We start from the raw sequence: 56,688 nt of genomic DNA on the forward strand, positions 1-56,688 counted from the left end.
GAGTGGCTACAAGCGGCGATTGGTCGTAAATATGAAGGACAAGAAAATAAATTTAATTTCGAGTATATTGATTTTCAAGAAGAACAAGAAGATGAAGATAAAAAAGCATTCGCAGAGCGCGTAGTGGAAGAAGATTTATTTTATCCGGTCGTTCTTGTAAATGGGGAAATTGTTGGAGAAGGAAATCCTCGTTTGAAGGATGTTTACGAAGAAATCGAGAAATATTTATAAAACAGGAAGCCTTTGCGAATTTGCGAAGGCTTTTTTTATTGGAGGGATAGATGTGCAAAATGGAGTGAAGCATGCGTTACCAACGGAAGTACAACAGTTAATGGAGCGGTACACAATAGAATTAAAAGAAATTTTTTTAGATGAGAAAATAGTCGGGGTATATATTTACGGATCCATCGCACTCGGTGCATTTCATGGAGAAACGAGCGATGTTGATTTTATTACAGTAATAAGTGATTCCGTGAATGAAGCTGAAAAACAGCAACTTGTCGAACTTCATAAGAAAATTAGTGGTAGTACGTTAGGTAAGAGAATGGATGGTATGTATATTCCGCTTGCTGATTTAGGGAAATACAATGATGAAATGAATGAATACGTGTATTGTGCAGATGGTAAAGCGAATGTAGGTCATTGGGATATTAATGCGGTCACATGGTGGACGTTAAAAAATCAAGGTATTACAGTTACCGGGAAAGAAGCGGAAGATCTTCCGTTTCAAATAAAGTGGGACGATGTAGTCAATACGATGAAATATAACGTAGAACAGTACTGGAGTGAAAAAGCGAAGCAGCCGTATTTATTTTTCATAGAAGAGTGGGTAGAATCAGCTGTCGTTACGATGGGCCGTATTTTATATACACTAGATCATAAAACAATCGTATCAAAAGATAGTGGATTGCAATACTTGTTAGAACGTTCAGGGGAAGAATGGGAGCTTTTATTAAAAGAAGTAGCGAGAATACGGCAAAATCCAAAAGAAAAGCGAATGCTCTCAAGGTGGAGAAGGGCAGATATGACGAGGAAGTACTTATTGCATTTAATTGAAACATGTAGAGAGAAATGGTAGGGGAAAAACCGACGATACAGTAAATTGTATCGTCGGTTTTTGTATTGAGAATGGTATATAATGGATTAAAAGGTTTAATTATACTGGAGGGGATAGGATGAATACAGAATTAGCTACTTATGAAGAAAAGAATGTAGCAATAAGTATGCGCGAAGTAATTAGCATGATAATAATTATTTTTGGGGTAATGTATGGAATTGGTTTTTTGAACATTATATATGACTCTTCCTTATATCCATGGTATGTAGATCATCTTATTCCACCTTTAACATTTCTTACTATTATTTTAATATATGCACCAGCAAGAAATTGCTGTGTACAGTTAGTAAAATCAATGCAGTTTAATAATTTAAAACATTATGTAACGATAGTAATGACGATGATTGTACTACTTATATATCTTGCAGTATTAAATTTAGTTTTACCACATGGGCTTCGTGTGAATGAATCTAATATAGTAATAAAGCCTACTAAAAGTGAAATCATTTTATACGTAGTTGTACTCACCACTTTTGCACCAATTTGGGAAGAACTTTTATTTCGGGGGATGTTTTTCACGAAATTATCTCAGCGCTTTTCTACACTTAGTAGTGCCGTTATAAGTGCTGTTATCTTTACTTTAGGTCATCCCCTTACAGTAGGGAGTGTTTTATATATTTTTGGTGGTGGTATATGTTTAGCTTATACGTATAAGAAAACAAATAACTTACTCGTCCCATGGGGGATTCATTTATTAAATAATGCATTTTTTATATTAGTAAATTTTCAACTGTAAAAAGACGCCTTTTTGAAAAGGGCGTCTTTCGTATTTTGTAGAAATGGATTTACATGTACTGTGTAGAGGAAAGGTAATACGAAATATGGATAGTTTCATGTGAAACATTTTTAGTATTAAATATATAAAAAGTTTAACTTAGTGTATTAAACGTATCATTCATAAATATTCTAATATATTTAAAAGTAATATGAAATAATAAACGGATAATTGTTGGAATATATTCGATTTTCGTTCATTTTTATGAAATATATGTACTTTTTGTTAGATTCCTTCTTTTTATTTCTATAAAATACACGTATGTAGAAATGAGAAAAGGATGATGTACGTGAGGGACACTGTTTTACAAGAAACAATTTCTCCGCAACAGTTACATACAGTCGTTCAAAAGAATACGGCGTATTATGACTTTAAGTGGGGAAAGATAGAAAATCCAGCGCAAGGAAATACTTGGAATTGGGTAGCCTTTTTCTTCCCAGTTTTTTGGTTAGCTTATCGTAAAATGTATAAGTTGTTTATTATACTTACGTTACTGGCGGTACCTAGTATATTTGTAACTCCTTTTATAGATATTCCAGATGGGATTTTTTTATCAATTGGTCTAGTTTTTCAATTAGGAATGATGATATTTACTGGATGGCAAGGAAACCGTTTATATTATAAGCACGCTGTCCGTATTTTACATAAGGAAGAAAATATGCCTGATCATGAGAAGGCGTATTACTTACAATCAAAGGGTGGCGCTAGCTTGGCTCGCATGATTGGTGTACAAGTTATAGTGGCGCTAGTATTTGGTGGAGCTATGTTCGGACTCTCCTTTTTACGAACTGAACCAAATATAAAAAACGTTGTTCGTGCAAGTGATGAAGGATTTACTTTAGAGATTATGACGGATAATCCAACGTGGAAGCTTGTAACGAAAGAAAAAGATTATGATGTAGTAGAATTTACCGGTTATGATTATACGGAGAAGAAAAACGTAAAAATTAAATTTGCTGTTTATTTCGCTGAAGATTATTTCGAGTGGCAAGAGGTATACGAGAATAATAAGAAGATAAGTGAAGAAGAGTTGGAAGAGTATCAATTTTATATTGAAGAGAATGGTTGGGGGTTCTAGTGAGAACTCGTTCATTTTGAAAAGAAGGATCTTGTGAAGGTTCTTCTTTTTTATTGGAAACACCATACGAATTAAAAATTTGTAAAATACAATAAAAAATGAGAATTTGAGGTAGGGTTGTCAATAACGTGAGACTATGGCACTATAAAGAAATGCTATACAAATTTTATTTATCGAGATGTAAACATCAATTTTGATTTTTACGTATAAATAATGAACGGAGGAAATGAATTTATGGCTACTTTACCTAATTGTCCAAAATGTAATTCAGAATATACGTATGAGGATGGCGTTCTTTTCGTATGTCCAGAATGTGCTCATGAGTGGGGCCAAGAAGCAGAAACTGAAAATAATGATGGTGCAAAAGTTGTAAAAGATGCGAACGGAAACGTTCTTCAAGATGGCGACGCTGTTACTGTCATTAAAGATTTAAAAGTAAAAGGAACTTCTTCAGTTGTGAAGATCGGTACGAAAGTAAAAAGTATCCGTCTAGTTGATGGCGATCACGATATCGATTGCAAAATCGACGGTTTCGGAGCTATGAAATTAAAATCACAGTTCGTGAAGAAGGCGTAAGTAAAAGAGGAGGCGAATAGGCCTCCTCTTTTTATTATGTCATTTTTTGTCGGTAAGTCGATATTCCTTGTCGAATCGCCGATATATTTCAAAAATCGTCGATATATTTTGAGTTATGATAGATATATTCGAAAAATCGTCGATATAATTTCACTCACCGAGAACGGTGCATCATTTACCAAGCGAGAGTTACGATTCACTTCGCAGCATAGTCAATCTCTTTCAACTGACACCGCTTATTAAAGAATGTTTTATATCCAAGCTGTAAGAAGATAATAACAGCAAAAGCAGTGCTTCCTGAAATACCAAGTATGATAGCAATTTGATATTGAATGGCTGTAAATGGTGATACACCAGATAAGATTTGACCAGTCATCATGCCTGGTAAGCTTATAATCCCCATTCCGACCATAGAATTGATTGTTGGTAAAATAGCAGAGTCAAAAGCGTCTCGAATGAGCGGAGCAGCAGCTTCTTTCGGTGTTGCGCCGAGCATAAGTGCACCTTCAATTTGACCTCTTTGCGATTTCATATTATTTAAGAACGTATTTGCACCGAGAGAAACGCCTGTCATCGCATTCCCGACTAACATTCCCGTAATCGGAACGATATATTGCGGAGCATACCAAGGGTCATGACCGATAATAACAAAGATAAATAGTAGAAGTGGCCCAATTGATCCGGCGACCATGGAAAGGGCGGCTACTCGTTTTAATTCTTTAGACATTGGGATGTTAACCCGTTTATAAATATTAAAAATTGCAAAGGTAGTAATAGAAGTAATAAGAGCAATTGTATAAAATGGATTACTATTTTCAAATACGTATGTAAGGACATATGCAACAAGTACGAGCTGAATCGTCATACGGAATGTTGCGAGCGCGATTTGTTTTTCGCGAGGTATTCCTTTTAATTTTACAAGTCCAATTAAAATAAGAATGAAAATATAGGCAGCTGCAAGTTGCCAAATTTGGAGTTCAATAACGCCCTTCAACAGAGAGCACTTCCTTTCTAGTTGCACCGTTTTCTTTACTAATCTCAATAATATCGTCTGCAATTTCTTCTGGAAGTTGTTGTGAGTGTGTAATGAAGATAACTGTTTTTTTCTTTTCTCTTGCTAGCATAGTAAATTGTTTCATAACGCGGCGTTCTGTATCGCTATCTAGTGCCGAGGTTGGTTCATCTAATAAATAAACAGGTGGATCCATAAGTACGATACGTGCAAAAGCAAGTCGTTGTTTTTCTCCGCCTGATAATGAATCAGCGTTGTCTTCTAATTTTTTTTCTAAGCTAACAGTCGTTAATGCGCTTCGCAAGGCATCGTCATTTGGAAATGGTTTTTCAGAAAAACGAAGTCCCATTAATAGATTGTCTTTAATCGTTCCATCAAAAATAGGTGGCGTTTGTCCAAGCATGACTACGTCACGTCGTAATTGAATTGGAGGATAATCGGAAATTTGTTTTCCGTTATATTCAATTGTACCGGATGTTGGAGATTGCAAATCATTTAGCATGCGGAGCAATGTACTTTTTCCGCTCCCACTCTCACCGATAATACATGTGATTTTTTCTTTTTGAATCTGTAAATAAGGAATTTGTAGTATATCTTTATATGTAACGTCTTTTAATATAAACATAGATGGCTCCTTTCTGATTCTAGTTCTATCGTATCAAAAAAAGAGGGGGAAATGGTTATAAAGAGCAACGTTTTTTCTTCGTCTTGAGTTCTATTAATAAGTTAAGTAAACGATCTAATTCTTGGCTGAAAGAAATCACTTTATCATGAGTGAATCCGTACTTTTCAACGAGATAGATCAATTCTTTCTTCTTCGCTTCTATTCGATCGTTTAGTTTCGTTAAGTTCATAAGTGAAATGGAATACCTCCTGTAAAAGTATTTACAACATAAAAAATAAGACCGAATGACTTCGGTCTTAAAGGAAATAATAAAACAACTTATGAATAGCATACACTGTTTATCGGTAGTTTTTAATATAAAAATGAAAAATAAATCATTATTCATATTGAGAAAGATGTGTCTGATAATTTTTAAAAACTGATGCAAAGAGGCTGCCTACATAGTAGACAGCCTGTAAAGTATTAACCTTTATGATATTTGTACATCCAAAGAAGACCGGATTTTAATAATCTCGGTACACGTCCCATTAATGGTTGGTTTGCTAGTAAACCGAAGCCGTGCTTCTTACCAAGAGAGCCGAGAACACCTTTTAATTTAATTACAGGTAGTTCGTCAGGAAGTGGTTCATTATTCCAACGTTTTAATAATATTTGGACAATTTGTTCTCCTTGACCTTCAGCAAGTTGTGCAGATGGAGCGTGTGGAAGTGCTGCGCAATCTCCTACAACATACACGTGCTCGTTATTTGGAATATTGTGATATTTTGTTAAAACAACCCGTCCGCTACCATCTTGTTCAACTGGAAGGTTTCGAACAACTTCATTTGCTTGAATACCAGCTGTCCAGACGATTGCATCACATTCAAGTGGTTCATCGTGGTTGTACACAATATTTGGTTCTACTTTTGTAATGTTAGAGTTTCGTATAATAGTAACCTTATGTTTTACGAACCATTCTTCTACGTATCTACTTAATTTCTCTGGATATGGGAATAGAATTCTATCTTTTCGATCAAATAAGTGAATTTTTAAATCAGAACGGCTTTCGCGAAGTTCACTTGCAACTTCAACGCCACTTAATCCAGCACCAACGACAGCTACTGTTGCGTTTGGTTCTAGACTATTTAATTGTTCATATGTCTTACGTGTTTGTTCAATCGATTGTAGGCTATGTGTATATTCCTTCGCCCCAGGAACGTTATGATATTTATCCTCACAGCCAAGACCGATAATTAAATCATCATATGGGATCGCTTCGCCGCCATCGAGATGAACAGCTTTTTCTTCGAGATCAATATTTGTTATTGTGCCGTATTGAATATTGAGGCGTGGGTGCTCGGGAAACGGTATACGAATATGTGTTTCTGAAATAGTACCCGCAACTAATGCATAATATTCAGTTTTGAAGCAATGGTATGGTACTTTGTCGATTAATGTCACTTGTACATCATCTGGAAGTTGGTTGCTTGGAAGTAGCCGCTGTAGAATTCTCATTCCCCCGTAGCCGCCACCCAGTATTACGAGGTGTTTCATGATGGATTACCCCTTTTCTGTTGAAATATCCCCTAATCACACAATTTTATATTAATAAAATATTTCGACTTTACTCAATCAAATTATATCGAATTTGTGAACAAATAACAATGCATGAATGAATACTCTGTTGTACAATAAGAAGAAAAGTAAAGTAAACTGTTTTGCCTTTGTAGTTACCATTTCATTGCAAGTAGCATGTTATATAAAATAAGTCCATCTACTTTGAAGTGAAATAGTGAAGTAACTAAATAGTTTAGAATATATAACGAAAACAACAAGAGACAGCTTAGTTTTCTTCTTATAGATAGTCAGAAGGTAATTTGTTTTGTAGTACAGGGGGGAGAATTTTGATTAAACCATTAATTGAATTTTGTGTAGGTAACCTTGCGAGTGGTTCACAAGCAGCTTTAGAGAAATTAGAAAAAGATCCGAATTTAGATGTAATGGAATATGGTTGTTTAGGATATTGTGGTATTTGTTTTGAAGGGCCGTTTGCACTTGTAAATGGTGAAGTCGTACAAGGTGCTACAGTAGAAGAACTTGTCCATAATGTATATGAGTATTTGGATGAAAATCCAATGTTTTAAGGTGTTGCAATCAGCAGCACCTTTTTCTATTAGATAAAATCTTCTTTCGCGGGGGAGGATAATATTGTATGTAAATAAAAAAGGCCCTTGTAGAAGGGCTTTTTTCTTACACAATTTGTGCAAGAATGGCTCATCGCCAAATGTTGTCAAATATGAGAAACGGGGGACATTCATATTGTGTTCTAAAAGCATGCATTTTATACTTAAAATAACAAACTATTTTTGGAGTGAATACAAATGAGCCAATTTTCTTTTACAAAAATGCATGGTCTTGGCAATAGTTATATATATGTAAATATGTTTGAAGAACAAATTCCTGAAGAAGATTTAGTTCTTGTGGCGGAAAAGGTTTCTAATATTAATACTGGTATTGGAGCAGATGGAATGATTTTAATTTGTCCATCTGACGTAGCTCCGGTGAAAATGCGCATGTTTAATAATGATGGTTCAGAAGGAAAGAGCTGTGGTAACGGTTTACGCTGCGTAGCGAAATATGCGTATGAGCATAAACTAGTAGAAGAAACAGTTTTCACAATTGAAACGTTAGCTGGTATTGTAACGGCGGAAGTAACGGTAGAAGAAGGGAAAGTTACATTAGCGAAAATCGATATGGGAGCACCGCGTTTAATACGTGCAGAAATACCGATGCTTGGTGAAGGTGAAACACCATTTATTCGTGAAAACTTCTTATACAATAATCATCGTTACGCATTTACAGCTGTTTCAATGGGGAATCCGCATGCGGTTATTTTTGTTGATGATGTAGAGCAAGCACCTCTTACAACACTTGGTCCAGTTCTGGAGACACATGAAATGTTTCCAGAGCGAGTAAATGTTGAATTCATCGAGATTTTGAATGATGCGGAGATGAACTTCCGTGTTTGGGAACGTGGATCTGGTGTAACACAAGCTTGCGGAACAGGAGCGTGTGCTGCGGTTGTAGCCTCTATTTTAAATGGAAAGATGGAACGTGGTAAGGAAATTACAGTTCATTTAGCTGGCGGCGATTTAATGATTGCATGGACAGAAGAAGGCAATGTGTTAATGAAAGGACCAGCGGAAGTAATTTGCCGCGGAGTGTATGAGTACAAGATAGAAGCGTAAAGATGTATAATAGAATGAGAACAGAAAGGATGGTGTATTTCATGATTGAAGTAACAGAACAAGCAGCTTTTCAAATTAAAGATATGTTAAAAGATGCTGAAGATGGAGAGAAGTACGTGCGCCTTGCTGTACATGGCGGCGGATGTACTGGCCTTTCTTACGGATTAGGATTTGAAGTAGAACCAAAAGAAGACGACACAGTTCTTGAATTTTTCGGTGTTGAATTTGTTATCGATAAAGAAAGTGCTCCAATTGTTAAAGGAGTAAAAATTGATTATAAACAATCTATGCTTGGCGGCGGATTCACAATCGACAATCCAAACGCAATCGCATCATGCGGATGTGGATCATCTTTCCGTACAGCGACGAATGCTGGTAAGCCAGAAGAGTGCTAAGTTTTTAGCAGAAATAGAGAAAGACCTTTTTAGCGATGAAATAAAATCGTTAAGGAGGTCTTTTCTTTTGTCGTAAAAAATCAAAACGTCGCCTTCCAAATTTAGAAACCGACCTTAAGATATGTTGCACAATGAATTTTAAAATCTAATTTATCTTTGCAAAGATGCAAGTATCAATTAGTTGTTTACCGTCAGCTGAAAGATCTTCATTACGTAATATCCCTTCAAGCTCAAAACCTAGTTTTTCAGGAATCGCACGACTTTTCGTGTTATTACATTCACATCGTATTTCAATCCTTCTAAATTTGAATAACTGAAATCCAAGGTTTATTAACGCACTTACTGTTTCTGTCATATATCCATTGCCACCAAATTGCGTGTTAATCCAGTATCCAATTTCACATTTAGAAACCTTCCAATCAATTGCGTGAAGGCTAGCAGTTCCAATAAAATCATTTGTCTCCTTATGATAGATAAGATAGCGGAAGCTTTCTCTTTTCAAAAAATCTATATGCGCATTTCTCAGGAGAATTTCCGTTTCTTCAACAGTAGGAATTGACTGGAATAAAAGCAGCCATTGTTTTAATTCACTAATTGAATCTTTAATAGCTTGGTGTACTACATTTCCTTCACCAGCTTGAAGTGGTGCCCGAAGAATGAGTCTGTCTGTTTCTATTTGTAACGGAACATCTAATAAAATAGGATTCATATTATTTCTCCTCTCAAAAGCTAGAAAACAATAAATATATATTCCATTCATCATTTAGGAATCCCTTTTCACATATTGAAAACGAAAACGCTACTTAGAAAGGAGTTAAATGATTCCTTTTTAATTAGCGGTTTTTCTTTTGTTTTGACATTTCGTATACAAACGTATACAATTTTGATTAACGAAATAAACGTATACATTTGTATACAAAGGGGGATTTGAAATGAGAAAAGATAAGTTCATGAAAGAAGGACACCACCGTGGTGAGCGTCATAAAGGGAGAGATGGATCGCATCATCGCGGACCGAAAACATTTCGCCGCGGGAGAGCAATTGCCTTTTTAGAAATGATGAATTTGAAACGAGCGACAATTAAACAACAGTTAAGTGAGCCAGAATTCCAGTCAATTCAGCAAATTTTAATCGGGGAATTAAAGGCAATTGATATGGTTATTAATGAATTTACACAACTATTTGAAATACATGAGAGTGAAACAGAAGAAGCGCCTACGTTAGATGAGAAGGCAAATCTAGAGCAAGGGACTGCATCTGATGAAACAAATTAATCGTTATATCGATTCAGTGTTTTGTGATCAAGATGCTCTTTTGGATGAAGTGATTGCTTCCATAAAAGAAAACGAAATGCCGCCGATATCGGTATCACCTTCTTCGGGGAAACTTTTAACGATGTTAGTTTCCATTTCTGGAGCAAAAGATGTATTAGAAATAGGTGCATTAGGTGGGTATAGTGGCATTTGTCTTGCGAGAGGTTTTGGAGAAGAAGGTACGTTAACTTCACTTGAACTAGAAGAGAAATACGCAGAGGTAGCGCATCGTAATTTACATAAAGCGGGATTTGGAAAACAAGTGTCGTATATGACTGGTGCTGCTTTACAAAGTCTTGAGAAATTAGTCACAAGTAATAAGCGGTTTGATTTCTTCTTTATCGATGCCGATAAGGAGAATTATGAAAATTATTTAACGTACTGTATTGAGCTTGCTAATCCAGGTGCTGTAATTGTTACAGATAATGTTTTAGCTGGTGGTAGTGTAGCTGATGAAAGTGCGAAACAAAAACGTTATACAGAAGTTATGAAGAAGTTTAATGAAGTAGTAGCAACTCATCCAAGTTTAGAATCCGTACTCATTCCAATTGGTGATGGGATGACGGCTTCTAAAGTGAAGAAATAATTATTATCTTACAAAAGTGTAATGTTCATGTCATGTTTTTGAATTTCTTCTTTAAAGCTTAGGCTTTAAGATAACAATATAAGAAAAACACATGAGGTGAAGGAAATGAAAAGATATATTGCACTTTTTAGTATTTTAGTTGTATTTGCAAGCCTATTAGTTGGCTGTGATTTAAATCGTATGGGTAAAGACGAGTATTATGTTCAAATTACAGTAGATGGAAAAGAGTATAATGGTAAGTCTGATAACGGAGAGCCATACAAACATTTTGAGTATAAATTAAAAGGGTTTGATAAAGACGGAAAAGAAAAAGAATTAGAATTTAATGCTCAAAAAAATCTTCGTAAAGATGCATTCTTACGTGTATACTATTCAGATAAAAAAGGTGTATCAGCTTGGGAAGAAGTAAAGAAAGATGAGCTTCCTGCGAAAGTGAAAGAAAAACTAGGTGCAAAATAAGAAAGAAAAAAGGAATTGACGAACAGGGTCAATTCCTTTTTATATTCTCAAAATCCTCTTCTGAAATGACTTTAAATCCATGTCTTTTGAGTAAAGCAGTTGTTACCCCGTAACCAATTTGTTTATTGCCGTTAAACTCTCCGGTGTAAATCGTTGAACTACCACAAGATGGACTGCGTTCTTTCAAAATAATATATTCAGGATGTAAACCTTTCATTTGTTCTAGAGCTTTATAAGCGCCATTTACAAATGCTTCTGTGACATCTTCACCGTCTTTTGTCATCACTTTTGCTTTTCCATCCAAAACGTCATCGCCATTCCCGCCAATAATTTCAGCTGAGGGACGAGGTGTTGGCAATCCTCCTAATACTTCAGGGCAAACAAGTAAGGTATCTTCTCTTTGTAATAACTCCTCTATTTTTGAAACGAGATTGTCATTTCCATCATACCGACAAGCGATACCACCTAAACAAGCGCTAATTACGATCATATTTTCATCTCCACTAAAAAATATTAAATATCACGCCAATTTCTCTTCCTGCTTCTTACCTATAAATGAGGTGATAAAAATGGGAAGCTTATATAATTTAATGAAACCATATAGTGAATTTCGAAGTAAAGAAGAGTTTAATACATACCAAAAACAAGTTTTGAAGTGCTATCGATTTCAATTGAATAAAACGGATGTTATTATTATTCATTTTTTAGGAAAGTATGCAGTGAATGAGAAACAGAAAACAGTGGGAGTTGCTTGTCCGTTAATGGAGACGATTGCTACAAATGTTGGAAAAAGTATTCGTACAGTACGCCGTTCAATTGCAAAATTAGAGGAACTAGGAATTATAAAGCGTGTTGCGACAAAAGAAAGACATAAGCGCGGTGGATATAGTGCGAACTTATATGTATTTCTTACATCTGCAATTGACCGCATGGATGACCGTATGAAACTGTCCGCATGTGAAAGTGAGGATCGTGCAGATGGCTGTAGTAAAAAGGAGCAAAAATATGAGGGGGAAACAATTCTTTTTAAAAACATTCCACAAATAAAAGAGAATAGAAAAGAAACGTACGAACTTGATGAGACGTATTGCCGTCACGATATACCGAAGCCTTTTATATACGCACTTGTGCCGATGACGCGTAATCCGAAAAAGATTAATATATTTTGGAGTAAGGTGGAACTTGCATATAAAAAGAGCGGGTTACTAGAGCAAGGTGTTTTACTGGAGCAAATATTAGCTGATGACGAAGTGTATGGAAACTTCATTTGGCGAGTGAAGAGTGTTGTGAGAGCGTATAAATACGGGGAAATCCGTAAAAATGTGAAGGCTCTTTTATACAGTACAGTGCGGGATCTATTTTTAGAGGTTGGATTAGAATGGGGAGCAGCTGTGAGAAGAAGTAAGGGGATACAGTTATTTGATCCGTTTAAAAAGGAGCCATGCGTATAACACATGACTCCAAGTAGTTAATCAAACTTCCTTACAACTGGAACACGAATCGCTACAAAGAGTACGAAGACGATAACGGCGATTGCACCGCTTTTCATAACGGTTACGATTGGAATTCCTATTGCAAGTGCGATTGATGTGAATGCATAAGAAAGCGGGATAAAGCCCATTGATGAGAGCATAAGTAAACTCATTACGCGTCCCATCATTTCTTCTTTTACTGTCGATTGAATCATCGCCATAAGCGGAACGATAGCCATTGCAATTGTAATACCGTAAAAAATGCCAGCTAATAATGCTTGCCAAAGTACGGTGCTAAAGTTGATGGATAAGAAGAATACACCAGACAGTAGCATCATGATAATGCAAAATAGACCGCGTCTACGATTAATATTTTTTAAACCGACAATGACAGCGCCTATCGCCATTCCGCCTCCTACAGATGCTTCTAAGTAACTAAACTGAAGCGAGTCACCGTGCAGAACATTTTTAACAAAAAGCGGGAAACCGACTTGCATCGGACCGATTAAAAATAAGTTTAAAAAGGCACTACAAATAAGGAAGGTTGAAAGGAATGGTGATTCCTTTACATATAAGATGCCTTCTTTAATAGAAGTGAACATGCCTTTGTCTGTATTTTGCTGTTCTGGCATCGTAAATTGTATTTTTTGAACGAGTATGGCTGCGATGATCAGTAATAAAATCGTGATCGAAAAGATCGTTTCATAGTTCGTAAATTTGATAAGAATTCCGCCAAGTACAGGGCCTAAGATGACCGATGCTTGGTTTGTCATTTGTGTAAGTGAATTTGCTTGTGTTAAACGGCTTTTTTCTACAAGTTCAGGTAAGATAGATCCATCAGCTGACCAGAAAAAAGCATCAGCAAGCCCAAAGAATAAAGCGAATAAAGCAAATGTATATAGTGTTACATCACCTACGATGAACCATGTAAGGATGGTTGCGACGAGAATAGCACGAATAATATTAGAATAAAACATAATGTTTTTTTTCGGGAATTTATCAGCTACAGCACCGCCGATAATCATAAAAATAAGCCTTGGAACACTAAGAGCTACGAAAACAACACCGAGTGAAGCCTCAAGGTTTAATGTTTTTGCTATGTACCACGTTTGTGAAAAAGTAAAAAAGGCTAAAGCAAAACTTGAAAAAAGAGTAGCTGCCCAAAGGAAAAGGAAATTCGTATTTTTTAATAATGGTTTCGCATTTTCTTTTAAAGCAGATTTATTTTGTTGTAGTTCCTCCATATTGCTTCCTTTCTATGTGACAAATTTAAACTAAAAAACCTATTAACAATCGTTTTATACAGTTTCTAATATTTCTATACTGCACTTTTTCATTGTAGACAATAATGTTGGGTTTGCACAGTGGTTATTTAACGACAAAAAAGAAGATACCAAATGGTATCTTCTTTTTTGTCGTTCAGGCTAATGCAATATAAATATCCAATTGTCCGTTGGTTGGATCTGTTGCTTTTTCATCATAAAGCTCAAAGTCTGTTGTAAAAGCACGTTTGTTTTCTTTTGACCATTGCCAAATATATTCCCAAGCCTCACAAACGACTTCAGCAACTGGTCCCTTTCTCGTTGTAAATATCGCATATGTAGCAGCAGGTATTGTTAAAGTTGTCATATTTTCAGGTGCGTCTTCTAATGAAGAAACGGGCATACCGATCGTAAATTGATATGTACCAGTTTCATCTGATTCGTAATTTGAGTAGAACGCGAATGTTTCTTTCGTTTGTTGATTTGGGATGTGATGCATCATTTGTTCTTGGAAGTATTGGTTCCAAAGCCCTGGAATTTTTCCTTCAGTAGATGCCTCTATTTCATTTGTCGTCGTAATCGAAACGCCGATTGCTTGGAAAGCTTCTTTTTTTACTATAATAGGTTCTTTCATTTTAAAATATCCCCCTTATCAAATGGAACGTTTGTTCTTATTTATTGTAACATATTTTGGAAGGGTACGGTAGCACAATAACAAAAGAACTCCTTCACGTAAAAGGAGTTCTTTTCATTTCTATATTAAAACATACTTGAGCTGTGCATCGGTTGAAGTTTTGCGTTTGGATCGAAGTAAGCTTTTGCATTGTTTACTGCTGTTGGTGCTTCACCGAAGCCGCAAGCAATGAGTTTTACTTTTCCTTCATATGTACAAATGTCACCAGCAGCATATATGCCAGGAATATTTGTTTCCATTTTCGAGTTCACGAGAATGCTGTTTTTTTGTATATCTAAGCCCCAGTTTTTAATTGGGCCAAGAGAGGAAACGAAGCCGTAGTTTACGATGACATCATCCACATCGATGATAATTTTTTCTTCTGTTTTTATATGCTGAAGAACGACTTGTTCAATGTTGTCATCACCAATGAGTTCTACTGGTATGTACGGTGTGCTTACTTCTGCACGAGAATTCATTAAGCTTTCTACGCTATGTTCATGTGCACGGAACTTATCACGGCGATGAACGATTGTAACTTTTTCAGCGATCGGCTCTAACATCATTGTCCAATCAACAGCTGAGTCGCCGCCGCCAAATACTACGACGCGCTTACCAGCAAATTTATTCATATCATCAACGAAATAATGTAAGTTTTTCTTTTCATACTTTGCTGTACCTTCTAATTCTAAGCGGCGTGGTTGGAAAGCACCATTGCCAGCAGTAATAATAACTGATTTAGAATAGTGAGTTTGCTTATTCGTAACAAGTTTAAATATACCGTCAGCTTGTTTCTCAAGCGTATCAACAGCTTCTTCTAAACAAACGGTTGGATCAAATTTCTTCATTTGCTCTTTTAAGTTATCAACTAGTTCTTGTGCGCGCACTTTCGGGAATCCAGCTACATCATAAATGTATTTTTCAGGGTAGAGTGCGGATAATTGTCCTCCAAGTTGAGGTAAGCTTTCAATGATTTTTACACTTGCTTGTCTCATACCGCCATAAAATGCTGTGAACAGCCCTGTTGGACCACCACCAATAATCGTTATGTCGTAAACCTTTTGATTTTCTGTCACTTTCATTCCCCCTATAGATGGAATTTTGATATTGATTTCATATATTGTTCATATGTACACGAAAATCCTGCAAATGATGACACTTTCAAATAAATGATAGCATATTTGAGTTCATAATACTTCTGAAAACGACTGAATTGTGTGTAAGTTTTCGCATAGATGCTTTTTTAATTGTATAAAATATGGTGAAAGGAAAATACATGAAAAAAAGGCTGAAAAACCCTTGAAAACGCTATGTTATTTTAAAATATTGATAATTCGCCAGACGCTTGAATTCTGGAATAAAACCGACTAATATAGGGAAGTATTATGTTAAATTTCTATGACAAAATTCGTACGATTTTTTGACTGCGTTTTGTTATGATATAGAATGTGATAAATTCCACATTCTTGACAAATATAGTTTTTAGTACTTGGTATTATTTTTCATTACTATTATATAAAGAAAAGGGTTGTGATTTGGTGAAGACTCCAAAAATCGTAGTTTTAGGTGCAGGTTATGGCGGGATGATTACGACTGTTCGTCTGCAAAAAGCATTATCTGTAAATGAAGCTGAAATTACGTTAGTAAACAACAACAGCTATCACTACCAAGCGACTTGGTTACATGAGAGCGCAGCTGGTACATTACAAGATGAAAAAATCTGTCTAGATATTCAAGACGTTATTGATACAAATAAAGTGAACTTTGTACAAGACACAGTAGTAGAAATTAAAGCTGCTGAAAAACGCATCATCTTAAAAGACGGCGAGCTAGAGTATGACTACTTAGTGATCGGTCTTGGTTTCGAATCAGAAACATTCGGAATTACAGGATTAAAAGAGCATGCATTCTCAATTGCTAACATTAATGCAACTCGTGAAATTCGTGAGCATATGGAAGCTAGTTTCGCTAAATATGCAACTGAAAAGCGCGATGAGTTAGTAACAATCGTTGTTGGTGGTGCTGGATTTACTGGTATCGAGTACGTAGGTGAGCTTGCAAACCGTGTTCCTGAACTTTGCAAAGAGTACAATGTACCACGTGAAAAAGCACGTATTATCTGTGTAGAAGCTGCTCCAACAGCACTTCCAGGTTTCGATCCGGCATTAGTAGAATACGCTGTAAAACAACTTGAGAAAAAAGGTGTAGAATTCCGCATCGGTACAGCAATTAAAGAAGCAACTGAAGAAGGTATTATCGTTGCAAACGGCGATGATACTGAATTAATTAAGTCTGAAACAGTAGTTTGGGCTGCGGGTGTTCGTGGTAACGGTATTGTAGAAGAGTCTGGCTTTGAAGCAATGCGCGGACGTGTAAAAGTTGATGAGTACATGCACGCTCCAGGATACGAAGATGTATTTATGGTTGGTGACGCAGCGTTAATCATTAACGAAGAAATTAATCGTCCATACCCACCAACGGCACAAATCGCAATTCAAGAAGGTTACAACATTGCACACAACTTAACTGTGTTAGTTCGTGGTAAAGGCGAAATGAAAAAATTCGCATTCGACAATAAAGGATCTGTATGTTCTTTAGGTCATGACGATGCAATGGGCGTTGTTATGGGCAAAAAGTTAACAGGTTGGAAAGCTTCCTTCATGAAGAAAGTTATCGATAACCGTTACCTATTCTTATTAGGTGGACCTTTATTAGTTCTTAAAAAAGGTAAATTAAAGTTCTTTTAATATATAATAGAAAAAGCAGAAACGGCTAAGAGCTGTTTCTGCTTTTTTCATTTTAAAAATATAGTATAATATATAAAAAAGAAAGAATATTCTGTCCGTTCTAGTAGAGGAGGGTATTACATCATGGAGAAGCGAGGGAAAGTATGGCTAGCTGTTGGTGGCTTAGTAGCTACAAAAGATGGCAGGTGGCTGTTCGTTAAGAAAAAATATAGTGGATTAAAGGGGAAATGGTCATTGCCGGCTGGTTTTGTAAATGAAGGTGAGACGGTTGATGAAGCTGTGAAACGTGAAGTGTTAGAAGAGACAGGTATCGTCGCTCATGTGAAGGGGATCATTGGTGTTCGATCGGGCGTGATTCGCAATGAGATTAGTGATAATATGATTATTTTCCTTTTGGAGCCTGAAGGAGAAAACATTATTGTACAGGAGAAGGAATTGTCTGAAGTAGCATTTTTACATCCAGATACGATTGCGGACGATCCAAATACGTCGCTACTTATCAAATATTTGTTTGAAGGAAGATCAGAACTACATCTTGAGATGAACAAAACATTAGATCCAGGAGAGCAATTTGGTTATACAGCCTATCATGTATTTACGGCGCATGCGAAGGAGAGGGAGAAAGAGTGAGTATACCAGTACTACTTATTTCAATGATGTTATTTTTCATTTTGTTTTTTGGAATTGGATTTTTACTCAACATGATATTGCGAGCGACATGGGTAATGGTTATTGTGTATCCAATTGTTTGTATACTTATTATTAATAAGGCGAGTGTGTGGGATTATTTTTCAAAGCCGAAAGAAACATTCTCTTCATTTGGGACAAGTGTATCGCATTTAGGGCAGGCAGATGTGTTTATTCTATCTACTGGATTAGTAGGTGCTGCTTTAGCCGGAATTGTCATTAAGAAACTTCGGAAAAGCGGATATCAAATGTTTTAATCTCCAATTCATTTGGGGATTATTTTTTGCATATTCCTTCATCGTATAGGGAATGATTAACGATGAAGGAGTGTGGAATATAAAAATGTTAAAACGATATTGTATTCGCATTATGATGACTTGTTTACTTGTATCCGCATTATGCGTAACATGGAATGCTTTCACAGGAGTTTCTTTATTAGAGATTGTAAAGAAATATGAGGGAACGAGTGCAAAAGAAGTACATGCAGCAGAAGTTAAGAGAAATGTTGCTCCGAGTAAAGAAGTGATAAATGCTTTAGAGCAGGCAAACGACTGGTCTAAATATCGTTCAATTGAAATGACTGCAACAGGTTATACGTCGGGAATTGAGTCAACTGGTAAGAGACCGGGACATCCGGAGTATGGTATTACATATTCAGGAGTTAAGGTGAAAAGGGATTTATATTCCACAATCGCTGCGGACTTACGCGTATTCCCAATTGGAACGATTCTATTCGTACCAGGTTATGGGTACGGTGTAGTAGCTGATAAGGGCGGTGCAATAAAAGGAAACCGTCTTGATCTGTATTATGATACGGTGAAAGATGTTTATAGCCAATGGGGTAAGAAAAAAGTGAATGTGTATGTAGTGAAAGTTGGAAATGGTAAGTTTTCAGAAGAAGAGTTAACGATGTTAAATCAAGACGAAACGATGCAAGTGTTTCGTGGGCAATATTTAAAACAAAGATAGTCTAGTGGTAATTACGCTAGACTTTTTTATTTGATAATAGAAGAAATGGAAGAAAGATGGATTACCCCGCTATTTGTGGGCAGTAAAACCCCACCTCAAAATTCAGCGAAAGCAAAGAAATTAGGCGGGGGGCGGGCTACCCGTAAAAGTCCGATTGGTGAAGGCTAATAATCAGTGGGGGATGAAGAAAAACACCACTGATTAAAGGTTCACTTTATATAGGATGCAACAGAAGTTAGAATTGTCGCATTTTATCGAAAATAAAGTTATAATAAAGGTAGAGTAGAGAAATTTAGGGGGTCTGAACATGTTTCAAGTACAAAAAGAATTAGCAAGCCACGAAGCGGTTATTGTTGCCTTATTTGAAGAAGAGAAAACGAGTAGTTTTGTACAAGAACTGGACAAAGCATTTGAAGGACACTTACAAGTTTTATTAGAAGAGAAAGAACTTTCTACTAAGAAGAAAGCTATTTCGAAAGTACATAGTTTAGGGAAAACAAATGTGAAACGTTATTATTTCGTTGGTTTAGGAAAGAAAGAATCTTATACGACAGAAACGTTACGTGCGGCTCTTGGTAAGGCGTTTAAAACGTTACAAGCAGCAAAAGTACAAGATGCAGCAATCTTACTTGATTCTTTCGTAACAGAGAAATTAGATGTGATTGATGTAGCTCATATAGCGGCAGAAGTACAAGGTCTTGGTACATATGAATTACAAACGTATAAATCAGATAAAAAGGATCGTGTAGAGTTAGAGAAGTTCACGGCTATTACAGCGGAAGATGCACAGGAAATTGAAGCTGCATTAACAGTTGGCTACGTGCATGGACGCGCAACAAATTCGGCTCGTACACTTGTAAATATGCCACCAAACGTATTAACAGCGACGAAGCTTGCTGAGTATGCTGTTGAGTTAGCGGAAAAGTATGATATGGATTATAAAGTTCTTGAGAAAGAAGAGATGGAAGATCTTGGTATGGGTGCGTTACTTGCAGTAAACCAAGGTAGTACAGAGCCGCCAAAAATGATTGCTCTTATTTATAAAGGAAAAGAAGAGTGGACAGATGTCATTGGATTTGTTGGAAAAGGAATTACATACGATACAGGTGGTTATTCTTTAAAACCACGTGAAGGCATGGTCGGTATGAAAGGTGATATGGGCGGTGCTGCTGCTGTATTAGGTGCGATGGAAATTATCGGTGAACTTCGCCCAGAGCAAAATGTGATCGCTGTTATTCCATCAACTGATAACGTTGTAAGTGGTACAGCATTTAAGCCAGACGATGTAATTACATCTATGAGCGGAAAAACAATTGAAGTATTAAATACAGATGCAGAAGGTCGCCTTGCGTTAGCGGACGGTATTACGTATGCGAAAAAACTAGGTGCAAACTACCTTATTGATGTTGCGACATTAACAGGCGGTGTAATTGTTGCACTTGGAAATCATACGACAGGCGCAATGACAAACAATGAAGAGTTGTTTGAGCAAGTGCTAGAAGCTTCTATGGAAACGGATGAATCAATTTGGCAATTACCGATTTTTGATCGTGATAAAGAACGCGTTCGAAACAGTAAGTTTGCTGATTTAAATAACTCACCAGGCCGTGAAGGACATGCGGTTATGGCAGGTACATTCCTAGGTGAATTTGCTGAAGGTACACCTTGGGTACACTTAGACATCGCTGGAACATCTGAAACGTCAGGAGCGCATGATTTAGGGCCGGCCGGGGCAACAGGTGCAATGGTACGTACACTTGCAACGTTTGTTGAAAGGTTTAGTGATGGAGAATAAGCAAAAAGATAAAGGTGAATGGTTGTTACAACTTATAAGCAATCATAAATGAAATAATAGCAAAGAAGATAATTGCATTGTTATTACTATGAGAAGTAAGTTTTTGATAACTGAATATTTTTATGAAGATTTTCCATATAAATTATTATTTTGTTTTAAACATTTATCCTGTAGTTTGATCCGAAGAAAATGACCTCCAAATGAATCGTAGATTCGTTCGAAGGTCATTTTTTAATAGTTTATTGATTATATCCGACAATTTTATTTGTATCGATATCGACGTACACTTCAACGTTTTTGGGATAGGACGTATCAGATGGGAAATGCACGAGGTAGACACTTCTCCCTTCATATTCTTCATTAAATTGACGGCTATTATGTTTATGCAATATTGTTTTGATCATTGTTGCATTTTCCCAATCACCGATAATATATTGCTTTTCTTGATTGGATAGTTGATTCCAAACTGCCTTTTTTATGCCTTTTTCTGTTTCTTGATTTTGATAGGAAATGTCTTTCGAATTATTCGTATCGATGCAACCTGTAAAAGTGAAGCATACGAAGAGTATTGTAATAAATTGCTGTAATATGTTCTTCATGGCTAGCATATCGCCTCCCTGTTCCCAAACACTTCAATTAGCAGAAAGAAAATTCCTGCTATGCGAGGAAATATAAGTGTATTATATGTTTCATAATGAAAATGTATATAAGGTTCCATCTAAGGCAAATGACGTTATACCAGTTTCCTCAGATACAACAAAAATAAGTGCATCACTGACTTCAGAGAGTCCAATTGCTGCGCGGTGACGTGTTCCTAACTTTCGATTGGATGTCAAAGTTTGTTGCGATAAGGGTAGTATATTTGCTGCTGATATAATATGGTTATTATTTACAAGAACAGCACCGTCATGAAGTGAGTTTCCAGGGTAAAAAATAGATTCTAGTAACGGAACTGTTAAATGAGCCTGAATTTCTATACCAGATTGGATATATGCTTCTAATGATTTTTCTCTTTCTATAATAATAAGAGCTCCATGGCGTTTTTGAGATAATTGCCTGATTGCAGTTAATAGTTGGATATAGCAATCTGTATATGGTGATAAATATGTTTTGAGATAGTAAGAAGCGGTTGTTGATTGAATTTGTAATAGTAACTTATGTATATCTTCGACTTTACATAAAAGGCATTTATCATTGTTCTCTAATGTGCTTTGCATATCTTGAAGTGCAAGGGAAATATCTTTGATAATCTCTTGGATATGTTGTTGTATTTCTGGTTTAAGCGCCCATTCTTGCATTGTACCTCACCTTATTCGAGAATATATTTATTTATGTATAGCTTTTCAATTTATACAAAAAGTATTCATAATGGGTGCTGTTTTATACATTTAATGTAAAAGTTTTTGTGAGTATTAAATATAGTATTGAGGAAAATATCATTTTCACCATATAATTAAATTGTGTTTGATTGAGAGGAGAGAATTTAAAATGGAATGGAAAAAAGAATATGAACGCTGGAATACATTTGTTAGTTTGGATATAGAGTTAAAACAAGAGTTAGAGGAAATGAAACAAGATGTAAAGAAAATTGAAGACAGTTTCTACAAAAATTTAGAATTTGGTACAGGCGGTATGCGTGGTGAACTTGGTGCTGGAACAAACCGTTTGAACGTATATACAGTACGTAAGGCGACAGAAGGTTTAGCTCAATTTATTGAGAAACAAGGAGAGGAAGCAAAAGCACGTGGTGTTGTTGTTGCATATGATTCTCGTCATAAATCTCCAGAGTTTGCAATGGAAGTAGCTGCAACACTTGGTGCACATGGTATTAAAACATACGTGTTTGAAAGCTTACGCCCAACGCCAGTGCTTTCTTTCGCAGTTCGTCATTTACATACAGTAAGTGGAATCGTTCTTACGGCAAGTCATAATCCGCCTGAATATAACGGATATAAAGTATACGGTGAAGATGGTGGACAATTGCCTCCAAAAGAAGCTGATGAGTTAATTAGCTACGTAAATGCAGTAGAAGATGAGTTAACAGTTGAAGTAGCTGACGTAGAGAAATTAAAAGCTGGCGGTTTATTACATATTATTGGACAAGAAGTAGATGATGCATATGCAGCAGAATTGAACAATGTCATTATTAATAAAGAAATGGTGCAAAAAGTTGGTAAGGACTTAAAGATCGTCTTTACACCATTACACGGAACATCAAATGTTTCTGTGCGCCGTGGTTTAAAAGAAGTTGGATTTACAGATGTAACGGTTGTAAAAGAGCAAGAGTTACCAGATCCGAACTTCTCTACAGTAAAATCACCGAATCCAGAAGAGCACGCGGCGTTTGAGTATGCAATTCGTGATGGTGAAAAAGTTGGTGCAGATGTATTAATCGCAACAGATCCTGACGCAGACCGTCTAGGAGTAGCAGTTCGCAATCACGATGGTGAGTTCCAAGTGTTAACTGGTAACCAAACAGGTGCATTAATGCTTGATTACTTACTATCTCAAAAGAAAGAAAACGGAACTCTTCCAGAAAACGGTGTTGTTTTAAAAACAATCGTAACGTCTGAAATTGGTCGTACAATTGCGAAAGCATACGGTTTAGATACAGTTGATACGTTAACTGGATTTAAATTTATTGGAGAAAAAATTAAGCAATATGAAGAAAGTGGACAGTATAGTTTCCAATTTGGTTATGAGGAAAGTTATGGTTATTTAATTAAGCCATTCTGTCGTGATAAAGATGCTGTTCAATCTGTTTTATTCGCATGTGAGGTTGCAGCATATTATAAGGCGCAAGGAAAGACATTGTATGATGGATTGCTTGAAGTGTTTGAAAAACATGGTTATTTCCGTGAGGGGCTTGTGTCATTGACCTTAAAAGGAAAAGATGGCGCAGAACAAATTCAAAACTTGATGACAACATTCCGTGGAAATTGTCCTGTAGAAGTAGCTGGTTTAAAAGTTACAATTGCTGAAGATTATAAAGCAAGCTTGAGAACAAAAATTATAGGGGATGGAACAGAGGAAATACATTTACCAAAATCAAATGTGTTAAAGTATTACCTTGAGGATGGTTCTTGGTTCTGTTTACGTCCGTCTGGGACAGAACCTAAAATCAAATTTTATTTTGGGGTGCAGGGAAGTACGCTACAACATAGTGAAGAAAAACTTGAAAGTATAAAGAATGATATTATGAACCGAGTTCAATAATATATTAAAAAAGCATGAGCGTTAGATGCTCATGCTTTTTTTTTTTGGAAACTTGGAGTGAATTTTCTTGTTCGAATTTTTATCAGTAGTTGGTTTTATTGTCACAAATTGGGCACAATCGGTAAATGCATTTAATTAAGTTCAGAATGAAATTTTGGATTAATTATGTTAAAATTTGTTTCGTGTGTATATAAACTAAAAATGGCAATTTGTAAAAAAGTAATGATATAACTATCAATTTTAAAAAAAGAGAGTTGAGTGTATGAAAGCATCAATGAAGCATTATATATTTTTACATGTTGCCTTTTTTTTATACTCTATCATAATGGTGTATATGAAATGGGCGGCAAACTTTTCAGTTGGATCAATTTCTTTTTTTATTGCCTACATGATTCTTGTAATTCTTTTATTTGGATACGCAATTATTTGGCAGCAAGTTATTAAACCATTTGAAATATCTAAAGCGTATTCCCATCGAGGAGTCATTATTTTATGGGGACTATTATGGTCAGTGGTGTTCTTCGGTGATACAATAAAATGGAATAATTTGGTTGGTGCAGTCATTATTATTATAGGGATTGTCGTGGTGGTAAAAGATGAATAAATTTGTGTTGCTTTACATTTTTGGAGTTGTTTTAGCAAACTATTCGCAAATTTTATTAAAGAAGGCAACATTATCGAATTATGATACAAAGTGGAAAGAATATGTAAATCGCTACGTAATTGTAGGATATTCTTTATTTGTAATTAACGCTGGATTAAATGTAATTGCCTTGAAAGGTGTTCCATTAAAACAAGCGCCTGTTATTGAATCGCTTAGTTATATTTTTATTTTAATATTCAGTTGGTATTTTCTTGGTGAAAAAATAACTAAAAGGAAGATATTTGGAAATCTGATTATTATTATAGGTATTATTGTGTTTTGCATTCAGTAAAAGTCATTTTTTGTGCATCTACTGTGTGCCGATATTTAGAAAATAATATAATCGAGGTGTTTGTAGCATGATAGGAAGAAAAAAGATATTTTTATCTTTTTTTGTAGTTTTTTGTGCAGTTTTATATGTGTTTTTGACGGGGCCTATACACACTGTAAATAAGAGTCTTGTTTATAGCAAATATAAGATGATTGATTTAGCGCAAGGTGAAGAAGTGCGTCAAGAGATTCATTTTGCAGGTGAAAACCCAAAGCATTTGCTGTTACCTCTTACAAGTGAAAGTTATCATAAAAACGCTGTGTTAGAGTATGAGCTCTCGGCTAAAGGGAAAATCGTGAGTAAAGAAAGAGTCGATTTAAAAACATGGGGCGGAGAAAAATATATTAAGGATCCTCATTTTAAGAGCAGTATTATAATTCCTATTGAAAAAGACATAAATAAAGATGCTGTCTTGAAAGTAAAAATAGTAGAAGCTGAAAATGGCGAAAAAGTTACTATTCGTACAGGGGCATCATTGTCTCCAGATGAAAAACTGACTGTTAATGGTAAAGAAGAAAGTGGACAAGCGATAGCTGCAAAGGTAGCATATGATCAACTTGATTGGTTTAAGGTTGGAAAAGCAGTTGTTACTGCATTAGCTACTTTATTAGCTTTATTCCTTATTGGTAATAACACAGTTAAAAATTTTGTCGTTGTTACCGGAATAATGGGGGTTATGTTCAGTTTCAATAATCCACTCTTTGAGGCAACTGATGAAAACTTCCATTTTGCAAAAGCGTATGATATTAGCTTAGGGAATCTTCTCTCTACAAAACAGGGAGATAAAGTGGGCGTTAACTTACCAGAGAATATTGATGATATGCCACGCCCGAATCAATTTGAAACAACTTATGGGTTATTGGCAAATGGCGAAAGATACGATAGGGCTAAGAGTGATATTTGGGATACCTATACATTTGCAGATAAAACGAATTTTGTAGAGCAACCCACAACAGCTGTTTATACACCAATTCCTTATATTCCACAAGCTCTTGGCTTAATTATTGCTAATATATTGGGGCTAAAAGCTTTTAGTGCGCTAATGTTAGGAAGGATTTTTAATTTAGCTGTGTATATTGCTTTGAGTGCTCTTGCGATAAAAATTATTCCAAGGTTGAAAAATACGTTAGCATTTTTAGCGGCATTTCCATTGTTTGTATCATTGGGTGCGTCGTTTTCAGCAGATGCAATACTGATGGGGTTAAATTACCTGTTTATTGCTGTAATGTTGCAGAAGCTTATGCGTTCTGAAAAGAATACGTTAGGAATTAAAGATTTTATTATTCCAATTGTTTTATTAATCCTAATAGTATTATGTAAATTTACGTATTGGCCGTTATCATTCTTGATTTTTGCGTTTATTGGAAGGGATTTATTCCTTACAAAAATGCAAGGTGTTATGTCATTTTTATTACTGGCAGGAATACCAGGTTTAATAATGAGTTCTTGGAACCTATTCGTAATGAAATTTGTGGGAACTATTAATCCAAATGAAAAAATTAATCCTGTTGGTCAATTGAAGTTTATACTAGAGCATCCAGTTGAAGTAATAAAAGCTTTTTTTGGAACATTTGAAAGTGGAATGAGCATGTGGATGAACATGCTAAATCAAGTTGGATGGGTAACTCATTTAATGAGTGGTATTGTGCTTATTAGTATGGTAGGACTTGTAATGACAGTCATTTTTGATTATAGCGAAGATGGATTTAAATTACGTAAGTTCGATTATGCAGTCTTTATACTCACAATTGTAAGTGTAGTTGGGCTAGTTATGTTAAGCTTATATTTAACATGGTCTGAAGTTGGTACAGATTTCATTAGTGGTTTACAAGGAAGATATTTCTTACCTGTCATTCCAATTGTATTGTTCATCTTTAATGAAAGAATGAATGTGAAACAACACTCAGAGTTAACAGCGCAACGCTCAGCCAGATTAGCATGTTGTATGCTATTGTATGCAAATGTGTTTATGCTAGGATATTTTTATTAAAATTAGTGGAGTGAGGGATTCCAATTGTTAAAAAAGAAGCTGATTATTATTCCTGCTTACAATGAATCAACGAACTTAATACACGTTGTAGAGGATATAGAGAAGAATGCTCCAGATTTTGATTATGTTATTATCAATGATTGCTCAAAAGATGATACAGAGCAAATATGTAAAGATAATAATTTTAATTATGTAAGTTTACCGATCAATTTAGGAATTGGTGGAGGCATGCAGACTGGTTATAAGTATGCTCAGCGCCATGGATATGATGTTGCGGTACAATTTGATGGTGATGGACAACATGATGCGGCCTATTTAGGAGCCCTTCTTAAAGAAATGGAAGATACGAGAGCAGATATGGTTATTGGCTCACGTTTTATTAATAAAGAAGGATTCCAGTCTTCATTTACTAGAAGAGTTGGGATTCGTTTCTTTGAAAAATTAATCAAAATTGTATCTGGAAAAAGAATAACGGATGCGACTTCTGGATTTAGAATGGTAAATCGTAAAATTATTAATGAATTTTGTGAGTACTATCCAAAAGACTATCCAGAGCCGGAAAGTATTGTTGCTGTAATTAGAAACAATTATGAAGTAAAAGAAGTTCCAGTACTTATGCGAGAAAGAATGGGTGGGACATCTTCAATAGTAAATTACAAAGCCATTTACTATATGATTAAAGTAACACTTGCGATTACAATTGATCGATTAAAACCTAAAAGAAAGGAGAATGCTTCGTGACAATTCGCCTTCAAATATTAATTATTTTAGGAGTTATAGTAGGATTAATTATTTTTACAAACCTAGTCCGTAAAGAAAAATTGGAATTGAAATATGTATTAACATGGTATGGAGTGTTAATCGGTATTTTAATGATTGGGATTTTCCCAAAATCAATTGATGTGGTTTCACATTTATTGGGAGTTGCTACACCGATAAATGCGCTATTCTTTTTGGGATTTCTTTTTGTAACATGTGTTTTATTTTTCTTAACTGTTGTAGTTTCGAGATCTTCCATTCGAATTAAAGAATTGACGCAAGTTATAGCTATTTATCAGCATGAAAATGAAAAAATGCAGCAAGAATTATTAACTCATAAAGAAAAAGAAGAAAAACAGAAAGTAACTGTATAATTAAATAGGTTGTATAAGCGAAGCAGAAATATACTGGATTTCTGCTTTTCTTATGTCACCTCCTTTATGGGTCTCATAATAATGTTTTGGAGGAGAATAAATGGTAAATATAAAAATAAGCGAGAAAATGTTTAAGGTTATCTCCTTAATATGTTTGCTAGGGGCAATTGGGTACTCGCTAGGATATCAAGTCCTATGGCCACTTTATAAAGAGCCTGCAATGTTAGGGTGGATGTTTGATGATTATCATTTCTTTTACTATGCATTTCATACAATTTGGAATGATAATGCCATAAGCATGATGTATAATTTGGACCATCAAATGGAGACATTTCGTCAACTATATGGTGAAACAAAAGGTGCACTAGGATACTATATGTATCCACCACAGTTTGCTGTATTTCTTTCGTGGTTCGCAGCATTTCCTTATGAAAAAGCGCGCCTTTTATGGACCATGTTCAATAGTATATTATTCATATTGGGTGTATGTTTAGTAATACAAGCTGCGTATAAAGGAAGAGCAAAAGGGGTAAAGTATCTCTTGTTTTCTGCGGCTATTATTATTTATCCAGTATTTGCTGATTTTTATTGGGGACAATCCAATCGTTTAATCTTCTTTTTATTATGTTTAACATATTATTTTTATCAATCTAAACATAAGTGGTTGGCAGGGATTCCGATTGTTTTTGCTACTAGCTTTAAATTACTACCGGGTATTTTTCTTGTATACTTCCTATATAAGAAAGAGTGGAAGGTGTTTTTAAGTGCTGTGGTTACAACGATTGTTACATCAGGGATTACCATTGCTATAGTTGGATGGAATGTAGCTTGGGAATATGTAACAAAAGATTTGTTTGTTGTAAATGAAATTAATGAAATGCATGGTGGAGCACCTTGGGATAGCTCATTTAAAGGAGTATTAAAGACATATTTCCCACACGATTCAATGAGTATAACTCACCTTGTGTATGTCATAATACTATTAGCAATTACATTTCTAGTTATTAGAAAATGTAAAAAAGATAGCTCGTTGGAGTTTGTCCTCGTTACAGCGCTTATGCTGTTATTCTCACCTGTTGTTGAAGTACATTATCCTGTATTAATGATCATTGTAATCGTATATGTACTTTCACATATATTTAACAATTCATTAATAGAAGAATTCGTAGATGGTAATGTAATGTATAGCATTAGTCTAGATGCAAAAAGTGTATGGCATGTAGTTGTTACAGCGGTTTCAATCAATATTTTGATGGATTCACCAGAAGGAATGAGTTACTTCATAGCCATGTTATTCCTGTTTTATGTATTATTAGATCGTTACTATATTCAAAATAAAAAATAGATTTTAGTAAAAGTTTACGTATAATTTGAAATTGTTATGGTGAAAAAATTAAATTATATAATTTTAAAGATGTATATTTACGTGGCCTTTCACATGTTTATTAACATGCATCTATTTAGCTTTTTTGCAAAAGGAAATAAGTGCATATTTGTCAGATTTGCTACGCTTTTTAGGACCGATTGTACGAAGGATACAGTAAATAAAAGGGCTCATGAGTAGAGAATAAGGAGAAGCACATGAGAGATTAATAAGTAACCTTGACGAATAAAGAGACAATCATGTAGAATTTGTACGAAGTGTCTTTTGCAGTTAGTGAAGAAGTTAACATGTAAAAAACTTTAGTTTAATAAGAAAATTGATAGATATATAGTATAAAAGTTATACTCATTTGGATAAGAATGTATCCCATAAATATGGTTTGATAAGGGAAAAATAATAAAAATAACTACTGCTTGGACAAATGCGAATATATACCAAAGATGAGAGAAAGAGGTTATAGGCATGAAAAAAGTAAGAAAAGCTATTATTCCTGCAGCTGGTCTTGGGACACGTTTTTTACCAGCTACAAAGGCACAGCCTAAAGAAATGTTACCAATTGTTGATAAACCAACAATCCAATATATCGTTGAAGAAGCTGTAGCGGCTGGTATTGAAGATATCATTATCGTTACAGGAAAAGGAAAACGTGCGATTGAAGATCATTTCGACAATGCATTTGAATTAGAACAAAACTTATTAGAGAAGAAAAAATATGAGTTACTTGAAAAAGTACAAGCATCTTCGAAAATGGTAGATATTCACTATATTCGTCAAAAAGAACCACAAGGTTTAGGACATGCAGTATGGTGTGCTCGTAAGTTCATCGGCGATGAGCCATTTGCTGTTCTTCTTGGTGATGACATTGTACAAGCTGAAAAACCTTGTTTAAAACAGCTTATCGATGAGTATGAGCATACACTTTCATCTGTGATCGGTGTGCAAACTGTTCCAGAAAATGAAACGCATCGCTATGGTATTATTGACCCATTAGAAAAAGAGGGTCGCCGTTATCAAGTGAAGCAATTTGTTGAAAAACCGGCTCCAGGTGAGGCACCTTCAAACTTAGCAATTATGGGACGCTATGTGTTAACACCAGAAATATTCCGCTTCTTAGAAGAGCAGGATATTGGTGCTGGCGGTGAAATTCAATTAACAGATGCAATCCAAAAGCTAAACGAAATTCAACGTGTGTTCGCATACGATTTTGAAGGAAAGCGTTATGATGTTGGAGAGAAGCTAGGCTTTATTCAAACAACAATCGAAATGGCGTTACAACATGAAGAGTTAAAAGATGATTTATTAGCGATTATGGAAGAAATTGTGAACGGACAAAAAAATACTGTGAAAAATTAACTTATTTATAAATATGTGAGGTTAGACATAGTGAATTGGAGAAAGAGGTATTCTAAGATAAACATCCAGTTTACTATGTCTAATCTGTGCTTATAAGATGTTCTTTATGAGCAGGCTTGAAAAAGAAAGGAGCACCTTTTTTGAAGACTATTACTATATTGGTACCGGCGTATAATGAAGAAGAGGTATTAGATCAATTATATAGTCGTTTAACAGGGGTATTTCAAGGCATTCCAAATTATAACTTTGAAATTTTGTTTGTTAACGACGGAAGTAAAGACCGCACGTTAGATATTATTAAGGAATTTAGAATGAATGATAAGCGTATTTCGTATGTAGACTTATCACGAAATTTTGGAAAAGAAACAGCAATGATTGCGGGTCTTGATCATGCAATTGGAGATGCAGTAATTATCATTGATGCTGATTTACAAGATCCACCAGAATTAATCCCTGAAATGATCAAGTACTGGGAGCAAGGGTATGATGATATTTATGCAAAACGTCGTTCTCGTTCAGGTGAATCATGGGCGAAGAAATGGACAGCTGGTAAATTTTATAGCTTGCTAAAGAAAACAACAAGAATTCCGATCCAAGAAAATACAGGTGATTTTCGTTTACTAGACCGTCGTTGTGTTGAGGCATTAAAGAAAATTCGTGAAACGCAGCGTTATACAAAAGGGATGTTTAGCTGGATTGGTTATAATAAGAAAGAAATTTTATTCGATCGTGATCCTCGTGCTGCAGGTGAAACAAAGTGGAACTATTTCAAACTAATGGATCTTGCTATTGAAGGAATTACATCCTTTACAACAGCGCCATTGCGCCTTGCATCGTTCATGGGATTTACTGTTTCATTCTTAGCTTTTATCTATATGATTTGGATTATTATTAAGACGCTAATGTATGGTGAATCAGTAAGTGGATATCCATCTATGATGACAGCTATTCTATTCATCGGTGGTGTACAGTTAATTTCTATCGGTATTATTGGGGAATATTTAGGACGTATCTTCAATGAAACAAAACAACGTCCGCTATATTTTGTAGATGAATATAATGATGATAAAGTAACGAATATCGATGGCGATCAAAAAACGGCGAAATTATACAGCGTAGAAGATCGTAAAGTAAAATCAAATCACTAGGGGATTAGAAGTGTGAATAATAAAGCGAAAGAAATCTTTAACTATTTACTTTTCGGTGGTTTAACGACGTTAATCAACATTGTGACGTATTTTATTTGTGCAACGTTAATTGGAATGGATTACAAAATAGCAACAACAATTGCTTGGATTGTATCGGTACTGTTTGCGTATATTACAAATAAGAAGTATGTATTTAACAGTCAACAAACAAGTTTTGCTCATGTAGTAAAAGAGTTTGTCTACTTTATGGGATTCCGTATTGTATCGTATTTCATTGATATCGCATCCATGATTGTTTTAATTGAATGGCTAGGTATGAATGATTTAGTAGCGAAAATTATTGCAAACGTTATTGTTGTGGTTGTAAATTATTTTGCGAGTAAATATATTATTTTTAAAAAGAAGACCGATATAGAAAACGGTCAAAATATATAAAAAACAATGGCTTGGCTCTATGCCGGCTATTGTTTTTTATACATAAAATTTGGTAATAAATGATTAATGAAGAATGATATGGAGGAGTATAATGCAAGTGCTGTTAGATTTGTTTAAGAAAAAGAAGTTTTTATATACTTTTGCTTTTTTACTTCCTTTTTCTATTTATGGTGTCATTTTTATTTTACTGGGTATTGCACCGTTTGGAGAAAAATCAATCCTTGTAACGGATTTACACACACAATATGTGCAGTTTTACACGTATTTATATGATGTGTTTAAAAATGGAAAAAGTATATTTTATAGCTGGGAAGGTGGAATGGGGTTAAACTTCATTGGAGTATTTGCTTATTATTTAGCTAGTCCTTTTTCACTACTTATTCTCCTGTTTGATCGTTCGCATATTCCAGAAGCGATTATGTTAATGACGTTATTAAAAACAGGATTAGCTGGTTTTACAATGACGTATTATTTAAGTCATATGATGAAGCGTCGTGAAATTGCTATTGCGCTATTCTCAACTTTTTATGCTTTAATGTCATTTGTAACAGTATATTCTTTCTGTGTAATGTGGTTAGATGCTATTTATTTACTACCACTTATTATGTTAGGTGTTGAAAAGCTAGTTGCAGAAAAAAAATGGGTGTTATTCACATTTAGTTTAGCACTTACATTTATTACGAATTTTTATATTTCCTTTATGGTAGGGATTTTTACATTTATCTATTTTGTAGCACGTTATTGTGTGCTTTACGATATTCGAAATATAAAATTATTAATGCAAAGGTTCGTATGGTTCTGTCTTGGAACAGGATTGGCAGGTGGAATGTCTGCATTTATTACGCTACCAACATACATGGATTTAAAGAGCAACTTTGTTGAACGTACTAAGATTCCATTCTCTACAGCATTTAATTTTGATCCTTTTGATTTTTATGCACGATTCTTTAATGGCGTAATTGATACGACAGTAAATGGAATGCCGAACGTTTATGCAGGTGTTTTAACTGTATTACTCATTCCATTATTCTTTATTACAAAGAGAATTTCATTGAAAGAAAAGATTGTATATGGAAGCGTACTGTTATTCCTAATCCTTTCTTTTGAAATTCCGTTTTTAAATATTGCTTGGCATGGTTTTGAGCCACCAACGAATTTCCCGTATCGTTATTCATTTACATTCTCCTTTGTACTCATTTATGTAGCAGTTCGAACGTTTATGGTATTCGAAGAGGAATTAATACCAGCTTTAAAAAAGGTTGTATTGTTTAATATATTTATGCTGCTATTATTAGGAAAAGTAGCTCCAAGTTATATGCAGTCAAATAAGATTGTAATTAATGCCTTTTTAATCATTATGTATGCATTATTGTTATTTGGAAAAGTTCGCTTGCGAAAAAATAAAGCAATTATCTCTTTGGCTTTATTAGCTATAGTAGGGCTAGATGTAGCAACTAATACAGTATACATGGTTAAGTTAATGGGCTATGAATACGGATATATTAATCGTCAAGAATATGCTTCGCCGTATCCAAAATATGAAGAGACCATTCAGAAAGTAGCCGAGCAGGACAAGGGACTTTATCGAATGGAAACGACAAGAGGTGTTACATGGAATGATGCGCTACGCTTTGGATATAAGGGCGTAACACACTTCAATTCTGTGGCAAATGGTCACTTGAATTTATACATGCAAGATTTAGGTTATGGATATCTAGAGGCATTAATTTTACAAAATGGTAAAGGGATTCTCTCTACTGATGCCTTGTTTGGTGTAAAATATATGATTTCTGATCAACCTTTAAATAAATACGGATGGTCTGAAATCGATCATGTTGGAAGCAATTATGTATATGAGAATAAAAATGCGCTTTCGTTCGGATACATGGTAAATAAAGATGAATTTGATGTTAAAGGAAAAGACAAGTTGAAAGTACAAAGAATCAACTATACAAATTCCTTTGAGAAGCAAAACGAATTGATTGGTAAATTAGATGGGCAACAAGTTAGTTACTATCAACCGTTAAACCCACTTTCTGTAGAATATAATAATTTAGCAGTTGTGGAAACGAGCGAGAAAACGAAAAAAGAGCTACAGGCTGAAACCGAAAAAATAGCTCAAACAAATCAAAAGCCAATCGAATTGGTTAAACAGCAGGGTGGACAAAAAGCAAGTATTAAATATACAGTTGATGTAAAAGGTAAGCAACAATTGTATACAAAATTACGTGTGGAACCAACTGATATTACAAAAGTATATGTAAATGGAAAATCACTTGGTAAAAAATTCACTGAATATCCTCGTTACTATTGGAACAATGGTATTTTAGATTTAGGATATTTTGATAATGAAAAAGTCAAGGTTGAAGTTGAAGTCAAAGGAAGTAGTCATTCCATTGAGATGGAACAACAATTATTCTATGGACTTGATGTAGAAGCATTTGATAAGCGAATAAATGTACTGAAACAACAGTCATTTGATGTAAAGAATTACACAAGTCGCACGGTATCAGGAAAAATTGATGTGAAGGAAGATAACTATTTATTCCTATCTATTCCATATGATAAAGGCTGGAAGGCAACAGTTGATGGTAAAGAAGCTAAGTTACTTAAATTAAATGATGCATTCCTTGGATTAGATTTAGAAAAAGGAACGCATACAATTGAATTAAAGTATACTTCCCCAGGATTTGTAATGGGAGCAATTGTTTCGTTTATTACTTTTGTTATCACACTATTAGGCGCTTTTATTGTATCAAGGAAACAGAAGAAAATATAATAAAAAAGGACTACTGATTATTTCAGTAGTCCTTTTTTATTATATATACATCCCGTAATGAGGAAGAAATACATCATGAAGACGGCATTCTCTAATATGTTATAAAAGGCACTTCCTATAATAGCACCAACAAATAAACATAAGAGAATGGGACTAAATATTGAATTTCTTCTTAGTTTCCAGAAAGCACTTAAAATTCCATATGCAAATATCGAACATAAAATGACTCCGATAAGTCCTGTTTCCGCTAGAATTTGGATGTATTGGTTGTCAGAATAAAAATTCCATGTAATATTATACGATTTATAAATTGGTGACGAGTGTGTTTGAGTAGCTGCATCACCGAATGTACCGAAACCATATCCGGTAATTGGTTTGTCACGGAAGATTTCTAATGCTTTCTGTACATAATATATTCGACCGTCTTGCTTACTTAATTCTAATGTGTCTTCTGATAGTGCTTCTGAAAAGCGTTTTGCACCTAGAGCATCTCCTTCTAAATAGTTTGTCATAAGAGAGATTCCAGTAGCGCATATAAATGAGATGAGTATTATAGGGATTAATGCTTTCCAATACGGTATATTACGATGGATAATGATATAAAGCACTCCAAAGGTTATTAACGCTAAAAATGCTCCGCGTGAATAGGTTAACCATAAAGTTGTCGCGATAATTGTTAGCCCTACATAGAGTATGTACTTCATTCTTATGGAAGCATTTTTTAACAAATATAAAGAAATAATAAATGCAATTATTAAATAAAGTGCAAGTTCATTTGGGCCACCAGCCATACCATATATACGAATTTTATTAGTAGGAGCTAGATCGAGATTTTTCCATACCTCCGGTAGTAGCATACTACGGAGAGAAATTTTTTCAATTAAGCCTTGAATCGAAATGATAATTGCAGCCACGAAAGTTACTTTTGCAAACAATATGAAATCATCTCGGGTGAATGACAATCGAGAGACGATATAGAATACAAAATAGTATAGTAAAAGGGTATGTAACTGCATAATTATTGCTGCTAAAGATACATTGTTAATTAATCCTACAATCGCTCCGAATAAACAAAATAGGAAATATGCGATTTCAAAATAATGAAATGTAAATAGTTTTGAAGCAGTATTTCGATATTGCAAAATGATTTTGCATAATAAAGCGAGAATAATGAAAATCCCAATAAATTTAAACCCTGCATTGTAGGCAGTTAAAAAGGGGCGCATTGGAATAAATAATAGTAAATAAGCAATACCGAGCTTTTCATCTCGAAAGGCAGTTATTGCTAATAATGCCGAAATGAATAGCCCGGTATAAGTTGCTGAAAATATTAATCCTACTATAATAAGGAAAATACTTAAAGTAATATAGTGAAATCGATTTAGCTGAATCATAATATATTAAGCCCCTTTAACATGATGATGGTATGCGGTAAATATGTTTCACCTCTTCTATCATTTTAGAGAAGGTGAAATGTTGTAAATAATATTCGCGTCCGCATTCTGCTAAAGAATAGTAGAGTTTGTCATCTTGTAATAATGTTGCCAGTGCAGTTGCCAATTGTTCGACATCTCCATATGGTATAGAAATACCAGATTGATTTGGAACAATAACTTCTGGTAATCCGCCAATATTTGTCGCAATCACAGGCTTTTTCATAGCAATCGCTTCAATTGCTACGTAGGATAGCCCCTCATTTTTAGAAGGAATTACGATGATATCGTGTGCACTATATTCTTTAATAATGTCATCTCGAAAACCTAATAAAGAAACGGAATCATTTAATTGTAAAGCAGTCACTAAGTCTTCTAATTGAGTTTTTAATGGACCATCTCCAATAATGTTACAGTGCCATTGTAAAGAAGGGAATTTTGTTTTTAGTTTTTGTAAGCTGTGTATTAAAAATGGTTGTCCTTTTTCTTCGCTTAACCTTCCAATTACAGCGATTTTCATCGGTTTATGAACAGAGGGTAAATTGTTTAAATAAGGATCCTCTAAGCCATTATAAATTATTTTTAATTTATCTTTTCGAACTCCTTTTTGAAGGAGTTGCTGTTTCATAAACTGTGAAATACAAATGATGGTGTCATTATAACGAGTGAATATATTATTGCACCATTTTAAAGGAAGTGACATGGGGACATCCACATGGTATGTCCAAATGACACGGATGGATGCCCCTAATAACTTTGCTAAAATTGCAATATAATTTTCACGTAAAAATTGTGCGTGAACAATATCTACTTGCTCTTTTGCAATTATTTCTTTTAGTTTCCATGCAGTTTTTATATCAAAAGGGTGTTTCATTTCTATTTGATATATGGGTATATTTAATGCTTCAAACTTATGTAAGAAAGGACCAGGAGTAGAATATACAAGAATACAACATTCTGGATCCATAGATTGAATTAAATCTAGGACGTATTTTTCTGATCCACCATCCCCAACATAATTCAAAAGGTACATAATTTTATTCATTTATATCATTCCTTTTACCTAAAAATAGCGATAGCAATTGTTGTAGTTCTTTAATCTTTAACATGTAAGTGACTAATAAGTAAACGATGGCGCCAATCGCTATTGCTAATAAAATAAGCAACTTTGTATCATGTGTAAAATGAAGCATCAGCTTGGAAGTAAACAAGCTAATAAAGGATGCCACAATGCATTTGAATAAAAAGCCACCGTAGTACAAGTTTACTGCTTCTTTCTCTTTCATGAATTTTTGGAACATCCACAATAGTATGATTACTGTACTAGCCGATGCTATTGACGTAGATAGAGCTGCACCAGCTAAGCCCATTTTGTTAACGAGTATAATACATAATATAACATTTATAATCATGGAAAAAATTGATGCGTACATAATATATCGATTCAATTTTAAAGAAAATAGTAAACGATCAAGTAAATCTTTTAAAGGTTGCATGAGAGCGGCTAGCGCATAAAATTGCAATGCAGTTGCTGTCATCATAATAGAATCTTTCCCGAATTCACCATAGTTATAAACAACTTTGACAATTTGTTCTGTAAAAAAGGTAAAATAAATAAAAACGGGAATAAATAAATATAATAATACTTTTATATTCGTTTCCATTAAATTTACGAAATCTTTCCATTTTGAGTCAGTTACATAACCGACAAATTTAGGATACATAACTGTTAAGACTGGAGCAGCGATTAATCCAAGAGGAATGAAGTATAATTTTTGGGAATAATTAAGGGCTGCAATAGATCCTTCTTCTAATCCAGATACTAGTGTACGATCCACAAGTAGATTAATTTGAATAGACATACTTGTAATGAAAGCAGGAATACTCAACTTAATCATCGTTTTTAAAGAAGGGTCTTTCCAATCGATTACAAATCGATAGCGATACCCCTCGCGCTTAGAAGCAAAATAAACAAGTGTATTTTGTACAATGTTTCCGATAATAACGCCTAATGCGAGTGCGTAAATTCCAATCCAATTAACAAGGGAAACAAATATAATAAGGGTAATACCATTTAATACAACCCATTGCATGCTTGTAATGCGAAATTTATGTAAACTGTTCAAATAAGCATTAAAAATATCAATCATGAATGTACAGAATACAGTTGGGAAAATGATTTGTAATAGGTAAGCTGATAATAAAGCTGTTTGCTCTGGGAGCCCATTTGCAAATATTGAAATAAATAAGTTCGGCTGTAGTTCAATGAGCAAAAGCGGAATGAAAAAAATAAGTAGAACAATGTTTAAAAAGTTATTCATAAATCGATATGCTTTAAGGGAATCCTTTCCCTTTAACTCCATAAAGATAGGAATGAAAGAAAAGGCGAAGGCCCCTGTGATACCAGTAAAAACAATAGTTGGTATATTTAAAGCTACAACGTATGCATCAACGGCATGGTTTGTACCGAAATAAGCTCCAAGTGTGATTTCTTTTGCAAAGCCAAGTAGCTTTCCTAAAGCTGTCCCAAGCGTAAAAAATAGTGTTACTATGAGAAATCTTTTTGTATGTTCTTGAGAGGATTCTCTCCCCATCTATAATCAAATCCTTACTTTAGTTTAATTCTTTTTCAAGCATAATTTATTTGTATCTAAAAATCAAATATATATGAAGAATAGAAAGTGCTAACCATATGAAAAAAGAGGCTATCTTCCAATAGAAGGATAGCCTCTTTAGTACGTAATAAAAACCCGATTAGGGAAGGGGAATAATAATCAAGGGAAACGGTATCCCATGCAAATATCAAAAAAACAACTTATGAAACGAAGTGACTGTTTCGATAAGCAGAACGGCGTACAGCATAGTATATGCGAGGTGCGATAATAGCACCGATAATTGTAAATGCAATATCTTTTACTGCAAACCACATCATAATCATCCAAGCAGCTTTATAACTCATATTACCACCCATAAAGAAATTGACTGCCCCGTACATATAAGTAGTACCGATAATATAAGTTAAAATGATTCCTGTGAAAGAGGCAATTGCAAATGTACTGAATGTTGGTCGTTCTTTTTGTTCTACTAGTTTTCCGGATACGTAAGCAACGATAATAAATGCAATAATAAAACCACCAGTAGGATCTAAAAGTGCTCCAAATCCAGCTTTGAAGTTAGCGAAGATTGGTGCACCAGCTAAGCCAACGAGCATATACACAGTCATTGATAATGCGCCAAGTCTACTTCCAAGAAGAAGCCCTGCTAAAATTGCGAAAAATGGTTGCATAGATAATGGGATGCCCGCCACTTGCAGGAATGGTGCCCAAGAGACAATATTTGCACCAATGGCCATAAGAGCGACGAACATGGCAGCTAATGCTAAATCTAAAACATGAAATCTTCTCATAATGTTAACCTCCTGTTGTTTTCAGGTTAACATTATCGTAGCGAAAATATTTACTTGTTGTCAATCAAAATATTTTGATAAGAAGGCTTCAAATAATCTCTTAGCAACGTATACGGAATACGAAATTGAGGAATTCCGCTTGAATAAGGAGCAATCTCATATAAAGGGAAATAAATGACGAGATTGTCTGGTTCTAAAAAGAAGTGGAACTTTTTCGTGCTCATGACCTTTTCAGTTGCATCGGGAAAATAAATGCCTTCATTTTGTTTAATTTGTCTTACGATCTCAGCGAGGATTACTTCTTTATATTTATCTTCTTGTTGAAATAAATCATCTAAGCGTAGTAACTTTTTTTCATTTAAATCAAATGTGTTTGCCTTCCACGTATAAAGACCGTGTGCTCCGCCTGTATATTGATAGTAATTCAAATATAGGCTGAGTAAGGGTGGTTTATTTAAGGAAACTTTATAATCAACATTCGCCACGTACGGATGAAAAGGTGTGCTAGATCCTTCCGTTTCTTTATAATATTTTTTTGCGTCTTTTTCTAATTTGGTTTTAAATTTGTCAGTAGATTTTTTGTAATAGAAATTGAGCTTATTTTGAAATTTAGAATCGGAAAAATTGTGAAAAGAAGGTCTGTTAATTTGATATTCTATATAAGGTTTCTTACCTTTTTGTGTTACAGTCTGAACATCGATTGTCAGGTTGGATGCTTTGGCTGCTAGTGCACAATTTGGTACAATAGTCAGCAAGGAGAACATAAGCAGTAATATACAAAATTTCTGTTTCATTTAGGTGAAACCTCCTTATATAAGTGTTATAAGTAGTTTGAAAATAAATAGGTAAAATTATACATTCAATTAAAGTAAGAGAAGGAGGAAACGATATGGGAAAAACTTTAATGGATTCACTTGGAATTGAGTTGTTAGAGATGACAGAAGATAAGGTGGTTGCTACGATGCCTGTTGATGAGCGTACGCATCAGCCGTTTGGTTTTTTACACGGCGGTGCATCTCTTGCATTAGCGGAAACAGTAGCAAGTGTTGGTTCATACAATTTAATTGATCAAGAGAAATGTATTTGTTTCGGTCTAGAAATTAATGCAAATCACATTCGCTCAAAGAAAGATGGGATTGTAACAGCGATCGGAACACCGATACATAGAGGACATTCAACGATGGTTTGGGATGTACGTATTATTGATGAGAATGATGATTTACTATGTATATCAAGATGTACAGTAGCAATTAAAGAAAAACGTGAAAAGTAAAAAGAGGCGGCTCAATAGAGCGCCTCTTTTTTATAATTAGAACTGGATTTTTTTCTCTAAGAAGCCTTTTAGCTCGCTAATTGGCATACGAACTTGTTCCATTGTGTCACGGTCACGTACTGTAACAGCTTTGTCTTCAACTGAGTCGAAGTCGTAAGTGATACAGAATGGTGTACCGATTTCGTCTTGACGACGGTAACGTTTACCGATAGAACCAGTTTCGTCAAAGTCTACCATGAAGTCTTTAGCTAATTCTGCGAATACTTCAGTAGCACCTTCAGATAGCTTTTTAGATAATGGTAAGATAGCTGCTTTGTATGGTGCTAAAGCAGGATGGAAACGAAGAACTGTACGAGAATCGTTTTCTAATTGCTCTTCTTCATATGCATCACATAAGAATGCTAATGTTACACGGTCAGCACCTAAAGATGGCTCGATGCAGTACGGTACGTAACGCTCATTCGTTTGTGGATCGATATAGTTAAAGTCTTCATTAGAGTGTTCCATGTGACGTTTTAAATCGAAGTCTGTACGAGATGCTACGCCCCATAGTTCGCCCCAACCGAATGGGAATCTAAATTCAATATCAGTTGTTGCGTTACTGTAGTGAGATAATTCCTCTTCACCGTGGTCACGAAGACGCATGCTTTCTTCAGTCATACCAAGTGAAAGTAACCAGTTCTTACAAGTTTCACGCCAGAATGCGAACCATTCTAAATCTTCACCAGGCTTACAGAAGAATTCAAGTTCCATTTGTTCGAATTCACGTGTACGGAATGTGAAGTTACCAGGCGTGATTTCGTTACGGAAACTCTTACCGATTTGGCCAATACCAAATGGAAGCTTTTTACGCATAGAGCGTTGTACGTTTTTAAAGTTTACGAAAATACCTTGTGCTGTTTCAGGACGAAGGAAGATTTCGTTTGTGCTAGACTCTGTAACACCTTGGAATGTTTTGAACATTAAGTTGAACTGACGGATTTCAGTGAACTCTTCACTACCGCAATCAGGACATTTTACTTCATGTTCTTTCATTAAGTCAGCCATTTGGTCGAAAGTAAGACCATCAACAACCATTTCGATGCCTTTTGCATCTAGTGCATCTTCAATTAATTTGTCAGCACGGTGACGCGCTTTACATTTTTTACAGTCGATCATTGGATCGTTGAAGTTACCAACGTGACCAGAAGCGATCCAAGTTTTTGGGTTCATTAAAATAGCTGCGTCTAAACCAACGTTGTATGGAGATTCTTGAATGAATTTTTTCCACCAAGCTTTTTTAACGTTATTTTTTAATTCGATTCCAAGTGGACCGTAATCCCAAGTGTTTGCAAGACCACCGTAAATTTCAGAACCAGGGAAAACAAAACCGCGATGTTTCGCTAAGTTTACAACTTGTTCCATTGAATACATAATAAAATCCTCCTTTTGAAAGTTAACGTATTGGCGATGACGTGCTCAGATACTAGTGAAACGAGCGGTATATGCTTTGAAAACATAAAAAAACGCTCATCCCAAGGCTTAATTGCCTAGGGACGAGCGTTTGCCCGCGGTTCCACCCTAGTTGATACACAACAGGTGCATCCACTTTATCACGTATTGCTCGGGACTGCCGTTTCCTTGCGGCTTCAGGCTTTCACTATCCCTGAATCGCTTTTGTGCAAGTACTTATAAGTCCGTCATCGCTACTTATATTAATAATAATGAACATATTCTAACACGTTCTTTTTTAAATCTCAATAGAGGAACGCGTCTATCTATGATAGAGTCTCGCCTGTTTTTTCGTTATTTATTCCGTAATTTTGTTTAATGTGCTTAATTGCTTCACGTTTACTAAGGGGAGCAAGCTCGTTATTTTGCACGTATTCCCAAACGACATCGGGCTTCGTTTTTGCATACTCCCGAAGGATCCAGCCAATCGCTTTTTGAATGAAAAATTCTTTTGAAGAATGTAGTTGTCCAATAATCCAGAAAAGAAGTTCTTCGTCCATCTTTTGTTTATATTTTAGCTGGAATAAAATAGCGGCGCGTTGTAACCATATGTTGTCTGATGCAATCCATTTTGGAATATAGGCAGAAATTAATTCCGGATGTTTTAAAAAGATATTCCCTAAAAATGTAGGGACGATGCTATCGACAGAATCCCACCAAGATTTTGTTACAATGAGTTCTTCTAAAAACGGGATATGCGTTTCATTTATATGCTTTTTATATTTTTGCATAATATCGAGTGCAGCCGCTTGAAATTCACGTTCTGGTAAATCCCAAAGTTCACGTACGATAATTTGAAAATCTTTTTGATCTGGAAGAGTGTGTATTTGGATAACGTCTTTTAATAACTGTCTTCTTTCAGGTGTTTGAATACCGAGAAATGGGAAGTGGTTTTTCATATAACGTGCCATCGGTTCTGCTTTTTCAGGATTTTTATGGGCTGTGAAATGCTCTTGTAATGCTTGTACAAATGGATGCATAAGTACGTTCTCCTCTCTTATTATCTCGCTCCTATTATTATACAGAGAGTTTGGATAAATTTTAAAACATAACTTGCAATGGAATGAAATATGTTGAGAGTAGAGAGGAGAGGATAAGATGGAAGATCAAGGCGTACTAGCAGGTTTCTTTGCTCTTAGTTTTGCGTTTATTCTTGTTGTATTGATTTGGGCAATTATTGCGTATTTATTAACGGCTTTTGCACTGTATACGATGGCGAAAAATGATGGTGCAACGGATGGTGCTCTTGCGTTTATTCCTTTTTTAAATAGTAAGATATGGGGTGATTTAGCAAAAGACAAATTACCGGATTTCTTAAAAGAAGAAGCAGGATGGAAAGTATTCGGCATATATGTCGCATGTTTCATTTTTAACTTCGTACCAATTCTATATTTATTAGCAACAGCTGTATCGATTGTGCTGTCTATTTATCTTATCTACGCAATTTTAGATAGATACGGAACGAATTCTATATTGTTTACGATTATTCATACAATCACATTTTCGGTTTTCTTACCGATTCACTTGTTCATTATTCGGAATGAGCCGGTAAGGTATAACGAGTAGGGATATTTGAAAAATCATTCATATAATTGTATTGAACAAGAAAAAGGGCTGTCACATGTGACAACCCTTTTTCTACTACATAAGGTAGCGTAAATAAATATAAATATGAGAAATGATTAATGAAACGATCATAATTGGGAAGCCGACTTTAAGGAATTCCATGTAGCTAAATTTATGGCCCTCACGACTTGCGATACCTGCAACAATTACGTTAGCAGAAGCTCCGATTAATGTTCCGTTTCCACCTAGACAAGCACCTAATGCTAATGCCCACCATAATACGTCGATTTGTGCGTCAGAAGGTGATAAACCTAGCCCAACTGCCATATCGTTAATAAGTGGGATCATTGTTGCAACGAATGGAATGTTATCAATTGTTGCAGAGGCGATACCAGATACCCATAAAATAAGGATAGATGCGTAAGAAACATCTCCGCCTGTTATTCCAATTACTTTTTGAGCTAACATTTTGATAAGCCCGATATCGATAAGTCCTCCAACGAGTACGAATAGTCCCGCGAAGAAGAAGATTGTTACCCACTCTACACTTGCGAATACTTCTTCAATTTCATGTTCTTTCACACCGATTAGCATAAGTACAGTAGCACCAGTTAAAGCGATGATAGCTGCATCAACATGGAAGATCGAATGAGTCATGAAACCTACGATTGTAAGTCCAAGTACGGTTAAAGATTTTTTCATTAATACTGGATCTTTAATGTATTGTTTTTCATCTAAACTCATTAATTTTTTAACTTGTACAGGATCAGCAATTAATTGTTTACGGTACATGAAGTAAAGTATTGTCGCTGTAACAGCAATAATAATGATTACGATAGGTGCTAAGTTGAATAAGAACGCATTGAAATCTAAATGCTTATTTGCAGAACCAATCATAATGTTAGGTGGATCACCAATTAATGTTGCTGTTCCTCCAATGTTTGAAAAAATAATTTCAGAAAGTAAATAAGGAACAGGATTTACTTGCAGTATGCGCGTAATAGATAAAGTAACTGGAACAACAAGAAGTACAGTTGTAACGTTATCTAAAAATGCGGAACCAAGCGCAGTAAGTAAGGAAAGTGAAATTAAAATTTTAATTGGATTTCCTTGCGCCCCTTTTGCTGCTTTAATGGCAACGTATTGGAAGACACCCGATTTACTCGTAATGTTCACCAGAATCATCATACCGATGAGTAGCGTAATCGTCCCCCATTCAATATGTTTCGTAAAGGCGTTGTGTAAATCAACGACCCCCATAATTACCATGAGTGCTGCACCAAGAAGTGCGATGACAGCGCGATTAATTTTTTCTGAAATAATAATGGCATATGTAATTAAAAAGACTGCGATAGCAAAATAATACTGCCAGTTTGCGAGCTCTTGCGTTGTTTCGTGCAAAACTCTCATCTCCTTTCATTCACTTTTCTTAGTGTGTCAAAAATGTTCCCAAAGAAACACACATAAAGTCATTATAAAGTAGAAAAATGGAGGATGTAAATGAGAGGGGGTATTTTGTCATATTTTCTGCATCGGTCATTTTTTCTTATTTTTAAAAATATTTGTGGGCATTTGACATATATATAAGATACATCCAATCTGAATATTTAAAATGGAATTAGCATTCGAGCTTGTTCGTGTAGGAGTGTCAAATAGAAAGGAATGACAAAGATGATAAGGAAGGGATCGTATGGATGAACAACGATTTTTATTTTTGGATTTTGAGTTTACGATGCCCCAGCACAGAAAAAAACCAAAAGGATTTTTCCCGGAAATTATTGAGGTAGGACTCGTTTCGGTTGTTGGCTGTAAGGTAGAAGACACGTATTCAGCTCATGTTAGGCCGAAAACTTTTCCTTCTTTAACGGATCGATGTAAGAAATTTTTAGGAATTAAACAAGAAGTCGTAGATAAAGGAATTTCGTTTCCAGAACTTGTTGAAAAACTTGCAGAATATGAAAGGAGATGTAAACCAACCATTGTTACGTGGGGAAATATGGATATGAAAGTGTTGAAGCATAATTGTGAAATGGCAAGAGTAGACTTTCCGTTCTTAGGACAGTGTCGTGATTTATCACTTGAGTATAAGAAGTTTTTTGGAGAGAGAAATCAAACAGGATTGTGGAAAGCAATTGAGGCATATGGAAAAGCAGGGACGGGTAAGCATCATTGTGCGCTAGATGATGCGATGACGACGTATAATATTTTTAAGTTAGTAGAAAAAGATAAAGAGTATTTAGTGAAACCAGCACCTCCAACGTTAGGAGAACTAGTTGATTTTTCAAAAGTGTTAAAGAAAGTGAGTACACAGTAACGACCAAATTGCACAGTATGTAATTTGGTCGTTTTGTTTTTTTAAAGTTTGTAGTCTTTTTTTAACTGTTCTAATGTTGCTAGACTACGAACCGCAAAAGGTGAATCATCTTCAGAAAATGAATTCATTTGAGTTTCCAATGCTAATTTGAGTGACTCTGTATACTCTGGAATTTCTCCTTCATATTTCTTCACCATTTGCTCCGGAATGTTCGTCTGTTCACGGAAAGCTAAAGCGCGTCTTTCATGGAAAAATGGTACGTCAGCTTGTTTTACGTTATGTAAGTCACCTTGCACCGGATGTTTTAAAACAGCTAACACTTTTACGACGTAACTGCCAGGACGGCTATTTGTAACTTCGCCGATGTATTTGCCAGTTTTATAAATACCAGTAACGATTTCGCCAATTTCAAATGTTTCTCTCATATTTTTCACCTCAAGTTTATAGTAAGGAAAGTGTGCGAAGGAGTCAAAGAAATCCTTCTCTTTCGGAACGCCCCCTTGAGAATATGAATCGGTTCAACTATAATTTAAAGATATATAACAGAAAATTCTGATGTTTTTCAATCCAAACATAAGGAGTGTTCAATATGATGCCTTTATATTTTCCGGAAGATAAAACAGAATATATTATTCCAGGGATTGTTTGCGTTCTATTTATCATTGGTGCCGTTGCTACGTGGCGTATGTTCATTCGTGTATCAAAACGAGAAGCGGAGCGGTTACAGAAAGTTGAAGAAAAACTGTTAGCGGAAAAGAAACAGTAACTCATTTTTGTATGTTTCCCTCTATGCTCGGACAATCTAAGGGCAGAATATATTTTGGAGGGAATAGAATGCAAAAACGGCTTTTTTTCAGTTGTTGTTTATTATTTCTGATGGCAGGTTGTGACCAAGGAAAGCCGAAAGAAATTGACGTGAAATTACATAATGCTTCAGGCGATGAAGTGGGGACTGCAAAAGTAGTGCAGCAAACAAGCGGAGTGAAAATTACGGTTAAAGGGGAAGGTTTCGCACCTGGCCCGCACGGCATACATGTACACGAAATTGGTGAGTGTAAAGCACCACGATTTGAATCATCTGGGAATCATTTTAATCCTGATAATAAAAAGCATGGTCTTCTTAATCCGAAAGGTGCAGAAAATGGTGATTTACCGAACGTAATTGCAGATGGTTCTGGAAAAATTAAAGCAGAAATCGATGCGCCGCATATAACGCTTGAAGAAGGAAAAACGACGATTCATAGAAAAGATGGAGCGTCTATTATTATTACAGAGAACGCTGATGATGGTATGACACAACCGACAGGTAAATCCGGTGATCGAATTGCTTGTGGTGTCATTGTAAAAAAAGCATCGGATATGAAGAAAAAGTAAAAGCTACCGTGCATGGTAGCTTTTTTTGTGAAACGTATTTGAAAAGATATTGATAAAGGAGGTTTTCCCGAATTACCTCCTTTCTTATTCTGAAAACGTATGGCGCAGTCTATTTAAAATTTCTTCTAAGACAGATCTTGGACAGCCGATGTTAATTCGAATATGTTCTTCGCCGCCTAATCCGTATTTCTCACCAGGTTCAACGATGATTTTCCCTTTTTCCTCAAGTAATGCAGTGCGTTCATTTTGAGAAAGCTGTAGGCGGGAGCAATCAATCCATAATAAAAAGCTACCTTCTGGTTTCGTTACAGAAAGAGCGGGTATGTGATTTTTAATATATTTACAAGCGAATTGAGCGTTATCTTCTATATATAATCGAATTTCATGTAGCCAATCATTACATTCTGTATAGGCACTTTGCATCGCTGTATAGGCAAATGTATTTAATCCGTGGAAACCTTGTCTATATTGGATAGATATAAAGGTTTGACGGAGTTTTTCGTTTGGAATGATAATAATCGATGCCTGTAATCCAGCGATATTAAATGTTTTACTCGGAGCCATACAAGTAATCGTGCGCGCTGCTAATTCTTCAGATAAGGAAGCGAACGGTGTATGCGTACGATCTCCGTAAATAATATCGGAATGAATTTCATCTGCGACAACGATTACATTATATTTTGTACATAACGTGCCAAGTTGTGTAAGTTCCTCTTTTGACCAAACACGCCCGATTGGATTGTGAGGACTACAAAGAAGCATGAGTTTGACCCCTTGTTGAAATTGCTTTTCTAAATGATCAAAGTCTATCGTATATGTATCATTTTGTTTCTGTAAAGGACTCAAGCATAATTGTCTGTTGTTTGTTGTGACCATTTCGAAAAATGGGGGATAAATAGGTGGTTGTACGAGAACGGATTCGTGTTCCTTTGTGAAGGCCTGTATGCTCGCACTAAGAGCTGGAACGATTCCCGCGCTAAAGACAATCCAATCTTTTTGAATATCCCAGTTGTACTGTTTTTTTGTCCAGTTACAAATAATATCTCCAATATTTTCGGGAGGAAGTGTATAGCCGAAAATAGGATGCTCGATACGTTTCTTTAAAGCAGTCTGAATTGGTTGTGGTACTTCAAAATCCATATCAGCAATCCAAGCATGGAGAAGTTCTTCGTTTTTATACGTATCCCATTTCGTACTATGAGTTCCACGTCGATTGACTGTTTTATGAAATAGTTGCATAAGTTTGCCCCCTTCTTCTGTAAACCGTTAAGTTATGAAAGTTCTCTCTCTTCTTATAGAATAGCTGATGTGATAGGATAAAGAAAAGCATTAAAAAGTGAAAAGGCGGGAAGCGAATGGGTACATATGAAAAGATGATAGAGGTTGTGAAGAATTGGGATCCGTTTCAAATGGGACCGGAGTTTTATGAAACAGAAGCGAGCGATGTTGTGAACGTCGTAAGTGTGTTCGACGATCCAAAATACATCGCAAAAAAGATTCAACATATATACTTTATGTCTTTTGAGGAAGTACCTGCGCTTGGAAAATGTGAGAAGTTAGCTGTGGAATTACTTGTAATAAAAGAAGGCGGAAGTTGTTCATTGTAGGCTGTCGGAATTTCCGACAGCCTTCTGCCCCGCATTAACGGGCAGTAAAACTCCCACCTCAAAATTCGGGTAGAGCAAAGAAGTTAGGGGGAGATCCACTGCCCGTAAATGCCCGATTGGTTCAACTAATAATCAGTGGAGGATGAAGCCCCCCACTGATTAAAGTTTCACTTTATATTATTGTGCAGAAAAAGCGATAATTTCTTCATAAACAAGTTCAGGCTTTTCTTCAGGTAGTAAATGTCCTGTGTTTTCGTAAGAAATAAATTTCGAATTTGGTAAATCTTTGTGTAGCCGATGACCTACATGTACAGGGACCACACGATCTTTTTCACCCCAAATGAGTAGTGTAGGTGTTTCGATTTTTTGTAATTCAGTTGAAGATAAATCACCTTCACGGTCTCTTATCATACGAGTTAAAGCAGGGAATATACGGTTGTCATAAAAAGGAGCGGAGTAACCTTCCTTCATTTCATCGTCAATTAATGAGTGATCATGAACGACATTCATTAAGTTATGAACAATCCCGCGCCGTATAATCCAGTTCTTTACGTATAAATGAAAGAACGGTAAATAAGAAGAGTACAGTAAAGGTAAGGTTGCGCGTGCTAAATAGCTAGAGCTGCATAGTAAAATTGTCTTTGAGATTAATTCAGGGCGTATACGGTTTACATAGAGAGAAATTTGTCCACCCATAGAATGCCCAACTAACACAATATTTGAGAGAGATAAATGTTCAATTAAATCAATAATAACCGTTGCTAAATTATGATAAGAATACTTAAAGAGATGAGACTTATCACTTTTTCCGAACGGTGGCAAATCAAGAGCTAGTACTGTTCCTGCTTTCGATAATAAAGGAATGAGGCGGCGGTAACTGAATGAGGAAGATAAAAAGCCGTGAACGAGTACGAAAGTAGGACGTTCCGTTTTGTTGTCATGTTCATACAACTCGTAATGAATAGTAGTGCCGCGAGTGGAAAAAGTGAAATAAGGACAAGTATATTCGTGATTCATTTTTTGTCACTCCATTGATTTTTGTTCATATCATCTCCAAGGCAGAAAAAAATATGTTAACAAAAAAAGGCAAGATGACGATGTCATCTTGCCTTTTGCTTATTCATCATTATCCACGAACAATATTAGGCGGTGTTTTTCCTTGTAACACTGCAACTAAATTTTCAGCGGCTGTCATAGCCATTTGCTGCCTAGTTTTTAATGTTGCAGATCCGATGTGTGGTAAAGTCACAACATTTTGTAATGATAAGAGCGGATTATCTTTTTGAATCGGCTCTTGTGTAAAAGTATCAATGCCTGCTGCAAAGATTTTCTTTTCTGTTAACGCATGTATTAACGCTTCTTCATCTACTGTTTTTCCGCGAGAGGCATTAATGAAGATTGCTGTTTCTTTCATTAATGAAAATTCCTTTTCTCCGATAAGATGATACGTTTCATCTGTTAATGGAGTAAGAAGAACAATAAAATCAGATTGTTTGAGTAACGTCTGTAAATCACAATATGTAGCATCGAATTTTTGTTCAGCTTCTTCTTTACGGCGACGGTTATAATACAGAACATTCATATCAAATCCGAATTTCGCTCGTTTTGCAACGGCTTCTCCAATTCGTCCCATTCCGATAATACCGATTGTACTATGGTGTACATCCAGCCCGAAGTGCTCTTTTCCGATTTCGGCGTTCCATTCACCATTTTTCACGTAGGAGTCGAGTTCGCAGACGCGGCGACCAGCAGATAACATAAGAGCGAAAACAAGGTCCGCTACTGTATCATCTAATACATATGGTGTATTCGTTCCAATGACATTGCGCTTTTCCATCGCTTGTAAATCAAAATTATCGTAACCGACAGAAATGTTGCTCACTACTTTTAAGTTAGGAGCTACATTTAATAATTCTTCATTAATAGCAGATCCGAAATTTAATAAGCCATCTTTATTTTGTATTTTCTCCAATAGGACATCACGAGGTACCTTCTCATTTTGCTCCCATTTTTCATAATCACAGTGTTCTGATAAATAGTTTTCTACAAATGTTGGAACTGGTTCAGCAATATAAACTTTTGGTTTCACGGTTCCATCCCCTTTCGCTTTATCACGCATTTTCCCCCTGATTAAAGTTTCACTTTCCCCCGCTTTAACGAGCAGTAAGACTCCCACCTAAAAAGACGGTTGAGGCAAAGAAGTGAGGTGGGAGATCAACTGCTCGTAAAAGCCCGATTGGTGTGGGCTAATAATCCATGGGGTGAACCTTTCCATGAATTAAAGTTTCACTTTATTTTGACATAATTCACTAAAAAAATCTTCTTTTCAAACTGGAAAGGGTATTTGTATAATTTAGACACAACTGAAAAGGAAGGATGATTTATATGGTGACAGAAAAAGAATTAGAATTATTAGCTTGTCTTGAAAAAAGTAGTCGATTATCTGTAGATACATTAGCGAAGCTGTTAAATATAGAAGTAGAAGAAGTAAAGAAGATGGTTGAAAAATTAGAAGCGGAAAAGATTATTGTGGATTATGTAACACATATCGATTGGACGAAGGTAAAAGAACATACAGGTTTAACGGCGATGATCGATGTGAAAGTTACGCCAAAGCGCGGCGTTGGGTTCGATGCGGTTGCTGAACAAATTTATCGTTATTCAGAAGTGAAATCTGTGTATTTAATGTCAGGGACATACGATCTTTCTATTACATTAGAAGGAAAGACAATGGGAGAAGTAGCGATGTTTGTTTCTGAGAAATTAGCAACAATTGAATCTGTTGTTTCTACAACAACGCATTTCATTTTGAAAAAGTATAAACATGAGGGAATTATTTACGAAAAAAACGATGATGATAAGCGCATTGTGGTGACACCATGAAGCAATTTGAACTATCTAGAACGGCAGAATCTTTACAACCATCTGGTATTCGAAAGTTTTTCGATTTAGCAGCAAATATGAAAGGTGTTATTTCTCTTGGAGTAGGAGAGCCTGACTTTGTTACACCTTGGAATGTAAGGCAAGCATGCATCCGTTCTTTAGAACAAGGATATACGTCATATACAGCAAATGCAGGATTATTGGAACTGCGCCAAGAAATAGCAAAGTATCTAAAAAAACAATTTGCAGTATTTTATGATCCGAACGATGAAATCATTGTTACAGTTGGAGCGAGTCAGGCGTTAGATGTAGCGATGCGCGCCATTATAAATCCTGATGATGAAGTACTCATTATTGAACCAAGTTTCGTTTCTTATGCACCGCTTGTGACATTAGCTGGAGGAGTTCCGGTCCCTGTGGCAACGACTTTAGAAAACGAGTTTAAAGTACAACCAAAACAAATTGAAGCAGCTATTACAGCGAAAACAAAGGCAATTTTGCTTTGTTCACCAAATAACCCAACAGGTGCAATGTTAAATAAATCCGAGCTTGAAGAAATAGCAGTGATTGTTGAGAAGTACAATTTAATCGTATTATCTGATGAAATTTATGCAGAGCTTGTATACGACGAAGTATATACAAGTTTCGCGAGTATTAAAAATATGCGCGAGCATACAATTTTAATTTCGGGATTTTCAAAAGGGTTTGCAATGACAGGATGGCGCCTCGGTATGATTGCAGCTCCTGTTCAATTTTCGGAATTAATGCTTAAAATTCATCAATATTCCATGATGTGTGCACCGACAATGTCTCAGTTCGCAGCACTCGAAGCGTTACGCGCGGGGAATGATGAAGTAATTCGGATGAGAGATAGTTATAAGAAACGCCGTAATTTTATGACGACATCGTTTAATGAAATGGGTTTAACGTGTCATGTGCCGGGCGGAGCATTTTATGTCTTTCCTTCTATTTCTTCAACTGGACTATCTTCGGCAGAATTTGCAGAACAGTTATTATTAGAAGAAAAGGTGGCTGTTGTACCTGGAAGTGTATTTGGCGAAAGTGGTGAAGGATTTATTCGTTGCTCGTATGCAACATCGCTTGAACAACTTATGGAAGCAATGAAGAGAATGGAACGGTTTATAGAAAATAAAAAAAGGACAAAACATAATACGTTTTGTCCATAAAAGGGGGGGAATACTAGAAAGCCATGTGTTAGTATTCTATCCCAATATTAGAAAATTATACGTACTCTAGGAAATTTTTCGTTAATTTTGAATGAGTTCTGTCATAGTGGTATAATTTACTAATATAAGGTATGCATATCCTGAGTAGCTTTACTTAGGGTACGTACTAACTAATCGGATATTTAACAATAAATCATCTGCTTTACTATCTACAATTGTAGAGAAAATGGTAACGTATGGGAGTGTTTCATATGTCAGAACAATATACAACTGGAGTGGTTGTAACAGGGAAAGTGACTGGGATTCAAGATTACGGAGCATTTGTAGCGTTAGATGCAGAAACACAAGGGCTTGTGCATATATCTGAAATTACAAATGGATATGTAAAGGATATTCATGACTTTTTAAAAGTCGGCGATACAGTAGAAGTAAAAGTACTTTCAATTGATGAAGAACACAGAAAAATGAGTTTATCGTTAAAAGCGGCGAGAAGAAAACAAGGGCGGATCCTTATACCGAATCCATCTGAGAACGGATTTAATACGCTGCGAGAAAAGCTAACCGAATGGATTGAAGAGTCCGAGTTAACAAAGTAAAAGAGGAGCGCATATGAGCGTTCCTCTTTTACTTTGTCTTATGATATATATTTGCAAATATGATTGCATGCAATCATATTCGTATGTCGGAGGTGAAATAAAGACATACTGACTAGTGGATTTCGTTCGTTTCTGGGTGAGTGCCAAGATTTTCTGATGGTTTAAAGAGTAAACCAAGATTGATAAGCCCAGAAATACCGACGATGCCGTAAATAATACGGGAAAGAGCTGAATTTTGTCCACCGAAAATGGCTGCCACTAAGTCAAACTGGAAGAACCCGATTAGTCCCCAGTTCACAGCGCCAATTACAGTAAAGACTAATGCGATACGTTGCAGAGTACTCATGAAAAAGCCCCCCTTAATTGTGAAGCGTGAACAAGCGATGAGTTAATTAACTCCTTTATAGAATGGCGTAGTTATGTTGTTTTTATACATAAAAAATATAAGAAAAAGGATGTATATACATCTATACCGAAAAATGCGAATTTTTATGCAAAAAATGAACTTTTTCTAAAAAATATATATTGGTTACGTTTACAATGGTTGAATCGCTTGATTTACAACTTCAGTTTCGCTAAAGTGAATACAGAAATACATATACATTATTGGAGGGAAAAAGATGAGTACACATGTAACGTTCGACTATTCTAAAGCGTTATCCTTCATCGGTGAACATGAAATCACTTATTTACGTGATGCAGTGAAAGTAACACATCATGCAATCCACGAAAAAACTGGAGCTGGGAACGATTTCCTTGGGTGGGTAGACCTTCCGCTTCAATATGACAAAGAAGAATTTGCTCGCATTCAAAAATGCGCAGAAAAAATTAAAAATGACTCTGACATTTTACTTGTTGTAGGTATCGGTGGTTCTTACCTAGGAGCACGTGCAGCAATTGAAATGTTAAACCATTCTTTCTACAACACGCTATCTAAAGAACAACGTAAAACTCCACAAGTGCTATTTGTTGGACAAAACATTAGCTCCACTTACATGAAAGATTTAATGGACGTATTAGAAGGTAAAGACTTCTCTATTAACGTTATTTCCAAATCAGGTACAACAACAGAGCCGGCACTAGCATTCCGTATTTTCCGTAAGTTATTAGAAGAAAAGTATGGAAAAGCAGAAGCTCGCAAACGTATTTATGCAACGACAGATAAAGCACGTGGTGCATTAAAAACATTAGCTGATAACGAAGGTTACGAAACATTCGTTATTCCAGATGATGTTGGAGGACGTTTCTCTGTATTAACGCCAGTTGGTTTATTACCAATCGCAGTAAGTGGCTTAAATATTGAAGAGATGATGAAAGGTGCAGCTGCTGGTCATGATGACTTTGGTGCATCAGAACTAGAAGAAAACCCAGCTTACCAATACGCAGTAGTTCGTAACGCTTTATACAATAAAGGAAAAACAATTGAAATGCTTGTTAACTATGAGCCGGCACTTCAATACTTCTCTGAATGGTGGAAACAGTTATTTGGTGAAAGTGAAGGGAAAGATCAAAAAGGTATTTTCCCATCTTCAGCAAACTTCTCAACTGACTTACACTCATTAGGTCAATACGTTCAAGAAGGTCGTCGTGACTTATTCGAAACAGTTCTGAAAGTAGGTAAATCTACACATGAACTAACAATTGAATCAGAAGAAAACGATTTAGATGGATTAAACTACCTTGCTGGTGAAACTGTAGACTTCGTAAACACGAAAGCATACGAAGGTACATTACTTGCACATAGCGATGGTGGCGTACCAAACTTAATCGTAAATATCCCTGAATTAAATGAGTACACATTCGGTTACCTTGTATACTTCTTCGAAAAAGCATGTGCGATGAGCGGCTACTTATTAGGCGTAAATCCATTCGACCAACCAGGAGTAGAAGCATACAAGAAAAACATGTTTGCTTTACTTGGTAAACCAGGATTTGAAAAGTTAAAAGCAGAATTAGAAGAGCGTTTAAAATAATAAAAAGCGACCGGAATCCGGTCGCTTTTTATTATTTTATCGAAAAGTCCATCGGTATATTGAAACTAGAGTGGGTATGCTAAAGAAAAAGTCTAGGAGGGATGGGCTTGATTCCGATTCAATCAAATTTAGAAGGACGTACATATGCGTTATATAAGTTAGAAGAGATAATGAAGCCACTTGGGTATAACATTGGTGGCAATTGGGATTACGATAAAGGATGCTTTGATTACAAAATCGATGAAGAAGATGGCTATCAATTTCTGCGAGTGCCATTTACAGCAGTGAATGGCGAATTAGATGTGCCTGGTGTAATAGTCCGTCTGGAAACGCCGTATATTCTTTCGCACGTATATCAAGACGAACTAGATGATCACGTAAATACTTTAACGGCTGGAACGAGTG

63 protein-coding genes (2 of these 63 running past the window's edge) are annotated in these 56,688 nt (G+C 35.5%); 39 read left to right on the forward strand and 24 right to left on the reverse strand.

The window, feature by feature from the left end:
• The 5 genes from AC1Q8N_RS21195 to phnA all read left to right on the forward strand — a co-directional run.
• A protein-coding gene (locus AC1Q8N_RS21195; RefSeq protein WP_000248590.1) for a YuzD family protein crosses the window boundary here: on the forward strand, positions 1 to 231 show its 3' portion. It extends 78 nt beyond the left edge of the window; the window shows 231 of its 309 coding nt (coding positions 79-309); its start codon lies off the left edge, out of view; its stop codon occupies positions 229 to 231.
• Entirely contained in the window at positions 200 to 1,078 is an 879-nt protein-coding gene (locus AC1Q8N_RS21200) for a nucleotidyltransferase domain-containing protein (RefSeq protein WP_000494424.1), read from the forward strand. Before AC1Q8N_RS21195 ends, AC1Q8N_RS21200 begins: the two co-directional genes overlap by 32 nt.
• 97 nt (positions 1,079 to 1,175) lie before the next feature.
• Positions 1,176 to 1,853 (forward strand): CPBP family intramembrane glutamic endopeptidase, encoded by a 678-nt coding sequence (locus tag AC1Q8N_RS21205; RefSeq protein ID WP_087986030.1) that lies wholly within the window; start codon positions 1,176 to 1,178, stop codon positions 1,851 to 1,853.
• A gap of 322 nt (positions 1,854 to 2,175) precedes the next feature.
• Positions 2,176 to 2,970 (forward strand): DUF2628 domain-containing protein, encoded by a 795-nt coding sequence (locus AC1Q8N_RS21210; protein ID WP_098078287.1) that lies wholly within the window; start codon positions 2,176 to 2,178, stop codon positions 2,968 to 2,970.
• A 234-nt stretch (positions 2,971 to 3,204) separates the two neighbouring features.
• Positions 3,205 to 3,546 (forward strand): alkylphosphonate utilization operon protein PhnA, encoded by a 342-nt coding sequence (gene phnA / locus AC1Q8N_RS21215; RefSeq protein WP_048528370.1) that lies wholly within the window; start codon positions 3,205 to 3,207, stop codon positions 3,544 to 3,546.
• Between the two features lie 196 nt (positions 3,547 to 3,742).
• Here phnA and AC1Q8N_RS21220 read toward each other — a convergent pair whose 3' ends face one another.
• From AC1Q8N_RS21220 to AC1Q8N_RS21235, 4 genes are all read right to left on the reverse strand, one after another.
• The gene (locus AC1Q8N_RS21220; RefSeq protein ID WP_048542284.1) at positions 3,743 to 4,540 is read right to left on the reverse strand and encodes an ABC transporter permease; all 798 of its coding nucleotides are present in this window, start codon (positions 4,538 to 4,540) and stop codon (positions 3,743 to 3,745) included.
• Entirely contained in the window at positions 4,524 to 5,183 is a 660-nt protein-coding gene (locus AC1Q8N_RS21225; protein WP_098078285.1) for an ABC transporter ATP-binding protein, read from the reverse strand. The genes AC1Q8N_RS21220 and AC1Q8N_RS21225 overlap by 17 nt, the downstream gene beginning before the upstream one ends.
• A gap of 55 nt (positions 5,184 to 5,238) precedes the next feature.
• Entirely contained in the window at positions 5,239 to 5,412 is a 174-nt protein-coding gene (locus tag AC1Q8N_RS21230; protein WP_001054620.1) for an aspartyl-phosphate phosphatase Spo0E family protein, read from the reverse strand.
• Between the two features lie 233 nt (positions 5,413 to 5,645).
• Positions 5,646 to 6,716 (reverse strand): NAD(P)/FAD-dependent oxidoreductase, encoded by a 1,071-nt coding sequence (locus AC1Q8N_RS21235; protein WP_000682062.1) that lies wholly within the window; start codon positions 6,714 to 6,716, stop codon positions 5,646 to 5,648.
• A gap of 350 nt (positions 6,717 to 7,066) precedes the next feature.
• Here AC1Q8N_RS21235 and AC1Q8N_RS21240 point away from each other — a divergent pair, with 350 nt between their 5' ends.
• The 3 genes from AC1Q8N_RS21240 (at position 7,067) to AC1Q8N_RS21250 (ending at position 8,805) form a co-directional block, all read left to right on the forward strand.
• The gene (locus AC1Q8N_RS21240) at positions 7,067 to 7,306 is read left to right on the forward strand and encodes a YuzB family protein (RefSeq protein ID WP_000595024.1); all 240 of its coding nucleotides are present in this window, start codon (positions 7,067 to 7,069) and stop codon (positions 7,304 to 7,306) included.
• Between the two features lie 237 nt (positions 7,307 to 7,543).
• Positions 7,544 to 8,410, forward strand: a complete 867-nt coding sequence (dapF, locus tag AC1Q8N_RS21245; RefSeq protein WP_098642728.1) for a diaminopimelate epimerase — start codon at positions 7,544 to 7,546, stop codon at positions 8,408 to 8,410.
• A 41-nt stretch (positions 8,411 to 8,451) separates the two neighbouring features.
• Positions 8,452 to 8,805, forward strand: a complete 354-nt coding sequence (locus tag AC1Q8N_RS21250; protein WP_000573828.1) for a HesB/IscA family protein — start codon at positions 8,452 to 8,454, stop codon at positions 8,803 to 8,805.
• 145 nt (positions 8,806 to 8,950) lie between these two features.
• On the opposite strand, the gene AC1Q8N_RS21255 is transcribed toward AC1Q8N_RS21250, so the two are convergent.
• Positions 8,951 to 9,514, reverse strand: coding sequence for a GNAT family N-acetyltransferase (locus AC1Q8N_RS21255; RefSeq protein WP_048542276.1), 564 nt, complete (start codon positions 9,512 to 9,514; stop codon positions 8,951 to 8,953).
• Positions 9,515 to 9,737: 223 nt separating this feature from the next.
• On the opposite strand from AC1Q8N_RS21255, the gene AC1Q8N_RS21260 reads away from it, so the two are divergent.
• The 3 genes from AC1Q8N_RS21260 (at position 9,738) to AC1Q8N_RS21270 (ending at position 11,163) form a co-directional block, all read left to right on the forward strand.
• On the forward strand, positions 9,738 to 10,079 hold the full coding sequence (locus tag AC1Q8N_RS21260; RefSeq protein ID WP_001224266.1) for a hypothetical protein: 342 nt from the start codon (positions 9,738 to 9,740) through the stop codon (positions 10,077 to 10,079).
• Positions 10,066 to 10,704: an O-methyltransferase gene (locus tag AC1Q8N_RS21265; protein WP_098078282.1), complete on the forward strand. Its 639-nt coding sequence runs from the start codon at positions 10,066 to 10,068 to the stop codon at positions 10,702 to 10,704. The genes AC1Q8N_RS21260 and AC1Q8N_RS21265 overlap by 14 nt, the downstream gene beginning before the upstream one ends.
• A gap of 105 nt (positions 10,705 to 10,809) precedes the next feature.
• A complete protein-coding gene (locus tag AC1Q8N_RS21270; protein WP_048542271.1) occupies positions 10,810 to 11,163 on the forward strand; it encodes a YxeA family protein in 354 nt (117 codons plus the stop codon).
• A 28-nt stretch (positions 11,164 to 11,191) separates the two neighbouring features.
• Here the strand turns inward: AC1Q8N_RS21270 and AC1Q8N_RS21275 are convergent, their stop codons facing one another.
• A complete protein-coding gene (locus AC1Q8N_RS21275) occupies positions 11,192 to 11,653 on the reverse strand; it encodes a 2-thiouracil desulfurase family protein (RefSeq protein ID WP_048542270.1) in 462 nt (153 codons plus the stop codon).
• 79 nt (positions 11,654 to 11,732) lie between these two features.
• Here AC1Q8N_RS21275 and AC1Q8N_RS21280 point away from each other — a divergent pair, with 79 nt between their 5' ends.
• Positions 11,733 to 12,614: a helix-turn-helix domain-containing protein gene (locus tag AC1Q8N_RS21280; protein ID WP_098642730.1), complete on the forward strand. Its 882-nt coding sequence runs from the start codon at positions 11,733 to 11,735 to the stop codon at positions 12,612 to 12,614.
• A 17-nt stretch (positions 12,615 to 12,631) separates the two neighbouring features.
• Here AC1Q8N_RS21280 and AC1Q8N_RS21285 read toward each other — a convergent pair whose 3' ends face one another.
• The 3 genes from AC1Q8N_RS21285 to AC1Q8N_RS21295 form a co-directional block, all read right to left on the reverse strand.
• Positions 12,632 to 13,879 (reverse strand): MFS transporter, encoded by a 1,248-nt coding sequence (locus AC1Q8N_RS21285; protein ID WP_098847367.1) that lies wholly within the window; start codon positions 13,877 to 13,879, stop codon positions 12,632 to 12,634.
• Between the two features lie 175 nt (positions 13,880 to 14,054).
• Positions 14,055 to 14,531 carry a GyrI-like domain-containing protein gene (locus AC1Q8N_RS21290; protein ID WP_048542265.1) on the reverse strand — a complete coding sequence of 159 codons (477 nt, stop codon included), beginning with the start codon at positions 14,529 to 14,531 and terminating at the stop codon, positions 14,055 to 14,057.
• 125 nt (positions 14,532 to 14,656) lie between these two features.
• Positions 14,657 to 15,646, reverse strand: a complete 990-nt coding sequence (locus tag AC1Q8N_RS21295) for an NAD(P)/FAD-dependent oxidoreductase (protein ID WP_141520003.1) — start codon at positions 15,644 to 15,646, stop codon at positions 14,657 to 14,659.
• Positions 15,647 to 16,108: 462 nt separating this feature from the next.
• On the opposite strand from AC1Q8N_RS21295, the gene AC1Q8N_RS21300 reads away from it, so the two are divergent.
• From AC1Q8N_RS21300 to pepA, 5 genes are all read left to right on the forward strand, one after another.
• A complete protein-coding gene (locus tag AC1Q8N_RS21300) occupies positions 16,109 to 17,317 on the forward strand; it encodes an NAD(P)/FAD-dependent oxidoreductase (protein ID WP_000856605.1) in 1,209 nt (402 codons plus the stop codon).
• Between the two features lie 123 nt (positions 17,318 to 17,440).
• Positions 17,441 to 17,947 carry an NUDIX hydrolase gene (locus AC1Q8N_RS21305; protein WP_000415296.1) on the forward strand — a complete coding sequence of 169 codons (507 nt, stop codon included), beginning with the start codon at positions 17,441 to 17,443 and terminating at the stop codon, positions 17,945 to 17,947.
• On the forward strand, positions 17,944 to 18,261 hold the full coding sequence (locus tag AC1Q8N_RS21310) for a YuiB family protein (protein ID WP_000027007.1): 318 nt from the start codon (positions 17,944 to 17,946) through the stop codon (positions 18,259 to 18,261). The genes AC1Q8N_RS21305 and AC1Q8N_RS21310 overlap by 4 nt, the downstream gene beginning before the upstream one ends.
• A gap of 85 nt (positions 18,262 to 18,346) precedes the next feature.
• Positions 18,347 to 18,973 (forward strand): stationary phase survival protein SpsC, encoded by a 627-nt coding sequence (gene spsC / locus AC1Q8N_RS21315; RefSeq protein ID WP_000920109.1) that lies wholly within the window; start codon positions 18,347 to 18,349, stop codon positions 18,971 to 18,973.
• 307 nt (positions 18,974 to 19,280) lie between these two features.
• Positions 19,281 to 20,768 carry a cytosol aminopeptidase gene (pepA, locus tag AC1Q8N_RS21320; protein ID WP_098642731.1) on the forward strand — a complete coding sequence of 496 codons (1,488 nt, stop codon included), beginning with the start codon at positions 19,281 to 19,283 and terminating at the stop codon, positions 20,766 to 20,768.
• 239 nt (positions 20,769 to 21,007) lie between these two features.
• Here pepA and AC1Q8N_RS21325 read toward each other — a convergent pair whose 3' ends face one another.
• Complete coding sequence (locus AC1Q8N_RS21325; RefSeq protein ID WP_003295594.1) at positions 21,008 to 21,367, reverse strand: hypothetical protein; 360 nt, start codon at positions 21,365 to 21,367, stop codon at positions 21,008 to 21,010.
• Between the two features lie 90 nt (positions 21,368 to 21,457).
• Complete coding sequence (gene cdaS / locus AC1Q8N_RS21330; RefSeq protein ID WP_048542252.1) at positions 21,458 to 22,066, reverse strand: sporulation-specific diadenylate cyclase CdaS; 609 nt, start codon at positions 22,064 to 22,066, stop codon at positions 21,458 to 21,460.
• Positions 22,067 to 22,256: 190 nt separating this feature from the next.
• Between cdaS and AC1Q8N_RS21335 the strand changes: the two genes are divergently transcribed.
• From AC1Q8N_RS21335 to AC1Q8N_RS21385, 11 genes are all read left to right on the forward strand, one after another.
• Positions 22,257 to 23,984, forward strand: a complete 1,728-nt coding sequence (locus AC1Q8N_RS21335; protein ID WP_493521367.1) for a phospho-sugar mutase — start codon at positions 22,257 to 22,259, stop codon at positions 23,982 to 23,984.
• 262 nt (positions 23,985 to 24,246) lie between these two features.
• Positions 24,247 to 24,588, forward strand: coding sequence for a hypothetical protein (locus AC1Q8N_RS21340; protein ID WP_000648045.1), 342 nt, complete (start codon positions 24,247 to 24,249; stop codon positions 24,586 to 24,588).
• On the forward strand, positions 24,581 to 24,919 hold the full coding sequence (locus tag AC1Q8N_RS21345) for an EamA family transporter (RefSeq protein WP_048542249.1): 339 nt from the start codon (positions 24,581 to 24,583) through the stop codon (positions 24,917 to 24,919). Before AC1Q8N_RS21340 ends, AC1Q8N_RS21345 begins: the two co-directional genes overlap by 8 nt.
• A gap of 187 nt (positions 24,920 to 25,106) precedes the next feature.
• The gene (locus tag AC1Q8N_RS21350) at positions 25,107 to 26,948 is read left to right on the forward strand and encodes a DUF2142 domain-containing protein (RefSeq protein WP_493521368.1); all 1,842 of its coding nucleotides are present in this window, start codon (positions 25,107 to 25,109) and stop codon (positions 26,946 to 26,948) included.
• A 24-nt stretch (positions 26,949 to 26,972) separates the two neighbouring features.
• Positions 26,973 to 27,689: a glycosyltransferase family 2 protein gene (locus tag AC1Q8N_RS21355; protein ID WP_048542245.1), complete on the forward strand. Its 717-nt coding sequence runs from the start codon at positions 26,973 to 26,975 to the stop codon at positions 27,687 to 27,689.
• Entirely contained in the window at positions 27,686 to 28,081 is a 396-nt protein-coding gene (locus AC1Q8N_RS21360) for a DUF2304 domain-containing protein (protein WP_048542243.1), read from the forward strand. Before AC1Q8N_RS21355 ends, AC1Q8N_RS21360 begins: the two co-directional genes overlap by 4 nt.
• 100 nt (positions 28,082 to 28,181) lie before the next feature.
• Positions 28,182 to 29,426, forward strand: a complete 1,245-nt coding sequence (locus AC1Q8N_RS21365) for a glycosyltransferase family 87 protein (protein WP_098078273.1) — start codon at positions 28,182 to 28,184, stop codon at positions 29,424 to 29,426.
• A gap of 501 nt (positions 29,427 to 29,927) precedes the next feature.
• On the forward strand, positions 29,928 to 30,818 hold the full coding sequence (gene galU, locus AC1Q8N_RS21370) for a UTP--glucose-1-phosphate uridylyltransferase GalU (protein ID WP_048542239.1): 891 nt from the start codon (positions 29,928 to 29,930) through the stop codon (positions 30,816 to 30,818).
• A 140-nt stretch (positions 30,819 to 30,958) separates the two neighbouring features.
• Positions 30,959 to 31,966, forward strand: coding sequence for a glycosyltransferase family 2 protein (locus AC1Q8N_RS21375; RefSeq protein WP_048542238.1), 1,008 nt, complete (start codon positions 30,959 to 30,961; stop codon positions 31,964 to 31,966).
• A gap of 12 nt (positions 31,967 to 31,978) precedes the next feature.
• Positions 31,979 to 32,401, forward strand: coding sequence for a GtrA family protein (locus tag AC1Q8N_RS21380; protein ID WP_001060121.1), 423 nt, complete (start codon positions 31,979 to 31,981; stop codon positions 32,399 to 32,401).
• Positions 32,402 to 32,492: 91 nt separating this feature from the next.
• Complete coding sequence (locus AC1Q8N_RS21385; RefSeq protein ID WP_098642732.1) at positions 32,493 to 35,180, forward strand: YfhO family protein; 2,688 nt, start codon at positions 32,493 to 32,495, stop codon at positions 35,178 to 35,180.
• 17 nt (positions 35,181 to 35,197) lie between these two features.
• Here the strand turns inward: AC1Q8N_RS21385 and AC1Q8N_RS21390 are convergent, their stop codons facing one another.
• The 5 genes from AC1Q8N_RS21390 to AC1Q8N_RS21410 all read right to left on the reverse strand — a co-directional run bounded on the left by AC1Q8N_RS21390 (position 35,198) and on the right by AC1Q8N_RS21410 (position 40,813).
• Entirely contained in the window at positions 35,198 to 36,574 is a 1,377-nt protein-coding gene (locus AC1Q8N_RS21390) for an O-antigen ligase family protein (RefSeq protein WP_048542234.1), read from the reverse strand.
• Positions 36,575 to 36,590: 16 nt separating this feature from the next.
• Entirely contained in the window at positions 36,591 to 37,658 is a 1,068-nt protein-coding gene (locus AC1Q8N_RS21395; RefSeq protein WP_048542232.1) for a glycosyltransferase, read from the reverse strand.
• Positions 37,651 to 39,207, reverse strand: a complete 1,557-nt coding sequence (murJ, locus tag AC1Q8N_RS21400) for a murein biosynthesis integral membrane protein MurJ (RefSeq protein ID WP_000532294.1) — start codon at positions 39,205 to 39,207, stop codon at positions 37,651 to 37,653. Before murJ ends, AC1Q8N_RS21395 begins: the two co-directional genes overlap by 8 nt.
• A gap of 221 nt (positions 39,208 to 39,428) precedes the next feature.
• On the reverse strand, positions 39,429 to 40,019 hold the full coding sequence (locus AC1Q8N_RS21405) for a biotin transporter BioY (RefSeq protein ID WP_001252152.1): 591 nt from the start codon (positions 40,017 to 40,019) through the stop codon (positions 39,429 to 39,431).
• A 50-nt stretch (positions 40,020 to 40,069) separates the two neighbouring features.
• Entirely contained in the window at positions 40,070 to 40,813 is a 744-nt protein-coding gene (locus tag AC1Q8N_RS21410; protein WP_098078265.1) for a DUF3298 and DUF4163 domain-containing protein, read from the reverse strand.
• Positions 40,814 to 40,908: 95 nt separating this feature from the next.
• On the opposite strand from AC1Q8N_RS21410, the gene AC1Q8N_RS21415 reads away from it, so the two are divergent.
• Positions 40,909 to 41,292: a hotdog fold thioesterase gene (locus tag AC1Q8N_RS21415; RefSeq protein ID WP_000520763.1), complete on the forward strand. Its 384-nt coding sequence runs from the start codon at positions 40,909 to 40,911 to the stop codon at positions 41,290 to 41,292.
• 36 nt (positions 41,293 to 41,328) lie between these two features.
• On the opposite strand, the gene AC1Q8N_RS21420 is transcribed toward AC1Q8N_RS21415, so the two are convergent.
• Both AC1Q8N_RS21420 and AC1Q8N_RS21425 read right to left on the reverse strand, forming a co-directional pair.
• Complete coding sequence (locus AC1Q8N_RS21420; protein ID WP_000287155.1) at positions 41,329 to 42,705, reverse strand: glycine--tRNA ligase; 1,377 nt, start codon at positions 42,703 to 42,705, stop codon at positions 41,329 to 41,331.
• Between the two features lie 344 nt (positions 42,706 to 43,049).
• Positions 43,050 to 43,763, reverse strand: a complete 714-nt coding sequence (locus AC1Q8N_RS21425) for a DNA alkylation repair protein (protein WP_098078263.1) — start codon at positions 43,761 to 43,763, stop codon at positions 43,050 to 43,052.
• 118 nt (positions 43,764 to 43,881) lie between these two features.
• On the opposite strand from AC1Q8N_RS21425, the gene AC1Q8N_RS21430 reads away from it, so the two are divergent.
• Positions 43,882 to 44,349 carry a hypothetical protein gene (locus AC1Q8N_RS21430; protein ID WP_000390066.1) on the forward strand — a complete coding sequence of 156 codons (468 nt, stop codon included), beginning with the start codon at positions 43,882 to 43,884 and terminating at the stop codon, positions 44,347 to 44,349.
• 75 nt (positions 44,350 to 44,424) lie between these two features.
• Here AC1Q8N_RS21430 and AC1Q8N_RS21435 read toward each other — a convergent pair whose 3' ends face one another.
• Entirely contained in the window at positions 44,425 to 45,750 is a 1,326-nt protein-coding gene (locus AC1Q8N_RS21435; RefSeq protein WP_141520002.1) for an ArsB/NhaD family transporter, read from the reverse strand.
• A gap of 289 nt (positions 45,751 to 46,039) precedes the next feature.
• Between AC1Q8N_RS21435 and kapD the strand changes: the two genes are divergently transcribed.
• A complete protein-coding gene (gene kapD / locus AC1Q8N_RS21440) occupies positions 46,040 to 46,663 on the forward strand; it encodes a 3'-5' exonuclease KapD (protein WP_000344365.1) in 624 nt (207 codons plus the stop codon).
• A 41-nt stretch (positions 46,664 to 46,704) separates the two neighbouring features.
• Here kapD and kapB read toward each other — a convergent pair whose 3' ends face one another.
• Positions 46,705 to 47,088, reverse strand: coding sequence for a kinase-associated lipoprotein KapB (kapB, locus tag AC1Q8N_RS21445; RefSeq protein ID WP_098078257.1), 384 nt, complete (start codon positions 47,086 to 47,088; stop codon positions 46,705 to 46,707).
• Between the two features lie 164 nt (positions 47,089 to 47,252).
• Here kapB and AC1Q8N_RS21450 point away from each other — a divergent pair, with 164 nt between their 5' ends.
• Together AC1Q8N_RS21450 and sodC are read left to right on the forward strand one after the other, a co-directional pair.
• Positions 47,253 to 47,429 (forward strand): hypothetical protein, encoded by a 177-nt coding sequence (locus AC1Q8N_RS21450; protein ID WP_000982763.1) that lies wholly within the window; start codon positions 47,253 to 47,255, stop codon positions 47,427 to 47,429.
• Positions 47,430 to 47,497: 68 nt separating this feature from the next.
• The gene (gene sodC, locus AC1Q8N_RS21455; protein WP_098078254.1) at positions 47,498 to 48,037 is read left to right on the forward strand and encodes a superoxide dismutase [Cu-Zn]; all 540 of its coding nucleotides are present in this window, start codon (positions 47,498 to 47,500) and stop codon (positions 48,035 to 48,037) included.
• 84 nt (positions 48,038 to 48,121) lie between these two features.
• On the opposite strand, the gene AC1Q8N_RS21460 is transcribed toward sodC, so the two are convergent.
• Positions 48,122 to 49,276, reverse strand: a complete 1,155-nt coding sequence (locus AC1Q8N_RS21460; protein WP_098078252.1) for a MalY/PatB family protein — start codon at positions 49,274 to 49,276, stop codon at positions 48,122 to 48,124.
• Between the two features lie 116 nt (positions 49,277 to 49,392).
• On the opposite strand from AC1Q8N_RS21460, the gene AC1Q8N_RS21465 reads away from it, so the two are divergent.
• A complete protein-coding gene (locus AC1Q8N_RS21465) occupies positions 49,393 to 49,644 on the forward strand; it encodes a YugE family protein (protein WP_000537643.1) in 252 nt (83 codons plus the stop codon).
• 177 nt (positions 49,645 to 49,821) lie between these two features.
• Here AC1Q8N_RS21465 and AC1Q8N_RS21470 read toward each other — a convergent pair whose 3' ends face one another.
• Complete coding sequence (locus AC1Q8N_RS21470; RefSeq protein ID WP_001015207.1) at positions 49,822 to 50,661, reverse strand: alpha/beta fold hydrolase; 840 nt, start codon at positions 50,659 to 50,661, stop codon at positions 49,822 to 49,824.
• 109 nt (positions 50,662 to 50,770) lie between these two features.
• Positions 50,771 to 51,763, reverse strand: coding sequence for a 2-hydroxyacid dehydrogenase (locus tag AC1Q8N_RS21475; protein WP_002008866.1), 993 nt, complete (start codon positions 51,761 to 51,763; stop codon positions 50,771 to 50,773).
• 266 nt (positions 51,764 to 52,029) lie between these two features.
• On the opposite strand from AC1Q8N_RS21475, the gene AC1Q8N_RS21480 reads away from it, so the two are divergent.
• The 3 genes from AC1Q8N_RS21480 to yugI all read left to right on the forward strand — a co-directional run bounded on the left by AC1Q8N_RS21480 (position 52,030) and on the right by yugI (position 54,310).
• The gene (locus tag AC1Q8N_RS21480; RefSeq protein ID WP_000255701.1) at positions 52,030 to 52,527 is read left to right on the forward strand and encodes an Lrp/AsnC family transcriptional regulator; all 498 of its coding nucleotides are present in this window, start codon (positions 52,030 to 52,032) and stop codon (positions 52,525 to 52,527) included.
• Entirely contained in the window at positions 52,524 to 53,714 is a 1,191-nt protein-coding gene (locus AC1Q8N_RS21485; RefSeq protein ID WP_098642734.1) for an aminotransferase, read from the forward strand. The genes AC1Q8N_RS21480 and AC1Q8N_RS21485 overlap by 4 nt, the downstream gene beginning before the upstream one ends.
• Before the next feature lie 251 nt (positions 53,715 to 53,965).
• Positions 53,966 to 54,310: a S1 domain-containing post-transcriptional regulator GSP13 gene (yugI, locus tag AC1Q8N_RS21490; RefSeq protein ID WP_000003769.1), complete on the forward strand. Its 345-nt coding sequence runs from the start codon at positions 53,966 to 53,968 to the stop codon at positions 54,308 to 54,310.
• A 112-nt stretch (positions 54,311 to 54,422) separates the two neighbouring features.
• On the opposite strand, the gene AC1Q8N_RS21495 is transcribed toward yugI, so the two are convergent.
• Positions 54,423 to 54,656: a DUF378 domain-containing protein gene (locus tag AC1Q8N_RS21495; RefSeq protein ID WP_048542215.1), complete on the reverse strand. Its 234-nt coding sequence runs from the start codon at positions 54,654 to 54,656 to the stop codon at positions 54,423 to 54,425.
• A gap of 274 nt (positions 54,657 to 54,930) precedes the next feature.
• Between AC1Q8N_RS21495 and AC1Q8N_RS21500 the strand changes: the two genes are divergently transcribed.
• Positions 54,931 to 56,283: a glucose-6-phosphate isomerase gene (locus AC1Q8N_RS21500; RefSeq protein WP_048542213.1), complete on the forward strand. Its 1,353-nt coding sequence runs from the start codon at positions 54,931 to 54,933 to the stop codon at positions 56,281 to 56,283.
• Between the two features lie 107 nt (positions 56,284 to 56,390).
• Positions 56,391 to 56,688, forward strand: the 5' portion of a protein-coding gene (locus tag AC1Q8N_RS21505; RefSeq protein ID WP_137014476.1) for a YugN-like family protein. 116 nt of this gene lie beyond the right edge of the window; the window shows 298 of its 414 coding nt (coding positions 1-298); the start codon lies at positions 56,391 to 56,393; its stop codon lies off the right edge, out of view.

It is taken from the genome of Bacillus sp. GW823-FHT06B01, from assembly GCF_058952315.1.

Excerpts from the sequence above, each read along its gene's own strand:
- AC1Q8N_RS21500 (WP_048542213.1), top strand. The coding sequence starts at position 54,931 with ATGAGTACACATGTAACGTTCGACTATTCTAAAGCGTTATCCTTCATC.
- AC1Q8N_RS21255 (WP_048542276.1), bottom strand. The coding sequence starts at position 9,514 with ATGAATCCTATTTTATTAGATGTTCCGTTACAAATAGAAACAGACAGA.
- AC1Q8N_RS21335 (WP_493521367.1), top strand. The coding sequence starts at position 22,257 with ATGGAATGGAAAAAAGAATATGAACGCTGGAATACATTTGTTAGTTTG.
- AC1Q8N_RS21495 (WP_048542215.1), bottom strand. The coding sequence starts at position 54,656 with ATGAGTACTCTGCAACGTATCGCATTAGTCTTTACTGTAATTGGCGCT.
- AC1Q8N_RS21270 (WP_048542271.1), top strand. The coding sequence starts at position 10,810 with ATGAAAAGATATATTGCACTTTTTAGTATTTTAGTTGTATTTGCAAGC.
- AC1Q8N_RS21305 (WP_000415296.1), top strand. The coding sequence starts at position 17,441 with ATGGAGAAGCGAGGGAAAGTATGGCTAGCTGTTGGTGGCTTAGTAGCT.
- AC1Q8N_RS21285 (WP_098847367.1), bottom strand. The coding sequence starts at position 13,879 with ATGGAGGAACTACAACAAAATAAATCTGCTTTAAAAGAAAATGCGAAA.
- yugI (WP_000003769.1), top strand. The coding sequence starts at position 53,966 with ATGTCAGAACAATATACAACTGGAGTGGTTGTAACAGGGAAAGTGACT.
- AC1Q8N_RS21210 (WP_098078287.1), top strand. The coding sequence starts at position 2,176 with ATGTACGTGAGGGACACTGTTTTACAAGAAACAATTTCTCCGCAACAG.
- AC1Q8N_RS21350 (WP_493521368.1), top strand. The coding sequence starts at position 25,107 with ATGATTGATTTAGCGCAAGGTGAAGAAGTGCGTCAAGAGATTCATTTT.
- AC1Q8N_RS21225 (WP_098078285.1), bottom strand. The coding sequence starts at position 5,183 with ATGTTTATATTAAAAGACGTTACATATAAAGATATACTACAAATTCCT.
- AC1Q8N_RS21475 (WP_002008866.1), bottom strand. The coding sequence starts at position 51,763 with ATGCGTGATAAAGCGAAAGGGGATGGAACCGTGAAACCAAAAGTTTAT.
- AC1Q8N_RS21485 (WP_098642734.1), top strand. The coding sequence starts at position 52,524 with ATGAAGCAATTTGAACTATCTAGAACGGCAGAATCTTTACAACCATCT.
- AC1Q8N_RS21230 (WP_001054620.1), bottom strand. The coding sequence starts at position 5,412 with ATGAACTTAACGAAACTAAACGATCGAATAGAAGCGAAGAAGAAAGAA.
- galU (WP_048542239.1), top strand. The coding sequence starts at position 29,928 with ATGAAAAAAGTAAGAAAAGCTATTATTCCTGCAGCTGGTCTTGGGACA.
- sodC (WP_098078254.1), top strand. The coding sequence starts at position 47,498 with ATGCAAAAACGGCTTTTTTTCAGTTGTTGTTTATTATTTCTGATGGCA.
- cdaS (WP_048542252.1), bottom strand. The coding sequence starts at position 22,066 with ATGCAAGAATGGGCGCTTAAACCAGAAATACAACAACATATCCAAGAG.
- AC1Q8N_RS21460 (WP_098078252.1), bottom strand. The coding sequence starts at position 49,276 with ATGCAACTATTTCATAAAACAGTCAATCGACGTGGAACTCATAGTACG.
- AC1Q8N_RS21265 (WP_098078282.1), top strand. The coding sequence starts at position 10,066 with ATGAAACAAATTAATCGTTATATCGATTCAGTGTTTTGTGATCAAGAT.
- AC1Q8N_RS21290 (WP_048542265.1), bottom strand. The coding sequence starts at position 14,531 with ATGAAAGAACCTATTATAGTAAAAAAAGAAGCTTTCCAAGCAATCGGC.
- AC1Q8N_RS21425 (WP_098078263.1), bottom strand. The coding sequence starts at position 43,763 with ATGCATCCATTTGTACAAGCATTACAAGAGCATTTCACAGCCCATAAA.
- AC1Q8N_RS21480 (WP_000255701.1), top strand. The coding sequence starts at position 52,030 with ATGGTGACAGAAAAAGAATTAGAATTATTAGCTTGTCTTGAAAAAAGT.
- AC1Q8N_RS21470 (WP_001015207.1), bottom strand. The coding sequence starts at position 50,661 with ATGAATCACGAATATACTTGTCCTTATTTCACTTTTTCCACTCGCGGC.
- AC1Q8N_RS21420 (WP_000287155.1), bottom strand. The coding sequence starts at position 42,705 with ATGTATTCAATGGAACAAGTTGTAAACTTAGCGAAACATCGCGGTTTT.
- spsC (WP_000920109.1), top strand. The coding sequence starts at position 18,347 with ATGTTAAAACGATATTGTATTCGCATTATGATGACTTGTTTACTTGTA.
- AC1Q8N_RS21385 (WP_098642732.1), top strand. The coding sequence starts at position 32,493 with ATGCAAGTGCTGTTAGATTTGTTTAAGAAAAAGAAGTTTTTATATACT.
- AC1Q8N_RS21275 (WP_048542270.1), bottom strand. The coding sequence starts at position 11,653 with ATGATCGTAATTAGCGCTTGTTTAGGTGGTATCGCTTGTCGGTATGAT.
- AC1Q8N_RS21410 (WP_098078265.1), bottom strand. The coding sequence starts at position 40,813 with ATGAAACAGAAATTTTGTATATTACTGCTTATGTTCTCCTTGCTGACT.
- AC1Q8N_RS21450 (WP_000982763.1), top strand. The coding sequence starts at position 47,253 with ATGATGCCTTTATATTTTCCGGAAGATAAAACAGAATATATTATTCCA.
- murJ (WP_000532294.1), bottom strand. The coding sequence starts at position 39,207 with ATGGGGAGAGAATCCTCTCAAGAACATACAAAAAGATTTCTCATAGTA.
- AC1Q8N_RS21395 (WP_048542232.1), bottom strand. The coding sequence starts at position 37,658 with ATGAATAAAATTATGTACCTTTTGAATTATGTTGGGGATGGTGGATCA.
- kapB (WP_098078257.1), bottom strand. The coding sequence starts at position 47,088 with ATGAGAGAAACATTTGAAATTGGCGAAATCGTTACTGGTATTTATAAA.
- AC1Q8N_RS21405 (WP_001252152.1), bottom strand. The coding sequence starts at position 40,019 with ATGAGAAGATTTCATGTTTTAGATTTAGCATTAGCTGCCATGTTCGTC.
- AC1Q8N_RS21200 (WP_000494424.1), top strand. The coding sequence starts at position 200 with ATGTTTACGAAGAAATCGAGAAATATTTATAAAACAGGAAGCCTTTGC.
- AC1Q8N_RS21280 (WP_098642730.1), top strand. The coding sequence starts at position 11,733 with ATGGGAAGCTTATATAATTTAATGAAACCATATAGTGAATTTCGAAGT.
- AC1Q8N_RS21430 (WP_000390066.1), top strand. The coding sequence starts at position 43,882 with ATGGAAGATCAAGGCGTACTAGCAGGTTTCTTTGCTCTTAGTTTTGCG.
- AC1Q8N_RS21260 (WP_001224266.1), top strand. The coding sequence starts at position 9,738 with ATGAGAAAAGATAAGTTCATGAAAGAAGGACACCACCGTGGTGAGCGT.
- AC1Q8N_RS21325 (WP_003295594.1), bottom strand. The coding sequence starts at position 21,367 with ATGAAGAACATATTACAGCAATTTATTACAATACTCTTCGTATGCTTC.
- phnA (WP_048528370.1), top strand. The coding sequence starts at position 3,205 with ATGGCTACTTTACCTAATTGTCCAAAATGTAATTCAGAATATACGTAT.
- dapF (WP_098642728.1), top strand. The coding sequence starts at position 7,544 with ATGAGCCAATTTTCTTTTACAAAAATGCATGGTCTTGGCAATAGTTAT.
- AC1Q8N_RS21340 (WP_000648045.1), top strand. The coding sequence starts at position 24,247 with ATGAAAGCATCAATGAAGCATTATATATTTTTACATGTTGCCTTTTTT.
- AC1Q8N_RS21465 (WP_000537643.1), top strand. The coding sequence starts at position 49,393 with ATGGGTACATATGAAAAGATGATAGAGGTTGTGAAGAATTGGGATCCG.
- AC1Q8N_RS21235 (WP_000682062.1), bottom strand. The coding sequence starts at position 6,716 with ATGAAACACCTCGTAATACTGGGTGGCGGCTACGGGGGAATGAGAATT.
- kapD (WP_000344365.1), top strand. The coding sequence starts at position 46,040 with ATGGATGAACAACGATTTTTATTTTTGGATTTTGAGTTTACGATGCCC.
- AC1Q8N_RS21390 (WP_048542234.1), bottom strand. The coding sequence starts at position 36,574 with ATGATTCAGCTAAATCGATTTCACTATATTACTTTAAGTATTTTCCTT.
- AC1Q8N_RS21250 (WP_000573828.1), top strand. The coding sequence starts at position 8,452 with ATGATTGAAGTAACAGAACAAGCAGCTTTTCAAATTAAAGATATGTTA.
- AC1Q8N_RS21415 (WP_000520763.1), top strand. The coding sequence starts at position 40,909 with ATGGGAAAAACTTTAATGGATTCACTTGGAATTGAGTTGTTAGAGATG.
- pepA (WP_098642731.1), top strand. The coding sequence starts at position 19,281 with ATGTTTCAAGTACAAAAAGAATTAGCAAGCCACGAAGCGGTTATTGTT.
- AC1Q8N_RS21345 (WP_048542249.1), top strand. The coding sequence starts at position 24,581 with ATGAATAAATTTGTGTTGCTTTACATTTTTGGAGTTGTTTTAGCAAAC.
- AC1Q8N_RS21205 (WP_087986030.1), top strand. The coding sequence starts at position 1,176 with ATGAATACAGAATTAGCTACTTATGAAGAAAAGAATGTAGCAATAAGT.
- AC1Q8N_RS21365 (WP_098078273.1), top strand. The coding sequence starts at position 28,182 with ATGGTAAATATAAAAATAAGCGAGAAAATGTTTAAGGTTATCTCCTTA.